Below are 43100 nucleotides of genomic sequence, written 5' to 3'. Positions count from 1 at the left end.
TCGTACAGGCCGACACATCGGTTGAAGACAGGGACTGTTTAAGCGTCGTATTCTTTTTCATGGACTCGCCCTCGCTGCCGTTGGCTTCTTAGACTGCCACCGTGGCGCATTGACGCCTCGGCGTGGGCGAGTCCATCCAATTACATTAGTTATGCGTTAGCCCCGATTTCTTCGGGGCTTTTTAGTGTTCGGGTCAGAGCAGGTGCTGGGAGATCAGTTTCGAGATTTCCACCATCGATGTCCTGCCGGTGAATTCGAACTTCACTTTCCCCAACGACGAAAAGTAAATCTCCAACTCCGAGTCCAGGTCAAACGTCCCGGACGTTTCCACCGAGTACGCCACGATGTTTTTGTAGGGCAGTGAGGTGAAGTCTTTTTTGCTGCCGGTGATGCCTTGCACGTTGACGGCGATGATGCGTTTGTTGGTGAACACTACGCCGTCACGCATGGATTTGTAGGCGTCGATGACTTGTTCCCCTTCCAGCAGCAGCGCGCTGACGCGTTCGGCGTATTCTTCGTTTTGCTTGAGTTTGAAGAAGCCTTTGTTGTTGAAATCAATCATCTGTCATTCCCTGTTTTTTGAATGTATGTCCCGAGTACGAGTTGCGTACGACGCCTTGGGCTGGGCCTCGTCTAGACTTAACGGGTAGTCGTAGAAAGAACCAAACACGTCGCTTTGGTGCAGTCGAATCAATACCAGCGTGGCAAGCTGCCTTAATGCCCTATAAAAGGTGCGGCAAAGACCGCGCCGGGCACAACAAGATGCCCGCACAGGGTGCCCTGGCCAACGGCCTGACAATGCCACGATACCGTGACGTGGTGTGAATGCCGCAGCCGACACTTTCGGACGACCGACAACCGCCTGGTTTGTCCGTGACCGTGAGGATTGCTGAATGCCTGATGAGATGTTGCACCTGCCGATGGTCAACAGCCTGCTGGAGCGCCACAAGGGCACCCCCGGCGCACTGTTGCCCATTCTTCATGAGATTCAGGAAGGTATCGGTTACATCCCCGATGCCGCCATCCCCGAGATTGCCCACGCCCTCAATCAGAGTCAGGCCGAGATTCGCGGCGTGATCAGCTTCTACCATGACTTCCGCACCGCGCCGCCGGCCCGGCATATCCTGCGTCTGTGTCGGGCGGAGTCGTGCAAGAGTCGCGGTGCCGAGCAGCTTGCCGCGCAGTTGCGTGATCGCCTGCAACTGGATGATCACGGCAGCAGCGCCGATGGCAGCATCAGTTTGCGGCCAGTGTATTGCCTCGGCGCTTGCGCTTGTTCTCCAGCGCTTGAGCTGGATGGTCAGGTGCATGCGCGGCTCAGTGCCGAGCGTCTGGATGCCCTGCTCGACGCTTGCCGGGAGGACGTATGAGCCTCTATCTGTCCTGTGATTCCCTGGCCCGTGCCGTCGGTGCCGATGAGGTGGCCTCGGCCCTCGCCAGCCAAGACCTGCAACGCACCAGCTCTCGCGGCCTGTACTGGCTGGAACCGCTGCTGGAAGTGGACACTCCGCAAGGCCGTATCGGCTTCGGCCCGCTGACGGCTGCCGATGTGCCGTCCGTGCTCGATGCGCTGCAAGGCGAGCCCTCCACTCATCCGCTGGCCTTGGGTCTTGTAGAAGAGTTGCCTTATCTCAAGTCTCAACAACGCCTGCTGTTCGCCCGCGCCGGTATCACCCGACCGCTGTCGCTGGACGATTACCGAGCCCACGGCGGTTTCGAGGGTTTGAACAGGGCCGTCGCTTTTGGCGGCGATGAGACCGCGACCGCGGTGTTCGATTCAGGACTGCGTGGCCGTGGCGGCGCAGCCTTCCCCGCCGGGATCAAATGGCGCACGGTGCGCGCCACTCAAGCGGCGCAGAAATACATTGTGTGCAACGCCGACGAAGGCGACTCCGGCACCTTCGCCGACCGCATGTTGATGGAAGGTGACCCCTTCCTGCTGATCGAAGGCATGGCCATTGCCGGCATCACCGTCGGCGCCAGCTACGGCTACATCTATGTGCGCTCGGAATATCCACAGGCCATCGCCACGTTAAATGAGGCGCTGGAGATTGCCCGAACTAACGGTTACCTCGGCGCCAATGTCGGGGGCAGCGGCCTGGCCTTCGATATGGAAGTGCGCGTCGGTGCCGGTGCTTACATCTGCGGCGAAGAAACCGCGCTGCTGGACTCTCTCGAAGGCAAGCGCGGGATCGTCCGCGCCAAGCCACCGATTCCTGCGTTGAAGGGGCTTTTCGGCCAGCCGACGCTGGTGCACAACGTGCTGACCCTGGCCTCGGTGCCGCTGATTCTGGCCAAGGGCGCGCAGTTCTATCGTGATTACGGCATGGGCCGTTCCCTCGGCACGATGCCTTTCCAACTGGCAGGCAATATTCGTCGCGGCGGCTTGGTAGAACGGGCCTTTGGCCTGACCCTGCGCGAACTGGTGGAAGACTATGGCGGAGGTACCGCCAGTGGCCGGCCGCTGAAAGCCGCACAGGTAGGCGGCCCGCTCGGCGCCTGGGTGCCACCTTCCCAATTCGACACGCCGCTGGATTACGAAGCGTTCGCCGGCATCGGCGCCATGCTCGGTCACGGTGGTGTGGTGGTGGCTGACGACAGCCTCGACATGGCCCATATGGCGCGCTTCGCCATGCAGTTCTGTGCCGAGGAATCCTGTGGCAAATGCACCCCATGCCGCATCGGCTCGACCCGGGGCGTGGAGGTGATCGACCGTCTGCTGGCCGCACCTGACCAGAACGGTCGCGATGAGCAGGTGATCATCCTCAAGGACCTGTGCGACACCCTGCAATACGGTTCGCTGTGCGCGCTGGGCGGCATGGTCTCCTTTCCGGTAGCCAGCGCCCTCAAGTACTTCCCCGCCGACTTCGGTCTGCAATCTTCGGAGGCCGACCAATGATCACCCTCTTCGACCCGAACACCGATATCGATCTAGGCACTCCGGCCCGCGACAGCCAGGTGCAAGTCACCCTGAACATCGACGGCCGCAGCATCAGCGTGCCCGAAGGCACCTCGGTGATGCGCGCCGCCGCGCTGCTCGGCACCACCATTCCGAAACTGTGCGCCACCGACAGCCTGGAAGCCTTCGGCTCCTGCCGCATGTGCCTGGTGGAGATCGACGGCATGCGCGGCTACCCGGCGTCCTGCACCACGCCGGTCAGCGAAGGCATGAGCGTGCACACCCAGACGCCGAAGCTCGCGACGCTGCGCCGCAACGTCATGGAGTTGTACATCTCCGATCACCCGCTGGACTGCCTGACCTGTTCGGCCAACGGCAACTGCGAGCTGCAAACCGTCGCTGGCCAAGTCGGCCTGCGTGAGGTGCGTTACGGCTATGAAGGCGATAACCATCTGGCCGACGTGAAGGACACTTCCAACCCCTATTTCGACTACGACCCGAGCAAGTGCATCGTCTGCAACCGCTGCGTGCGTGCCTGCGAAGAAACCCAGGGTACTTTTGCCCTGACCATTACTGGGCGCGGTTTTGAATCCCGCGTAGCCGCTGCCGGTGGCGAGAACTTCCTCGACTCGGAATGCGTGTCCTGCGGCGCCTGCGTGCAAGCCTGCCCCACCGCGACCCTGATGGAAAAAAGCGTGGTCGAATTGGGTCAGCCCGAACGGAGCGTGATCACCACTTGCGCCTATTGCGGCGTGGGCTGCTCGTTCCGTGCCGAGATGAAAGGCGACCAGTTGGTGCGCATGGTTCCGGACAAGAACGGCCACGCCAACCACGGCCACTCCTGCGTCAAAGGGCGCTTTGCCTGGGGCTACGCCACTCACCCGGATCGCATCACCAAACCGATGATCCGCCAGCACATCAACGACCCTTGGCAGGAAGTCAGCTGGGATGAAGCGGTGACCTACGCCGCCAGCGAGTTCCGCCGGCTCCAGCAAAAATACGGCCGCGATTCCATTGGTGGCATCACCTCCAGTCGCTGCACCAACGAAGAAACTTACTTGGTGCAAAAACTGGTGCGCGCCGCGTTCGGCAACAATAACGTCGACACCTGTGCACGGGTCTGCCACTCGCCGACCGGTTATGGCCTGAAACAAACCCTGGGCGAGTCCGCCGGCACCCAGAGTTTCGACTCGGTGATGCAGGCCGACGTGATCCTGGTGATGGGCGCCAACCCCAGCGATGCTCACCCGGTGTTCGCCTCCCAGCTCAAACGCCGTCTGCGTGAAGGCGCGCGACTGATCGTCATCGACCCACGACGCATTGATCTGGTGGACTCGGTGCATGCCCGCGCTGAATATCATTTGGCCCTGCGCCCGGGCACCAACGTCGCGATGCTCAACGCCTTGGCCCATGTCATCGTCACCGAAGGTCTGCTCAATCAGGCCTTTATCGACGCCCGTTGCGAGGGCAGCGATTTCGCCCGCTGGAGCGAGTTCGTCAGCCGCGCGGAAAACTCGCCGGAAGTGCTCGGCGCCATCTGCGGCGTAGACCCTGCCGACATCCGAGCCGCCGCCCGTCTGTATGCCACCGGTGGCAACGCGGCGATCTACTACGGCCTCGGCGTCACTGAGCACAGCCAAGGCAGCACCGCCGTCATGGGCATCGCCAACCTGGCCATGGCCACCGGCAACATCGGCCGCGAAGGTGTGGGCGTGAACCCGCTGCGGGGGCAGAACAACGTTCAGGGCTCCTGCGACATGGGTTCCTTCCCCCACGAGCTGCCCGGCTATCGGCACATCTCCAACGAAGTGGTACGGGCGCAGTTCGAACAGGCCTGGAACGTCACCTTGCAACCCGACCCGGGCCTGCGCATTCCGAACATGTTCGAGGCCGCTTTGGGCGGCAGTTTCAAGGGCCTGTATTGCCAGGGCGAAGACATCGCCCAGAGCGATCCCAATACCCAGCACGTCACCGCGGCGCTATCGGCCATGGAGTGCGTGGTGGTGCAGGATATTTTCCTCAACGAAACCGCCAAGTTCGCCCACGTGTTCTTGCCGGGCAGCTCGTTCCTGGAAAAAGACGGTACCTTCACCAACGCTGAGCGGCGCATCTCCCGAGTGCGCAAGGTCATGGAACCGCTGGGCGGCAAGGCCGACTGGGAAGGCACGGTGGCCCTGGCCAACGCGCTGGGTTACCCGATGAACTACACGCACCCATCTGAAATCATGGATGAAATCGCCAGCCTGACGCCGACCTTCACCAACGTCAGCTACGCCGCACTGGACAGCCACGGAAGCCTGCAATGGCCATGCAACGCCGAGGCACCGGACGGCACGCCGACCATGCACATCGATGAATTCGTGCGCGGCAAGGGGCGGTTCATGCTCACCGGCTACGTGCCCACCGAGGAAAAGGTCAACAATCGCTATCCCCTGCTGCTGACCACCGGACGCATCCTCAGCCAGTACAACGTCGGTGCCCAGACCCGCCGTACCGAAAACGTCGCCTGGCACGACGAAGACCGCCTGGAAATCCACCCGAGCGACGCCGAAAGTCGTGGCATCAACGAAGGTGATTGGGTCGGCATCGGCAGCCGCGCCGGACAGACCGTGCTGCGCGCGCGGGTCACCGAGCGGGTAGCCCCAGGCGTGGTGTACACCACCTTCCACTTCCCTGAATCGGGGGCCAACGTCATCACCACCGACAACTCCGACTGGGCCACCAACTGTCCGGAGTACAAGGTCACCGCCGTGGAGGTCAGCCGCGTCTACCACCCTTCCGAGTGGCAAAAACGCTATCAGGAGTTCAGCGACGAACAGCATCGTCTGCTCAACGAACGCCGTCAGGCGCGTGGCACTAAAGCCGAGGTACGCCGATGAGCACTGAAAACCTGATCAAAATGGTCAACCAGATCGCCCAGTACTTCGCCAGCGAACCGGACCAACAACAGGCAGTGCTCGGCGTGCGTAATCACCTGAAAATGTACTGGACGCCCGGCATGCGCAAGGAATTGCTGGCCTGGCAGACGGAGCATCAAGGGGCGGACATGCACCCACTGGCGCAGGCAGCCGTCAGTGGGGCGGGCTGGGAGGCGTAGGGTCACAGGAACCCTTGGGCGTGGGGTCGTGAGGAATCGCGGCTCCCGCTTAACAGGAAAAGGCGACCACTTGAGCTATCATCGCCGACCTGTGTGCCAAGAGCCTTGAACCCGGATGTCCGTATCTCTGCCATTGCCTGACGATTGCAACTCACTGCCTCCGGTGCTGGTCGGCCCGCTGTTACGGCGGCTGGAACCTGCACGGCTGGTCATGTGGCTCGTCGGATCCCGCGCGCTGTCGCTGACGTTGCGCCTGCAAAACTGCGACGACATCCGCCTGGATGCCGAGCAGTGCACTGTCATCCCCATCGGCACTCACGCGTTTATCCACTTGATTGATGTGCCGCTGGCGACTGCCCTGCCCTGCGACACACTGATCGAATACGACCTGTTGATCGATGACGCGATGACCGGCATCGCCGAGTGGGCCCCGCATCTGCTCTACGGCGACGCGCGTTACCCAAACTTTGTCCTGCGCTCGCGCATTGATCAGTTGCTGCATGGTTCCTGCCGCAAACCGCATCACCCGGCCACCGATGGGTTGCTCTGTGTCGACCGTTTGTTGGCCGAGGAACATGACGCCTCGCAGCGGCCGGCGTTGTTGATGATGAGCGGCGACCAGATTTACGCCGACGACGTTGCGGGACCGATGTTGCGGGCGATCCATGCCTTGATCGAACGGCTGGGCCTGTTTGAAGAACGCCTCGAAGGCGCAGTGGTCAGCGACAGCGCAAAACTCTACGAACACCCGGCCAGTTACTACCACCGTGCGGATTTGTTACCAGCGCTCAAGAGCAATGAAACCCTGCGTGATCGATTTTTCGGCGGCGCGCGTAAGCCGATTTTCACCAGCAGCAGTGCCGACAATCACCTGATGACCTTCGCCGAGGTGATGGCCATGTACCTGCTGGTCTGGTCGCCGACGCCCTGGACACTGATCAATCCGCAACCTCCGGCGCTGACGCTCGCACGACACAAACTGTATGCCGTTGAACAAACGCATATCGATGACTTCCAGTCGGGCCTGGGCGGTGCCGCACGGGCCATGGCGCATCTGCCTTGCCTGATGATCTTCGACGACCACGACATTACCGACGACTGGAATCTGTCCGCGCAGTGGGAGGAAACGGCTTACGGCCATCCGTTCTCCAAGCGCATCATCGGCAACGCCTTGATCGCCTACATGCTGTGCCAGGGCTGGGGCAACAACCCGGATGCGTTTGTCGGTGTACTGGAAAAAACCCGTTTGCTCAGCGCCACCGGGGGCGACCGTTACCTCGACAGTCCGGTGCAGGATGATTTGATTGATGCGCTGTTGAGCTTTCAACAGTGGCATTACGTGCTGCCCACCACGCCCGCACTGGTGGTGATAGATACCCGCACCCGGCGCTGGCGCAGCGAGATGAACCTCAAGCAACCGTCCGGCCTGCTGGACTGGGAAGCCCTCAGCGAACTGCAACAGGAACTGCTCGACCATCCGTCGGCGATCATCGTTTCACCCGCGCCGATCTTCGGCGTCAAACTGATCGAAACCGTGCAGAAGGTCTTCAGCTGGTTCGGTTATCCACTGCTGGTGGACGCCGAAAACTGGATGGCGCATCGCGGCGCGGCCCAAGTGATCCTGAACATTTTCCGACACTCGCGCACACCAGGTAACTACGTGGTGCTGTCCGGTGATGTGCATTATTCCTTCGTCTACGAAGTGTTTATCCGACACCGCAAGGCCGGCCCGAAAATCTGGCAGATCACCAGCAGCGGCATCAAAAACGAATTCCCGCCCCGACTGCTTGAATGGTTCGACCGCCTCAATCGCTGGCTCTATTCGCCGCGCTCGCCACTGAACTGGCTGACCAAACGCCGCCGCATGCGCATCGTTCCGCACACTCCCGAACATGCCGAGGCCGGCGAACGGCTATGGAACTCGGCAGGCATCGGCCAGGTGTTCTTCAATGAGAAAGGACAACCCCAGGACATTTATCAGCACAACTCAAACGGCTCGCCCAAAACCCGGATGGTTGCGCCTGAACATGACGACTGAAATGGCGATTGACCATGAACCTCACCCGAACGCTGATCATCGGCAACTCTGGCTCTGGCAAAAGTTGGCTGGCGGAACGATTGGCAGCACAACTCAAGGTGCCATGGATCGATCTCGACAAGATTCACTGGATCTCGGACGAACACAGCATCGCCCGCCCGTATGCTGCAGCACTGGACATAGCGCGGATTGCGGCCGATGAAGAACAGTGGGTTATCGAAGGCGTTTATGGCTGGATCGTCAGCGAGCTTATGCACCGGGCAACGGCGCTGATCTGGTTGTGTGTTGATGACGAAAACTGTGTTGCCAATATTCGTCAGAGAGAACAAAGACCGGACAATGACGTGTTGCTGATGGCGTTGCTGGAATGGGCCGCCAGTTATCGGATGCGCGAGGACTCCAGTGGATTTGCCGCGCACCGGCAATTGTTCAAAGGGTTCAACGGCTCAAAAATCAAATTCATGGATCGAGCCGAAATCACGGCTTTCACCGACTCCTCTCACACTGTTTAACAAGGATATGTATTGATCGTTCCCACGCTCCGCGTGGGAATGCGGCCAGGGACGCTCCGCGTCCACAAAAGTGTGACGCAGAGCGTGGGAACGATCAGTTGTGTATCAAACCGCATTCACGGCCCGACCAACCCCTCTGACAATCATCTCCACTTCCCGCTCATCAATCGTCAGCGGCGGCAGCAGGCGAATGGTCTTGCCCCGTGTAACGTTGATCAACAGACCGTGATCCCGCGCGGCGATTAGGGTCAGGTCGCGGATTGGTTGCTTGAGTTCAATACCGATCATCAAGCCTTGACCACGGATCGCCAGGACGTTCGTATCATCCGCCAATTCGCTACGTAATCTGGCCAGCAGACGTTCGCCTTGAAGCCTGGCATTTTCAATCAAGCCTTGCTCTTCAATGATGTCCAGCACGGTGCAACCGACACGACAGGCCAACGGATTGCCGCCAAAGGTGCTGCCGTGGCTGCCGGGGGTGAACAGTTCGGCGGCTTTTCCTCGGGCCAGACAGGCGCCGATAGGGATGCCGTTGCCCAGGCCTTTGGCCAACGTCATGACGTCCGGGACGATGCCTTCGTGCTGAAACGCGAACCATTGACCGGTGCGGCCGACGCCGGTCTGGATTTCGTCGAGCATCATCAACCACGAGCGTTTGTTGCACAGTTCGCGCACCGCTTTGAGATAACCGGGCGGCGCCAACTGGACACCGCTTTCGCCCTGGATCGGCTCCATCAGGATCGCCACGATTCGTTGGCCGTAGGCCTGCTGCACGTGATCCAGTGCGCTGAGATCACCGAACGGCACTTTGACGAAATCCCCCGGCAACTCATTGAAGCCCAGGCGCACAGCCGGGCCATCGCTGGCGGATAAAGTGCCCAGCGTTCGGCCATGAAAAGCGTTCTCCATGACCACCACCAGCGGTTGTTCGACACCTTTGTGCCAGCCGTAAAGCCGTGCGAGTTTCAGCGCGGTTTCATTGGCTTCAGCCCCGGAGTTGTTGAAGAACGCCCGGTCCATGCCCGCCAAATTCGTCAGTTTCCGGGCCAACCGCTGTTGCCAATCGATGCTGTAGAGGTTGGACGTGTGCAACAGCAAACCAGCCTGCTCGCTGATCGCCGAGACGATTCGAGGATGGGAGTGGCCAACGTTGGTCACCGCCACGCCCGCCACCGCGTCCAGGTATTCACGACCGGCCTCATCCCAAAGGCGCGTACCCAGCCCTCTGCTGAAACTCAGGGCCAGCGGTTGGTAAGTGCTCATCAGGCAGGCGGCGGTCATGGCATCAAGCTCCATCAATGGTCGGTGTTTTTGCAGTATGGTTAGCCACCTGAGCTGGATAAACGCCGTAATACTTCAATCATCTTAAAGCCGAGCTTGATAATGGATTTGTTCCAGGCAATGACCGTTTACGTACGCGTGGTGGAGGCTGGCAGCATGACGGCCGCCGCGCAGCAGTGTGAAATGTCCACGACCATGGTCGGCAATCACCTGCGCGCACTGGAGCAACGTCTGGGCGTGCGCTTGCTCAACCGTACGACACGGCGCCAGCGCCTGACGGAATTCGGCTCCGCGTATTACCTGCGTTGTCTTGAAGTATTAGGGTTGGTGGCCGATTCCGAACGTCTGGCCGAACAGAGTCAGGACGCGCCGAGTGGAATCTTGCGCATCACGGCACCGCTGACCTTTGGCACGGAAAAGCTTGCGCCAGCGCTCAGCGAATTTTCTCTGCAATGTCCACAGGTCAAACTGGACGTGGTGCTCACTAACGGGCGCCCCGATCTACTCGAAAACGGCCTCGATGTGGCGTTTCGCCTGGGCGCCATTGAGCCGTCCAACCTGATCGCCCGCCCGCTGATCGACTACACCCTGACCATGTGCGCATCACCGGAATACCTGGCACGCCGTACCACGCCGGAAAAACCCGAAGACCTGCAACATCACGATTGTTTGTCTTTTGCCTACCCGGTCGGGGATGACTGGCAATCGGTCGCAAAACAGTGGCGTCTGAGCGGGCCGGAAGGCGAAGTGATGGTGGCCGTCAGTGGTCCGATGCTGATCAATAGCTCCGCAGGGTTGCATCAGGCTGCTCGAACCGGGATGGGCATCGTGATGTTGCCTGATGCACTGGTCGAACAGGACCTGCTCAATGGAAAACTGGTGGCGTTGATGCAGAACTATCAACTGCCGAGCCGGCCGATGCACCTTGTGTACGCTCAGGATCGCTACCGCTTACCGAAATTACGCCATTTCGTCGACTTTGCTATGCAGTTATGGGGCAAGTACTAGGCGTGGCAATGCGCCATGCACTAATCTCGACGCCAGGCGAATCAATTGAAAGCTGTGCGTCAGGGAGAGTGGTGATGGGGGAAGCGACAAATATCAAGCCATTGAAACTCAATGTGTCAGATTTTAGCGAAGACCTGCTCCACACTATTCTGGAACTGGTCAGCGACGGTATCTGGGACTGGAACGCCAACACAGGTTTTGTCTACCGCAACCCCGGTTGGTACAAGATGCTCGGTTACGAGCCTCATTCCTTGGACAACACTGCGTTGACTTGGGAGAACCTCATCCACCCTGAAGATTACCCCTCAGTCATGGCCGTGTTTGATGATTACCTGCAACAGCGCGCGCCCACCTATCAGGCCGAATATCGCTGCCGCATGCTGGACGGCAGTTACACCTGGATCGAAGATCGCGGCTATGTGCTGTCCCGCAACGCCGACGGCACGGTAGCGCGGATGGTCGGTGCGCACCGCAGCATCGACGACAAGCGACGTCTGCTCGAAGAGTTGGAACGACGCACTCACTCCCTTGAAGCGACCGTTGAAGAGCGAACCCGGGAGTTGTCTCAGGTCAACCAGCAGCTTCAGGTTCAACTCGAAGAAAACCGCAAACTGGCAGAAACCGATACGCTGACCGCCATTGCCAATCGCTACCTGATGGAAAAAACCCTGCCTCAGGAATGCGAACGAGCACAACGCTTTCGACGCCCCCTGTCCCTGATCGCCATGGACATCGACGACTTCAAGATCATCAACGATCACTACGGCCATGCCTTGGGTGATGCGGCAATCGTGCAGGTGGTCGAGAGCGTGAAGCACTGCGTGCGCGAAGGTGATCTGCTGGCGCGATGGGGGGGGGACGAGTTCATCATGATCCTTCCCGCTACCTCGTTGACTGATGCCAGGATCCTCGCTCAAAAAATCCGCGATGGCCTGTTGAGCTTGCCACCGGTGGGCGAGTTTCAAGTGACCATGAGTTTCGGCGTGGTCCAGCGCTTCGAAGAAGAACAACAGACCGGATTGCTGGCCCGGGCCGACCAGGCGCTGTATCGGTCGAAGGTGGCGGGCAAGAATGTGATTTCGGGGTGAATAAACCCATACATCAACTGCCATTCACATCCCTGCCTTCACCAACACCGGTTTCTCCTGATACCGATCGGGATACAACCGTTTCAACTGCGCCACTTTCGGTAGATCGTTGATCACGATGTACGGATAGGTCGGGTGCTCGGTCAGAAAATCTTGATGCTCCTCCTCTGCCGGGTAGAAACCGTTGTAGGTTTCCAGCTTGGTCACAATGGGTTTGTTGAACGAATGAGCAGCGTCAAGCTGGGCAATGTAAGCCTGGGCAATGCGTTGCTGTTCGGTGTTCTCAGTGAAAATCGCCGACCGGTATTGAGTGCCGCTGTCGGGGCCCTGGCGGTTCAGTTCTGTGGGGTTATGGGCCACCGAAAAATAGATCTGCAGCAACGTCCCGTAGCTGACCTGAGCCGGATCGTAAGTGACTTCGACGGATTCCGCATGGCCGGTATTGCCCTCGCTGACCCGTTCATAGTGGGCGGTGTTGGCGGCACCACCGGCGTAACCAGAGATAGCTTTTTTCACACCTTTAACGTGCTGAAAAACACCTTGGACGCCCCAAAAACATCCGCCGGCAAACACCACTTTTTCGCTGTGGGCCTGGGTTGTTTCATCCACAGCTGGCGGGGGGATGACGACGGCTTCTTCGGCACCGAACGAAAATGCCGAGCACTGACTAATAACGCCGGCAGCGGCCATTCCCAACAGGGTGCGGCGCCAGGTGAACAGGGTTTTCATGGGGCAGACTCCTCAACCAATGGAATGATTTCAACCGAACGTAAACGCATAAGCCGACACACCCGGATCGAGAAATTCGATGCTAAACGTCCGGTCCGTGACGCTGCCGCTCTGGCGTATCAACTGATACAAACGCTGTGAGTTCACACTGCCGCTGCCATCGGGCGCCACATCGGTGCCGTGGGCGTCACCAGGGGCTTTGCCGTCAATGAGCACTTTGAATCGCACCGGTTTACCGTCGGCACCGGGACCCAGCACCAAGTGCAAATCGCGTGCATGGAAGCGATAGACGATGCGACTGGCTGGCGCGCTGGAAGTCGCACGCTCTGAACCGACATTCCATTTTCCGTCCAGACTCCAATCGTTGAGGGCCAGTTCGGCGGGTGAGGTGTACGCGGCCACTTTGTCAGGCACGAGACTTGTCTCGGGGACGAAATGCTCGGCACGCTGGAAACCGACATAGGTTTCCGGTGATTGCACTTCGTTCATGTCCGGCGCGAGTTGAACCCCTGTCGCATCCGCAGTGATCAGACCGTCCGCGACCTTCACCGCTCCCGCTTCACGCAGCAGTTGCTGAATGACCCTTTCCGACTCGGCGTACTCGCCTTCACCAAAGTGGTGATAACGAATGCGTCCCTGTGCGTCCGCAAAATAATGGGCCGGCCAGTATTCGTTGTTGAAGGCACGCCAGATTTTGTAGTCGTTATCGATGGCCACGGGGTAGTTGATGCCCAGGTCTTTCATGGCTTTGGTGACATTGCCGATATCCCGTTCAAAGGCGAATTCCGGTGCATGCACACCGATCACCACCAATCCCTGATCGCGATACTTTTCGGCCCAGGCTTTCACATACGGCAAGGTGCGCAGGCAGTTGATGCAGGAGTAAGTCCAGAAATCCACCAGCACGACTTTGCCCTTCAGGGCCTGAGTGGTGAGCGGTGGCGAATTGAGCCATTGCACCGCGCCATCCAGCGATGGGAGGTTGCCTTCAATCGGCAAGCCGCCCGCTGCCTTGGCACTCGCTTTCATCGCGCCACCCGCGGCCATCATCGCCCCGCTGTTATTCGCAGACTTGCCGGCCAAACGGCCGACCAAGGCTTGCTCGATCCCGCCGGTGGACGCGGTTGAAACCCGTGCCAGAATCCCCGTATCCAGCCCCAGCGCAATCGCGGCGACACCCGCCAGCATTGCTGCCCCCAGACCGCGCCGAACCCATTCGCCAGCGCCAATCGAGCGCATCATCGCCGCGAAGACTTTACCGCCGAGCAGCAGCGCCACCGCGAGCGACGTGGCGGCACCGGCCGCGTAAGCCAGCAGCAACAACGTGGTTTCGATGCTTGCCCCTTGCAGCGCCGCCCCTGTCAGCAACAGACCCAAAATCGGCCCGGCGCAAGGTGCCCAGAGCAGGCCCGTGGCGACACCGATCAGGAACGAAGCGCCAGGACGCGGCCGGGCATCGGCGTCAGCGACTTCCGATAATCGACTGCCAGCTGCCACCAGTGGCCGCGTCAGACGTTCGGCCAATCGAGGCAGCAACAGCGTCAGCCCGAACAGAGCAACGAACAGCAACGCGAGCCAGCGACCGTACTGATTGACTTGCACCACCCAACCGCCGCCCACCGCCGCCAACGTGGCGACTAACGCGAAGGTCAGCGCCATCCCCGCCAATAGCGGCAAGCCACTTTTCATAAACGGCTGCCCGGTTCGAGCGAAGACAAAGGGCAGCACCGGCAAAATGCAGGGGCTGACAATCGTCAGCACACCACCGAGATAAGCGAGAACCAAAAGCCACATAGCGTCGACCTGCATCAAGTGAGTGAAAGGAAATGCCCAAGGATCAAGCCGCCTGTGGCTCGAACTTCAGCGCCAGACCGTTCATGCAGTAACGCAGACCGGTGGGTTTGGGCCCATCGTCGAAGACATGGCCCAGATGACCGCCACACCTCCGGCAGTGGACTTCTTCACGCAGCACACCAAAGGACCGGTCCTGACGAGTGACCACCGCTTTGTCCAGGGGTGCCCAGAAGCTGGGCCAGCCGGTGCGGCTGTCAAATTTGGTGTCGGATGAGAACAGCGGCAAATCACACCCGGCGCAGGCGAAAACGCCCTCGCGATGTTCATTGTTCAACGGGCTGCTGTAGGCCCGCTCGGTGCCCTCTTCACGCAGGATTTCGTACTGCTCGTCGCTGAGCATGGCGTGCCATTCGCTGTCGCTGTGGGTCACCTCGAACACCTCTGCCGCGCGGACCTCACTGACCAGTGCGGTACTGGCGGCAAATTTTGGCAACACACCGATCACCAGGGCTGCAGCGCCCAGCCCGCCGCCCGCTACAAGAAACTGCCGCCGTGAAAACATGGCCTTCTCCAAAATTCCAGGTGCCTGATATAGAACACAGCCTAGGCTTGGGTTGATCGCCAAATCCTCACGAGCAGTTAAACAATTCGTGATAACTCGGACTGAGGAAAACCCGCACAATGTGCCCATTGCGCTACAAAGGATTGAGCTTTATGGAACAGACCAAACGCGTCCTGGTGGTAGAGGACGACCTGCACATCGCCGACCTTATCTGCCTGCATCTTCGCGATGAGCAGTTCGAGGTGGTGCACTGCACCGACGGTGATGAAGGCATGCGCCTGTTGCAGCAAGGAAGCTGGGACGCCTTGATCCTCGACCTGATGTTGCCCGGTGTCGACGGCCTGGAAATCTGCCGCCGTGCCCGGGCGATGGCCCGCTACACCCCGATCATCATCACCAGTGCGCGCTCCAGCGAAATGCACCGGATCCTGGGGCTGGAGCTCGGCGCCGACGACTACCTCGCCAAACCCTTTTCGATGCTGGAACTGGTCGCCCGGGTCAAAGCCTTGCTGCGCCGGGTCGACGCCATGGCCCGCAACCTGAAGATGGACTCGGGCAGCCTGATGACGGACGGTCTGTCCATCGACCCGATCACCCGCGATGTCTCTCTCGACGGTCGGCGTCTGGACCTCACACCACGGGAATTCGACTTGCTGTACTTCTTCGTCCGCCAACCCGGCAAGGTGTTCTCGCGCATGGATTTGCTCAATGCGGTCTGGGGCTACAGCCATGAAGGTTACGAGCACACAGTGAACACTCACATCAACCGGCTGCGGGCCAAGATCGAAGCCGATCCGGCGCTCCCTGCGCGCATCCTCACGGTGTGGGGTCGTGGCTACAAATTCGCCGTCAAGGAGGAGCAGCCATGAGGCTGACCCTGACACAACGCCTGTCCCTGGTGTTCGCCATTCTGTTACTGGTGTGCTGCGGCACATCGGCATGGATGCAAGTGCGCTCCAACCGGATGCATGAACTGGAAGTGGTCCAGGGGCTGTCGCGCGATCTGGCGCAACACATCACCCATGACACGGTGCTGATGGACAGCAGCGGCCTGATGCCCAATGCCATTCGTGAATTGTTCAGCAAACTCATGCAGGTCAATCCCAGCGTTGAGGTCTATCTGCTGGACACCCAGGGCAAGATTGTCGGAAGTGCCGCACCGGAAGGCCGGATACGTCGGGAGCGGATCGATCTGGGACCGATCCAGCGCTTGCTCAAAGGCGATGCCCTGCCGATTCTCGGCGATGACCCGCGCAGCATCGATGGCCGCAAAGTGTTCAGCGCCGCGCCATTGCGGGTCAACGGTCAACCGGTCGGCTATCTCTATGTGGTACTGCTCAGCGAAGAACACGACCGCTTCGCCGAACAAGGTGCCACCAGCGCCGCGCTCAATACTGCCCTGATGTCCATCGGTCTGGTGGCGTTGTTGTGCCTGATCGCAGGCCTCACGGCCTTTGCCCTGATTACCCGACCGTTGCGGCGCTTGACCGAAAGGGTCAGCCAGTTCGACATCGATGGCGTTCCCTCCACACCACCGGCCTCGGAACCGCTAGAAAAAGCCGCCAGTCACGATGAAATTGCCGTGCTGGACGCCGCCTTCCGGCAGATGCAAATCCGCCTCAATGAACAGTGGCGCTCGCTGACGCGTCAGGACCAGGAGCGCCGAGAGCTCGTGGCGAATATTTCCCACGACCTGCGAACGCCCTTGGCCTCGCTGCACGGGTACCTGGAAACCCTGTCGCTCAAGGACGCCACGCTATCCCCTGCTGACCGGCGTCGCTATCTGGGCATCGCCCTGGATCAAAGCCGCAAGGTGGGTGGGCTGGCGCAATCGCTGCTGGAACTGGTCAGGCTGGAACACGGATTCGTACAACCGGTACTGGAGCGCTTCTCGCTGACCGATCTGGTGCAGGATATTTTTCAGAAATTCGAATTGACCGCCGAAGCGCGCCAGATTGAGCTGAAGGCCACCTTCGCCCCCAACGTTTCTGCGGTCTGCGCCGACCTGGGGCTGATCGAGCGGGTGTTGACCAACCTGTTCGACAATGCCCTGCGCGATACCCCTCAAGGTGGAGAAATCGAACTGAGCCTGCGCCCCCAAGGACCGTTTATCGAAGTCACTGTCAGCGATACCGGGCCAGGCATTGCTACGCCGTTGCGCGAAGGTCTGTTCCTGCGCCCCTTCAACATTGGCGGTGCTCGGCGCGATGGCGGGTTGGGGCTGCGTATCGTGCATCGGATCTTGCAATTGCACGGTCGGGAGATCCAGCTGATCGATCTGCCCGGGCGCGGTGCGACCTTTCGCTTCTCCTTGCCGGTGGATCAGCAAACGGCGGAACAATGGGCGGCTCACTCGATGAATCTGAATTCGATGGGGAAATAGCCCGTAGCACACGTTCCGGCAATGCCCACAAATGTCCTCACGCAAAAATCATGACCAACCGCCTGTTCATCCGTGACAACGCTGCCGCGGTCCAATAGATTAGGCGACCTGAAAAGGCCCTGTGCTTTCTCGCCTCAATTCAAGTTAAAAGAAGTAGTGAAATTTCAATGTCCGATTCCAACACCGCTGAATCCGTAATCACCTTGTCGTCCAAAGCGGAATACGAAAACTCCATCAATCTTTCACAGCATGTGCCTCAGGCCAAGATCATCAGCGAGATGGTCCTGGACGCTTTTCAATCCACCCGGGAAAGCGACCAGATCCGCGAGCTGCGCGCCGCGATTCGCCAGGCTCATGACAGCTTCGACGACGATAAAGCCTATGAACTGATGGGCGAACTCAAGCAACTCAAGGACGCTGAAGCAGCCGACATTGCGGCTCTGGAAGACCTGAGCAGCAAATTTTCGATCAGCCGGATTCTCTCCAGCTTCAAGGATGACCCGGCGTTTCAGGAAATCGTCTACGGCCTGGCGCTGAAAGTGCTGAACCAGACTCACCAGGCCATCAGCAACCCGAGCAGTGGCAAAAGCAAAGTGGCTCGCGCCAAGAAAGATCTCGAAGTGTTCACCATCAGCAAAGATGGCATGAGCGTCACCCTGCCGCTGCGCACCCCGCGTTCAAGCCTGAGCGTTGACCGCAAAGCGCTGGAATTCCTCGGCTTTACCTTCGTCGGCGAAGGCGATGAAGCGGAGCTGGAAAGCGAGACGTTCCTGGACAACTCCGGGGCCGAACAAGCGGTCAACCGCAAGAACATCATCACCGCACTGCAGCAGCAAACTGCGTTCGACGGCTACAGCATCGCCGCTCAGTAACACGTTTCACCCGAAAGCCCCGCCCTTGCAGCGGGGCTTTTTTTTTGCCTGATGTTTTTTGGTAGATCCTGTCGTCCCCTTCGTCAGGTGAAGGAATTGCCGCTTGCGAAACTATAATCAAGTTGCCTATAGTTTCGTGATGCGAACCCAATTCTTTGAAACCTCTTCGTTCACTGCCACCGTTGGCGATTATCTGACGGACGATGAGTATCGTTCGCTGCAAACGTATATGCAGTCGAACCCACAGGCAGGCGATGTCATGCCTCGTACAGGTGGCTTCCGCAAACTGCGCTGGGGCTTATGAATGATGGCCAGTTCTGGATGTTTGCAATTTATGACAAGGATGAGCTTGAAAATTTGACTGCCGACCAAGAGAAGGCGCTCAAGAAAGCCATAGGCATTGAGTTAAAGGCACGAGGTACCCCATGAAAAAGCGCGACCTGTTTGCAGAGTTGATGCAGGGCGTTGACGAGATGGCTGCTCAGCGAGAAGGCAAGATCACGCTGCGAAATACAACGGTGGAAGACAACCCGGCTCCTGAGGTCGGCGCACAAGAAATCGTTGCGCTACGTACTAAGTTGCATATGTCCCAGGCCGTTTTTGCCAAGCGAATTCGAACCAGCCCCAGCACCCTGAGAAATTGGGAGCAGGAAAAATCCAAGCCAAATGCTCAAGCGGCATTATTGATCAGGCTGGTGGAGAAATTCCCCGATATGGTCGAGCGACTCCAAGCTGTTTGAATTGATAGCTCAATATCAAAAAGCCCCGCCTACGAGTGAAAGCGGGGCTTTTTATTGCCTGCACGATTCAGACCGTCGAGGGATTCAGAGCCACGATCATGTCCACTTCTACCGGTGCGTTTTTCGGCAATTGATAAACACCGACCGTCGTCCGGGTATGCCTGCCGGCGTCGCCCAACACATGGGTGAAGACATCCGACGCACCGTTGGCCACTTCACTGAGGTCGACAAAGTCGAACGTGGATTTCACATAAACAGTGACACGAAGCACAGCCTTGACGTTTTCCAGTGAACCGACGGCGTCGCGAATCAGTGCCAGCCCGCGTATCGCACTGATACTCGCGGCTTCCTGGGCATCGGCCAAATTGAGTTCCAGCCCCACTCGGCCGGGGTACTGGATTTTGCCGTTCATTCTTGGCACCAGGCCACTGACATACAGCTCATCGTCATGCCGAAGCAGCGGCGCGTAATGCCCGCCGGCCGGGTTTTCGTCGTAGACATCGAAGCCGAGTTCTTGGGCCATCGCGAGAAAACGTTCGTCGCGGGTTATTTGCTTAATCATCTACTGCCCCTCTTGATCCATCATGCAAACCACCTGTTGATGGTAGAGACAGACGCTTCTCCTGATCAGGGCAAGTTCGTATAGAATCCAGCGAAGTTTACTGCCAGGGAGACCAATAAAATGCAGGCTCAGCGCGCCGTGATCGCCGCCATCGAGTTCCAGCCGGGAGCGCCGCTGGTGCAGCAGATTGTCGATCAGCTGTCCGTGGCGATCAGCCAGGGTGGCCTGCCGCACGGGGCCAAGTTGCCGCCGATTCGCGAACTCTCTGAATTGATGAACGTCGGTAAATCCACCGTGGTCGACGCCCTCGACCGATTGCGTGCCAAGGGATTGGTGGTCTCGCGCCAGGGCTCGGGGCATTACGTCCACCGAGCGAGCTCGCAAACCCTAGCCGCTGCTGGCCCGGATCTGCAACCACAAGACACCCTCAGCCGGGTTCGCCGTGCAGTGCTGCTCGACAACGGCGCGCTGCGTCCCGGCTGTGGATTTCTGCCCAGTTCATGGCTGCCCGCCGAAGATCTGCTCAAAGCGGTGCGCGGCACCCTTCGCGCGACGTCATTGCGCATGGGTGAATACGGTGAGGTCGGTGGTTACCGGCCGCTACGTGAGGCGTTGCGGGTGAAGTTGTCGGGCTTCGGCATCGAAGTGCCGGTGGAACAAATCATCACCACCGCTAACACCATGCAGGCCATCGACCAGTTGATGCGCCTGTTGATAAAACCTGGCGATACGGTGCTGCTCGACGACCCGTGCTACTTCAACCTGCACACCAATCTGGCGTTGCACGGTGCCAGGATCATCACCCTGCCCCGCGATTGCAATGGTCTGGATCTGGAAGCTTTAGAGCAGTTGCTGATCGCCCATCGCCCCGTGCTCTACATGACCAACAGCACCCTGCATAACCCGACCGGGCACTCGTTTTCCGCGGCACAGGTTTATCGCCTGCTGGAGTTGAGTCACCGATACGGCTTCCACATTGTTGAAGACGATCTGTACGGCGACCTCCAGCAAAGACGCACCCCACGCCTGGCCGCGAGTGGGCTGGACACCGTCAGCTACGTGTCCGGTTTCTCCAAGACCCTGTCCGCCAACAGCCGGGTCAGCTACGCCGTGTTGTCACCACAACTGGCGGCCCGAATGATCAGCCTGAAGATGAGCATCGGCGGTGTGACCTCGGAATTGGCGGAGCAGATCACCTGCACCATGCTCAGCAACGGCAGCTACGCCAAACACATCCGCCGCACAGTGGATCGTTTATATGAATCGAGCAGTCGCGTGGCGCGCTGGCTGGTGGAGGCGGGATGCTCGGTGTCGTCGGTGCCGGGTGAAGGACTGTTCATCTGGACCCGTTTGCCCAACGGATTGCATGCCGAAACCTTCGCCAACAAAGGCCTCAAAAATGACCTGGTGCTAACGCCCGGCACCATGTTGAGCAAAGCTGCCGACGCCAATAGTTTTCTGCGCTTCAATGTCGCGCACAGTGATGATCCGCAGGTGCGGGAGCGGTTTTTCCGACTGCTCGATAGCTGAGTTGTTCTGAAAGACCGAGTTGCTGCCTTCGCGAGCAAGCTTGCTCCTACATTTGACCGCATTCCACTTGGAGGAACGCGGTCAAATGTAGGAGCAAGCTTGCTCGCGAAGGGGGCAACACGGTCCACCAGACAGCCCCCAACAAAAAGCCCCGCACTTCTCTCGAAGGCGGGGCTTTTGTTTACAGCATCCGACGCTTAAGGCGCGTACGTCAGCAGCAGCTCGGTCGGCACTTTGAAGTCCAGGGACATCATCACGCTCAACGCGGTAATGGTGAAGATCGAGAACACGAACAGCTTGCGTGCCCAGACCGTGTCATCCACTGCCTTGTAACCGGTCCAGGCCATGTACAACCAGTACATGCCCATGGCCGCGGCGACAGCGAGGTAGCTCATACCGACGTAACCGCTGAAGGTCAGCATCAAGGTTGCCACGAGGAATGCCAGGATGTAGATCAGGATGTGCTTCTTGGCCACTTCGATGCCGCGCTTCACTGGCAGCACCGGAATCGATGCAGCCAGGTAATCGTTGAAGCGGAAAATCGCGATGGCGTAGGAATGCGGCATCTGCCACAGGCTGAACATCACCAACAACGTCAGTGCGGCCATGTCGAAGCTGTTGGTCACAGCGACGTAGCCAATCACCGGCGGCATGGCGCCCGACAGACTGCCCACCAGCGTGCCGTGAACCGACTTGCGCTTGAGGTACAGGCTGTAGAAGCCGACGTAGATGACGAAACCGATCACCGCGAACAGCGCGGCCAGCGGGTTTGCCACCTTGTACAACAACACAACGCCGGCAACACCCAGGACGGTCGCAAAGGCCAGGGCCAGTTTCAGGGAGATCAAGCCCTGGACCAGCACCCGGTTCTTGGTGCGTTCCATCTTCAGGTCGATGTCGCGGTCGATGCAGTTGTTGAATACACAACCGGAAGCCACCACCAGGGACGTGCCGATCATGGCGGCCAGGAATATGGCCAGATCGACATGCCCTTTCGAGGCCAGGAAAAATCCGCCCGCCACAGAAAGCACGTTACCGAAAATGATCCCCGGTTTGGTGATTTGGATAAAGTGCTTAAAGGACATCCGGACTTTCCTCAGTGCGCCATCATGACGGTGTGGATGCTGAACATGATCCACAGCGACAAGCCAACCAACAGAACGATCACCAATGCAGCGAAGACAAACGCGATCACGTTGTTACGCTGGGCAGCGGAGCGGTCCAGGTGGAGGAAGTACACCAGGTGCACGAGCACCTGGATCACTGCGAAGGCCAGTACGATCCACAGGGTCATGGCTTTTGGCAGCGACGGGTACATCACCAGGCCAAAAGGAATGATCGTCAGGATCACCGACAGGATGAAGCCGATGGCGTAAGACTTGACGCTGCCGTGGCTGTCGTCGTGGCCGTGGCCATCGTGGGAGTGTGCATTAGCCATTACAGGGTCCCCATCAGGTAAACAACGGTGAATACGCAGATCCACACCACGTCCAGGAAGTGCCAGAACAGGCTCAGGCAGCTCAGACGGGTCTTGTTGGTCGCCGTCAGGCCGTTTTTCTGCACCTGATACATCATGATCGCCATCCAGATCAGACCGCTGGTCACGTGCAGACCGTGGGTGCCGACCAGGGTGAAGAACCCGGACAGGAAGCCGCTGCGGTTAGGACCGTAGCCTTCGGAGATCAGCATGTGGAACTCGTTGATCTCCATGCCGATGAAGCCGGCACCGAACAGGAAGGTCATCGCCAGCCAGCCCAGTACCTGCGTCTTCTTGCCCTTGAACAACGCCAGCATGGCGAAGCCGTAGGTGATCGAACTGAACAACAGCAGGGCCGTTTCGCCCAGCACGTATGGCAGCTCGAAGATGTCGTGGCCCGACGGGCCACCCGCTACGTTGTTAACCAGTACCGCGTACACCGCGAAGATCGATGCAAACAAAATGCAGTCGGTCATCAGGTAGAGCCAGAAACCGAATACGGTCATCTCGCCCGAGTCGTGGTGATGGTCATCGTGCCCATGTCCATCGACATGGGTGTGTCCAGCATTGGTCACTAAGTTCGACATGGTTTAAGCCTGTTCCAACGAGGTTTCAACACGGGTGGCGGTGGCTGGGATTTTCCCGGCTGCTACCAGACGTTTGCGCTGCTCGGCTTCGGTGCGCTCGATCACGTCGACCGGCACCATATAGCCCTGGTCATCACGAGCAGCGTGGATCACGAAGTAGATCACGGTGCCGGCGAGGCCGAAGATGGCCATCCACCAGATGTGCCAGATCATCGCGAAACCGAACACGGTCAACAGAGCACCCATGACCAGACCGGTCGCGGTGTTGTTTGGCATGTGGATCGGCTCGTACTTGACCGGAGTCTGGTACGCGGTACCGTCTTCCTTGGCTTCAGTGAACGGGTCGATGCAATCGGCTTTTGGCAGTACGGCAAAGTTGTAGAACGGTGGTGGCGAGGAGGTCGACCATTCCAGCGTGTGGGCATTCCACGGGTCACCGGCTTCGCACATGTTTTCCGGTTTGTTACGGTCACGAACACTGACGTAGAGCTGGATCAGCTGGCAGGCAATACCGCAGGCGATCATGACCGCACCGAACATTGCAACGTACAGGTACGGAACCCACTCAGGGTTGGTGGTGGCGTTCAGACGACGGGTCATGCCCATGAAGCCCAGTACATAGAGCGGCATGAACGCGACGAAGAAGCCGGTGATCCAGCACCAGAACGCTGCCTTGCCCCAACCTTCGTGCAGCTTGAAGCCGAACGCTTTAGGGAAGTAGAAGGCGAAGCCGGCGATGTAGCCGAACACGGCGCCGCCGATGATCACGTTGTGGAAGTGAGCGATCACGAACAGGCTGTTGTGCAGAACGAAGTCAGCACCCGGGATGGCCAGCAGTACGCCGGTCATGCCGCCGATGGCGAAGGTCACCATGAAGCCCAGGGTCCACAGAACATGGCTGGTGATGCGCAAACGGCCCTGGTAAATGGTGAACAGCCAGTTGAATAGCTTCACCCCCGTCGGAATCGAAATCAGCATCGTCGCCAGGCCGAAGAAGGCGTTGACGTTGGCACCCGAACCCATGGTGAAGAAGTGGTGCAGCCAGACCATGAAGCCCAGGATCGAGATCGCGCCCGAGGCGTAGATCATCGAGTGGTGACCGAACAGCTTCTTGCCGGAGAAGGCCGAGATGACTTCGGAGAAGATCCCGAACGCCGGCAGAATCAGGATGTAAACCTCGGGGTGACCCCAGGCCCAGAACAGGTTCACGTACATCATCGGATTGCCACCAAGTTCATTGGTGAAAATGTGGAAATCCATGTAACGGTCAAGCGTCAGCAAAGCCAGGGTAGCGGTCAGGATCGGGAAGGAAGCGACGATCAGAACGTTGGCCCAGGTGCAGGTCCAGGTGAAGATCGGCATGTCCATCAGTTTCATGCCCGGGGTACGCATTTTCAGCACGGTGGCCAGGAAGTTGACCCCGGTCAGCGTCGTACCCAGCCCGGAAAGCTGTAGCGCCCAGATGTAGTAGTCCACACCCACGCCAGGGCTGTAGCCCAGTTCCGACAGTGGTGGATACGCAACCCAACCGGTACGGGCGAATTCGCCGACACCCAGGGACACGTTGACCAGCACCACGCCAGACATCAGCAGCCAGAAGCTCAGGGAGTTCAGGAACGGGTAGGCCACGTCACGCGCGCCGATCTGCAGAGGCACTGCAAGGTTCATCAGGCCGGTGAAGAATGGCATCGCCATGAAGATGATCATGATCACACCGTGAGCGGTGAAGATCTGGTCATAGTGTTCAGGCGGCAGGTAGCCAGGCGAACCTTCGGTGGCCATGGCCAACTGGGTACGCATCATGATGGCGTCGGCAAAACCACGCAGCAGCATGACCATGGCGACGATGATGTACATCACGCCGATTTTCTTGTGGTCGACCGAGGTCAGCCACTCGGACCACAGGTAGGTCCACTTCTTGAAATAGGTGATTGCACCGAACACGCCCAGACCGCCGAGCGCGATCATGGCGATGGTCACCATCACGATCGGTTCGTGGAACGGGACCGCTTCCCAACTTAATTTACCAAACATCGTTTACTCCTCTGCCCCGGCAGCTGAATGCGAACTCATGTCCATCCCTTCCATCTGGGCCACTTCTTTCTCTTTCTTCTCGTGATCCACTTTCGGACCCGCTTTCATGCCTTCGTACTTGTCGACGATGGTCTGGAACAGGTTCGGCGTGAACGAGGAGTAGAGCTCTACTGGATTGTTCTGGCTTGGCTTGGAAAGGGCTTCGTATTCAGCTTTTTCAAGCTGTTTAGGTGCCTTCTTGACATCACTGACCCAGGCATCGAAGTCCGCCTGAGAGGTGGCGACTGCTTTGAACTTCATGCCGGTGAAACCCGCGCCGCTGTAGTTGGCGGAGATCCCGTCGAATTCAGCATTCTCGTTGGCGATCAGGTGCAGTTTGGTCTGCATGCCCGCCATCGCGTAGATCTGGCCGCCCAGACCCGGAATGAAGAACGAGTTCATCACGGTGTCGGAGGTGATCTGGAAGTTAATTGGCGTGTTGGCCGGGAATACGATCTTGTTGACCGTGGCGATCCCTTGCTCGGGATAGATGAACAGCCACTTCCAGTCCATCGATACCACTTGAATGGTGACCGGCTTGACGTCGGATTCCAGTGGCTTGTACGGGTCCAGGGCATGGGTCGACTTGTAGGTGACATAACCCAGGGCAATGATGATCAGCACTGGAATTGCCCACACCGCGATTTCAATCTTGGTGGAGTGCGACCACTTCGGCGTGTACACGGCGTCGGTGTTGGAGGCGCGATATTTCCAGGCGAACAGGAAGGTCATGACGATGACCGGTACCACGACAAGAAGCATCAGCAGCGTTGCGGTGATGATCAGGTTTCGCTCGTCCAGGCCAACCTGGCCCTTGGGATCGAGCAAGGTCATGTTGCAGCCTCCCAGCAACAGTGTGCCGAGCAGCGGCAATAAGCCTAGTAGTCTGGGGTACCTGTTTTTACTCATCTCACGACCTCTAAAGCAGCTTGCGCAATGCAGTTGGGTTTTGATCGCCAACACTTCACCCTGCCAAGGGTTGGCATTTTTCTTGGATTGAATAAGGGCTGCCCGTCGCGCGTCAGACGCTGCTCGACAAATCCTGGGCCAGCGGTAAGTTCTTATTCGATTTCGTGGTCAAAGGCCTTGTTACAGACCAATTCCATTTGGTGCGGATAGTTGGAAGGCTCCGACACCTGGGAGTCGCATGAAGCGTTCAAGCCCCTCGACGCCCTACTTTCTGCTCATGCACCTGAGTAAGGGTGAGCAGTGCCGGGATTTCAGTGCGGGCGATTGTAGATATGTAACGATTCATAAACCATGTCTCATCTCGAAATAATTTCTATCCATTCCAGCAACAATCATTAACCCATTTCGCAAAAACGCGGCATGTTATAGAAATTGATTCTCAACAAAAACACCAAAAATAGTAGGTCTACCTTGCGCAGTTCAGACAGCTTCGAGGCCCCCACCCCCGGCGCCATCATTGCGCAACCCCCTATGCGACAAGGGCTCTGGCGATTCGCCAGCCCCTGTTAAAACTGCCTGCTTCATCATTTTCAGGGTGACATGATGAACCACCGAAACAGTCCAATTTTGTTGTCTTGTCCTGCGTCAATTAATCCTCTTGAAACGCCTTGCGACACTCCCGCTGTGACAACGTGTCGCACACGTGTCGCACCCCTGATTGCCGCGCATCCCGGTCTTTTTACCTGACCTCTAAAATGCAAAACGCCCCGACCCTCTCAACGAGGGCCGGGGCGTTTTTATGGATGACGCAGCGGTGCGGCGAACCGCCTCAGCGCAGCGTTTTACGGTTACGCGAGGTCAGCAACGGCACCAGAATCACGATCAGCACGAACGACACCAGCGCCCATTGCGCCAGCGACAAACCGAGGATCGGCGGGTACGGCGTGGAACAGAAACCATCCACCTGGAAGCCCAGCGGGAAGATCTTCGCCAGCGGCAAACCATCGACTATCGGTTGCAACACGTCGATGCCGCAGCTGACCGCAGGATAGAACTGGGTGTAGACGTGATGCCCGGCGACCGCTGTGCCTGCAATGGCACAGATGACCACCAGCGTCTCGAACAGCGTGATGCTGCGACGGGTGCGCGTTGCCGCGCCGATAAAGGCAAACACCGCGATCAGCAGCAACGCGTAGCGCTGGAGGATGCACAGTGGGCACGGAGCCTCGCCCAGCGCAATTTGCATGTACAACGCACCGCCAATCAGTGCCAGGCAGATGATGCCCAGTAACACCAGATAGCGCCGTTCGCGCCCCAATCGCATTGTTTCCTCGCTCATCGCGTTTCCCTTTTAGATAGCAGTTGCCGCCAGTCTACACGCAGGCTCCTACGTTTGAGAGCCTGGCGCGTGCTGCTGGATTGGGGGGAATAAACGATAAACCGGTTAAGAAGGGATTAACTTTGGAAGCAGTCTTTAGGAATTGAGACCGTGGTGCGGCCATCGCGAGCAGGCTCACTCCTACAGGGGATTAGAGTGAACACACATTTTGTGTACACCCCCAATCCCCTGTAGGAGTGAGCCTGCTCGCGATAAAGGCGACTCGGTCTCCCGAGTCGCCACACACAGTTACTCCAGCGCCGCAGCCGGCCCAAAGAACTCATAGCGGCTTTGCTTCTCCGGAACCCCCAAGGCCTTGAGGTGACGTTTGACCGCGGCCATGAACCCTTTAGGCCCCAGGAAGTAAGCATCCAGGTCACGCTGCTCGGGCAACCACTCGCCCAATTGTTCCTGACTCAACAACCCGACCTTGTGCGCAGCAGCACTGACACCGTCATCTTCGTCATAGCAATAGAAGCGCTTGAGTTGCGGATGACGCTCAGCCAACCCATCGATCCAGTCGCGGAAAGCGTGCACGCTGCCGTTACGCGAGCAGTGGATAAAATGCACCGGGCGCTCGGTGGCCAATGCAGCTTCGAGCATTGCCAGCGTCGGGGTGATGCCAACGCCGCCGCTGATCAACACCAGCGGTTTGTCGCTGGCCGTCAGGGTGAAGTCGCCCGATGGCGGGAACAACTGAATGCTCGAACCGACCTGCAGGTGATCGTGCAAGTGATTAGACGCACGCCCACCGGTTTCACGTTTGACGCTGATGCGGTAGTGGCCCTTGTTCGCCAGCGCCGACAGCGAGTAGTTGCGACGAATCTCTTCGCCATCAAGGATCAGTTTCATGCCGATGTACTGGCCAGGCTCCGCCGCAAGGATCGGGCCTTTGTCGGCAGGTTCGAAGTAGAACGAGGTGATTTCCGCGCTTTCCTCGACCTTGGCCGCGACGATGAATTCCCGCGCCCCGCGCCAGCCACCGGGCGCTTGTTCTTTTTGGTCGTAAATGCTGCCTTCAGCGCCGATCAATATCTCGGCGAGTTGACCATACGCGGCACCCCAGGCCGCAATAACCTCAGGGGTGGCGATTTCTTCGCCCAGCACTTCGGCGATCGCGCGCAGCAGGCAGCTGCCGACAATCGGGTAGTGTTCCGGCAGGATTTGCAGGGCCACGTGCTTGTTGATGATCTTGGCCACCAGGTCGCCCAACTGGTCGAGTTGGTCGATGTGCCGTGCGTACATCAAGACACCGTTGGCCAGTGCGCGTGGCTGATCACCGCTGGCCTGGTGAGCCTGGTTGAACAGCGGGCGGACTTCAGGGTATTCGGAGAGCATCATGCGGTAGAAGTGCGTAATCAACGCTTCGCCGCCGCTTTCCAGCAGTGGCACGGTGGATTTGACGATGGCACGGTCTTGAACGCTAAGCATAAGGACGACTCCGGAGCTTTATGTGTATTTCCTTAGACATATCAGTTTCCATGCCAACTATATAAACGTTATAAATCAACAACTTAAAAACTTCGTAGTCATATCGACACGAGCTGTTTTATAGTCTTAGCGACTACATGGAGTCACTATGACTGCAAAACCCTTGCTCACCGCCCTGCTGCCTCTGGTCTCTGACCTGTCCCGCGAACTGCCCGAAGGCGAGCGCTATCGACGCCTGCTCGAAGCCATGCGCGCCCTGCTTCCCTGCGATGCCGCTGCCCTGCTGCGCCTTGATGGCGAATGGCTGGTTCCGTTGGCAGTCGACGGGTTGAGCACAGACACTCTGGGCCGGCGCTTCAAAGTCAGCGAACACCCGCGCTTCGAAGCATTGCTCAGCAGCCACGGCCCGACCCGCTTCGCCGCCGACAGCGACCTGCCGGACCCTTACGACGGACTGGTCGAAGGCCTCGACGATCATCTGGAAGTCCACGACTGCATGGGTTGCCCGCTGTTTATCGACGAGCGTCCGTGGGGTTTGCTGACCCTCGACGCCCTCGACCCGGAACAATTTCAGCCCATCGAACTGGATGCGCTGCAAGCCTTTGCCAGCCTCGCTGCGGCCACGGTCAACGCCGCCGAGCGCATCGAGCGCCTGGCCAATCGCGCCGAAGACGAGCATCAGCGTGCCGAGGTTTACCGTCAGGCCAGCGGTCAGCAGAACCGCGAGATGATCGGCCAGAGCAAGGCACACAAACGCCTGGAGGAAGAGATCAATCTGGTGGGCGGCAGTGACCTGACGGTGCTGATCACCGGTGAAACCGGGGTCGGCAAGGAACTGGTCGCACAGGCGATCCATGCCGCCTCTGCGCGGGCCGACAAACCGATCATCAGCCTTAACTGCGCAGCCCTGCCGGACACTCTGGTCGAGAGCGAGTTGTTCGGCCATGTGCGTGGCGCGTTCACCGGCGCGACGAATGATCGTCGCGGCAAGTTCGAACTGGCCAACGGCGGCACGCTGTTTCTCGATGAAGTCGGCGAACTGTCGCTGACGGTGCAAGCCAAGCTGCTGCGCGTCCTGCAAAGCGGGCAATTGCAGCGACTGGGTTCGGACAAGGAACACCAAGTGGACGTGCGCCTGATCGCGGCGACTAATCGCGACCTGGCCGAGGAAGTGCGTAATGGGCGCTACCGTGCCGACTTCTACCACCGTTTGAGCGTTTACCCCTTGCTGGTACCGGCACTGCGGGATCGCGGACGGGATGTATTGCTGCTCAGCGGCTTCTTCCTGGAGCAAAACCGCTCGCGCATGGGCCTCAACAGCCTGCGCTTGAACAGCGATGCACAGGCCGCATTGATGGCCTACAACTGGCCGGGGAATGTGCGGGAGCTGGAGCATTTGATTGGCCGAAGTGCGCTCAAAGCGCTGGGCAACTGCAAGGACCGACCGAAGATTCTCAGCTTGAGCGCTGCGGACCTGGATTTGCCCACGGGCCACGTCGAGGCCATTAGCGAGCAGCCAGTGGCCAGCCCTGTGGTGCTGGTGTCTGGTGATTTGCGTGAAGCCACCGAGAACTACCAGCGGCAATTGATCAGTGCTTGCCTGGAGCGGCACCACAACAACTGGGCGAGTGCGGCGCGTGAGCTGGGCCTGGATCGAGCGAATCTCGGGCGCATGGCCAAAAGACTGGGGATGAAATAACTCGGTCCCTGTAGCAGCTGCCGAGCCTGCGAGGCTGCGTTCGAGGACGCAGTCCTCGCCAATCCATCGGCTGCGTTGTATCTGATACATCCGGGATTCAGGGTTTACGGCTGCTTCGCAACCGGACGCAGCCTCGCAGGCTCGGCAGCTGCTACAAAGCATGCATTCACCGGTGTGCGACGCAAAGCCCCTAAAGCCTGCCCGCTACAAGTCGATAACCCGATATCGGTAGTTGTGGGCCATCCCGCAACCACCCATCACCTTTTCCACAGAAGGTTTTTATGTCTTCCACCAAAGCCCGCGCAGATTCACTTTCGCTTCTGCTGTTTACCTTGCGCAGCGGCAAGCTGATGGCGATCAACCTGCTGAAAGTCAGCGAAATCATCCCCTGCCCGCCGCTGACCAGGCTGCCGGAGTCGCATCCCCACGTCAAAGGCATCGCCACCCTGCGTGGCGCGTCGTTGTCGGTGATCGACCTGAGCCGTGCCATCGGCGAGCGCCCGCTGGAAGACCCTAACGGTGGCTGCCTGATCGTCACCGACGTCAGTCGCTCAAAGCAGGGCCTGCATGTTCAAGCCGTGAGCAAGATCGTTCACTGCCTGACCTCCGACATTCGCCCGCCACCCTTCGGTTCCGGCGGCGTGCGTTCGTACATCACCGGCGTGACCTCGGTCGACGGCACTCTGGTGCAGGTGCTGGACATCGAAAAAGTCATCCACGGCATCGCGCCGGCACAGATCGAAACCGCCCCGACCGAACTGAGCATGGAAGACGCCGAAATCTTGGGCAGCGCACGCATTCTGGTGGTTGATGACAGCCAGGTCGCCTTGCAACAATCCGTGCACACCCTGCGCAACCTCGGCCTGCAATGCCACACCGCGCGCAGCGCCAAGGAAGCGATCGACTGCCTGCTCGACCTGCAAGGCACGGCCCAACAGATCAACCTGATCGTCTCGGACATCGAAATGTCAGAGATGGATGGCTACGCCTTCACCCGCACCCTGCGCGAAACGCCAGACTTCTCGCACCTGTATGTGCTGCTGCACACATCCCTGGACAGCACGATGAACAGCGAAAAAGCACGCCTGGCCGGGGCTAACGCAGTGCTGACCAAATTCTCTTCGCCAGAATTGACCAAATGCCTGATCGAGGCGGCCAAGGCCGTCGCTGAACAAGGTCATTGAGAGATGGCCGAGGGCTTTTGTTTTTTGATGCGGCGCAACCTCGCGGAGGCTGTGCCAGAGATCACTTGGCCTCAAGGGATTGTCCTCACCCAGTACCGCCCTGAATCGGCAGAAGCTATTCATCGTTTGATGGAACAGGGGTTTCAGGACGGTGGCGGCCGCGTGCCAGTGCTGAAGGTGTGGCAACAGCGGTTTGAAACCGACCCGGAATACGATCCCACCCTTTGTTTCATTGCGCTGGATGCCGATGGGATCGTCGGTGTGTGCCAGTGCTGGACCAGCGCCTACATCAAAAACCTGGTGGTGCATCCGCGGGCGCAACGCCTCGGGCTTGGCCGCGCATTGCTGCTACAGGCGTTCAACGTCTTTAAGCAACGCCGGGAAGGATTTGTCGATTTGAAAGTATTGGAAGACAACCTTCGGGCGCAGCGGTTGTATGAACGTGCCGGGATGTATATCGTCCGCCGGGAACCGGTTCCAGCCTGATACACCGCCTTCGTCGGAACGCCGCCCGGAGCCGGCTCGCTCCCACAGTGGATCTATGTTGTACGCAGATCAAGTGTGGGAGCGAGCCTGCTCGCGATGAGGCCCGCAATACCCACATCAAACCCTCAGGCATACTCGGCCCATAAAAGCCCAACGGATGCCTGAACCATGAAAGCCGCTACGCTGACCTTCCTCTGCGTCACAGCCCTCGCCTCCCAGGCCCAAGCCTCCAGCCCTGACGCTTGGGCGACCTACGACAAAGCGGTGCTCGCCAGCTGCACCAAGGCAAGCGGTCTGAAAAATGCCAAACCGATCGGCAACGCTGCGCAGTTCGATGATCGGGTCGGCTACACCGCCCTCCTGTTGCAAGGCCAATACCCGCAAAAACACATGAAAGGCCAGCAAGGCACAGAGCTGTGCCTCTACAACAAGCAGACAAAAACCGCCTACGTGACCGAATGGGACTCCATCCGCTCGACCGCCAAGACCCAGCTTCAACGCTGAGCGGTGCGGTGACATTCTGTCGCCGCTTTACGCCTCCACATATGACCCGGCGATCAATGAATACAACGTTTTCCTGCGTAGGTTGCGGCAAATGCTGCAATGACCATCATGTCCCCCTGACCCTGGCGGAAGCCCGGATGTGGGCGGCCGATGGAGGTCAAGTGATCGTGCTGGTCGAGGGCTTTTTGGGTAACGGCCTGGGCCTGCCCGTGCAGCAACGCGAACACGCCGAACGCCGTTCGGTAGTGGTTCGAAGCGGCACGTCCGAGGCGTATGTAGCGATCACCTTTGCCGCTTATAACGTCGGTCCCTGCCGGAATCTTGACGAAGACAACCTGTGCCGCATCTACGAACGCCGACCGTTGGTGTGCCGCATATACCCCGCGGAGATCAACCCGCACATCATGCTGAACACAGCGATCAAGGACTGCCCGCCTGAGTCATGGGAACAAGGCCCGGACTTGATCATCAGCGGCGAGTTAGTGGATCAGGAACTGGCGGGGTTGATCCAGCGTTCTCGTCAGGCGGATCGCGATGACGTTCGGGCCAAGGATGCGATTTGCGGGTTGCTGGGGATTCGGACGACAGCGCTGAAGGGAGATGGGTTTACCGCTTATCTGCCTGACATGACGGTGTTTGCCACGGTCATCGACCAGGTGTCAACGCAACCGCTGGCGGCATCGGAAAGTGACTGGTTGTTTCATGTTTCGGGGGAAGACATTGCCGGGAAAGTTCAGGCTGCGGGGGCGCAAGTGGCGACTGATGCGCCGGAGAACTATGCGTTTATTTCGTTGCGGGCGGCTTGATTCAAGAGAGATGTCGTCGGGTATGACCCCATCGCGAGCAGGCTCGCTCCCACAGTTGAAATTCACAGGTCACAGATGTTGTGTACGACGAAGATCCACTGTGGGAGCGAGCCTGCTCGCGATGACGATCGATCAGGCACCGGAGAAACTGAAACTCAGCGCTTACCCATCGAACGACGAGTCCCCGGAGGTGCTGCGCCCGGGGTCTTGGTATGGCCATTCTTCGCACCATTCTTGTACCAAGGCTGGCTAGCGTTCTTCGCCGCGGCCAACTCACCCGGTTTGAACGGGAACTTGAACGCCGGGATCGCGGCTTTGGTTTCGCTGTCTGCGCTGGAGTCGACGCTGTCTGGCAGGTCTGCCTGGTCGTCGCTCAAAGCGTCGGCAACCGGCGGTTGTGTCGGGGAAGTCATGAAAGCTCCGGGTGATGCAATAGAGTCGGGCCCGGTCAGCGAGCCGCGAAAGGCGGCAGTATACCTGTGTCGAGAGCTGCAAGCTTCACGCGACAAGTGAGTCCGTCGGGTTTTGTGTTGACTGGTACACCGCCATCGCGAGCAAGCTCAGCTCCTACAAAGACAGCGCTGTACCTGTAGGAGCCGAGCTTGCTCGCGATGAACGATAACACCGTCAACCTGAAGAAACCGTCCGCAACGGATCCAAACGCCCAAACTGACAACCCCGTCAGTTACCAGTCACCCTCCTGACGGGCTGACAGGGTTATAAAGAGGGTATAAATCTGAAAATACCCAAACCCTTTAACCCGGCGCCCCACTCGCATGCGAATTCAAAAAAAACCCGCCTTGATCGCAGGTCTGCTAATTGCCTTGGCAGCGTTGGGTACGTGGTATGTCACCAAGCCCGCCACAGCCAAACTCGCCGCCCCTACCGCGATTCCGGTGCGCGTGGTCAATGTCGTTGAAAAAGACGTGCCGCGTTATATCAGCGGCATCGGTTCGGTGCTGTCCTTGCACAGCGTCGTGGTGCGCCCGCAGATCGACGGCATTCTCACCAAAATCCTAGTCAAGGAAGGCCAACTGGTGAACAAAGGTGACCTGCTGGCCACCATCGATGACCGCTCGATCCGCGCCAGCCTCGATCAGGCCCGCGCTCAACTGGGCGAAAACCAGGCGCAGTTGCAAGTGGCACTGGTCAACCTCAAGCGTTACAAGTTGCTGAGTGTCGACGACGGGGTTTCCAAACAGACCTACGACCAGCAACAAGCGCTGGTCAATCAACTCAAGGCCACCGCGCAAGGCAATCAGGCGTCAATCGACGCCGCTCAGGTGCAACTCTCCTACACGCAGATTCACTCCCCGGTCAGTGGTCGCGTCGGTATTCGTACAGTGGATGAAGGCAACTTCCTGCGCATGACCGATGCCCAAGGCCTGTTCACCGTGACGCAGATCGACCCGATTGCCGTCGAGTTCTCCCTGCCGCAGCACATGCTGCCGATCCTCCAAGGGCTGATCGGCGACCCGCAACGCGCACAGGTAAAAGCCTACATTGGCGCCGACACCGACGGTGAAACCGGCAACCTGCTGGGCGAAGGTCACTTGACCCTGATCGATAACCAGATCAACGCCAACACCGGGACCATCCGCGCCAAGGCCGAATTCAACAACCCAGGGCAGAAACTCTGGCCGGGCCTGCTGGTGACGGTAAAAATTCAGACAGCCCTGGAGAAAGATGCCCTGGTGGTGCCGCCCACCGTCGTACAACGGGGTCTCGATCAACACTTCGTGTACCGGGTCAACGGTGACAGGGTTGAAGCCGTCACCGTGCAGGTGGTTTCGCAAGGCAGCGGCCAGGACATCATCAAAGGCGTAAAACCGGGCGATGTGCTGGTCACTGATGGCCAGTCGCGGCTCAAGCCGGGGTCGACCGTGCAGGTGCTGACCGAACCGCCACAGGTGGTGCAATCGGAGTCGAAGCCATGAAGGGCCACGGCTCGATCTCGGCCTGGTGCATCGATCACCCGGTCGCCACCCTCCTGCTGACCTTTGCCCTGGTGCTGCTCGGCGCCATCGCCTTTCCGCGTCTGTCGATTGCGCCGCTGCCGGAAGCCGAATTCCCGACCATTCAGGTGGCCGCGCAACTACCCGGTGCCAGCCCGGAAACCATGGCGTCGTCGGTGGCCACGCCGCTTGAAGTGCAATTCAGTTCCATTCCCGGTGTGACCCAAATGACATCGAGCAGCGCCTTGGGCTCGACCATCCTGATCCTGCAATTCACCCTCGACAAAAGCATCGACACCGCCGCCCAGGAAGTCCAGGCCGCGATCAACACCGCTGCCGGCAAACTGCCCAAGGACATGCCCAACCTGCCGACCTGGCGCAAGGTCAACCCGGCTGACAGCCCGGTGCTGATCCTCAGCGTCAACTCCACGCAAATGCCCGGCACCGAGCTCAGCGACCTGGTGGAAACCCTGCTGTCGCGTCAGATCAGCCAGATCGAAGGCGTAGGCCAAACCAACATTACCGGTCAGCAACGTCCGGCGATTCGCGTTCAAGCCTCGGCGGACAAACTGGCGGCCATCGGCCTGACCCTCGCCGACATTCGCCTGGCCCTCCAGAACACCAGCCTCAACCTGGCCAAAGGTGCGTTATACGGCGAGTCGAGCATTTCGACGCTGTCGACCAACGACCAGCTATTTCACCCCGAGGAATACAGCCAACTCATCGTTTCCTACAAGGACGGCGCCCCGGTTCATCTGAGGGATGTCGCCAAAGTCGTCAACGGTTCGGAAGATGCCTACATTCAGGCCTGGGCCGACGGTAAGCCCGGGGTGAACCTGGTGATTTTCCGGCAACCGGGGGCGAACATCGTCGAGACCGTGGACCGCATTCAAGCCGCACTGCCCACACTGAAAGCCATGCTCCCCGCCTCGGTTCAGGTCAACGTGCTGGTCGACCGCACCCAGACCATCCGTGCGTCCTTGCATGAAGTGGAAATCACCCTGCTGATCGCGATCCTGCTGGTGGTGGCGGTGATGGCGCTGTTCCTGCGCCAATGGTCGGCGACCCTGATTGTGTCCGCAGTGCTGGGCGTTTCCCTGATCGCAAGTTTCGCCCTGATGTACATCATGGGCTTCAGCCTGAACAACCTGACCCTGGTGGCGATTGTGGTGGCGGTGGGGTTTGTGGTCGACGATGCGATTGTGGTGGTGGAGAACATTCACCGACATCTTGAAGCCGGCGACGGCATGCGCGAAGCGGCGATCAAGGGCGCCGGCGAGATTGGTTTTACCGTGGTCTCGATCAGTTTCTCGCTGGTGGCGGCGTTTATTCCGCTGCTGTTCATGGGCGGCGTGGTCGGGCGGTTGTTCAAGGAATTCGCCCTCACCGCCACTTCAACCATCATGATTTCGGTCGTGGTGTCGCTGACGCTGGCGCCAACCCTGGCCGCGCTGTTCATGCGTGCGCCGGTGCATCACGCCCACAGCAAACCCACGTTCGGCGAACGCTTGCTGGCCGGCTACGAAAAATTGCTGCGCCGCGCCCTCGCCCATCAGAAATTGATGATCGGTGTGTTCGGACTTTCCCTGTGCCTGGCCATCGCCGGTTACATCTTCATTCCCAAGGGCTTCTTCCCTGTACAGGACACCGGGTTTGTCCTCGGTACGACCGAAGCTGCCGCCGATATTTCCTACGGCGACATGGTGAAAAAACACTTGGCGATGGCCGAAATCGTCGCGGCGGATCCCGCAGTCGCGGCATTTTCCCACTCGGTCGGTGTGTCCGGCAGCAACCAGACCATCGCCAACGGCCGCTTCTGGATCTCCCTGAAAAAGCGCGGCGACCGCGACGTTTCGGCCAGTCAGTTCATCGACCGGATTCGTCCGCAACTGATGAAGGTTCCGGGCATCGTGTTGTACCTGCGCGCAGGCCAGGACATCAACCTCAGCTCAGGCCCGAGCCGTGCGCAGTACCAATACGTGCTCAAGAGCAACGACGGCGCGACCCTCAGCACCTGGACCCAGCGGCTGACGGAAAAACTGCGCAGCAACCCGGCGTTCCGCGACATTTCCAACGACCTGCAACTGGGCGGCAGCATCACCCACATCAGCATCGACCGCAGCGCCGCGGCGCGCTTCGGCCTGACCGCCAGTGATGTCGACGAAGCGCTGTACGATGCGTTTGGTCAGCGCCAGGTCAATGAATTCCAGACCCAGATCAACCAATACAACGTGATTCTGGAACTGGACACCAAGCAACGCGGCAAGGCCGAAAGCCTCAACTATTTCTACCTGCGCTCGCCGTTGAGCGGGGAAATGGTGCCGCTGTCGGCACTGGCAAAATTTGACGCACCCACAGTCGGCCCGCTGTCCATTGCCCATGACGGCATGTTCCCGGCCGCCAACTTGTCGTTCAACCTAGCGCCCGGCGTGGCGTTGGGTGATGCGGTGATCATGCTCAACCAGGCCAAGGTCGACATCGGCATGCCGGCGGCCATGAGCGGCAATTTCCAGGGCGCTGCGCAGGCATTCCAGAGCTCACTGGCCAGCCAGCCGTGGCTGATTCTGGCGGCGCTGGTGGCGGTGTACATCATTCTCGGCGTGCTCTACGAGAGCTTCGTGCATCCGCTGACCATTATCTCGACGCTGCCCTCGGCGGGGCTCGGAGCGGTGATCATGCTGTGGATTTGCGGCCAGGACTTTTCGATCATGGCGTTGATCGGGCTGGTGCTGCTGATCGGTATCGTCAAGAAAAACGGCATCTTGATGATCGACTTCGCGCTCGACGCCCAGCGCAACCGTGGCTTGCCGCCTGAAGAAGCGATCTTCGAGGCCTGTATTACACGGTTCCGCCCGATCATCATGACCACCCTCGCCGCACTGCTCGGCGCACTGCCGTTGATGCTCGGTTACGGCACCGGCGCCGAACTGCGCCAGCCATTGGGCATCGCGGTGGTCGGCGGCCTGCTGGTGAGCCAGGCGCTGACGCTGTTCACCACTCCAGTCATATACTTGTGGCTTGAGCGGCTATTCCATCGACCTAAACCTGCACCGATTTCGGCGCTGGCGACCACAGACTGAGGCGGGGTCATGCGCGTTCTGATTATCGAAGACGAAGAAAAAACCGCGGACTATTTGCACCGCGGCCTGACGGAACAGGGTTACACCGTGGACGTGGCGCGGGACGGCGTGGAAGGCCTGCACCTGGCGCTGGAAAGTGACTACGCGGTGATCGTCCTTGACGTCATGCTGCCGGGCCTCGACGGCTTCGGCGTGTTGCGCGCATTGCGTGCGCGCAAGCAAACCCCGGTGATCATGCTCACTGCCCGCGAGCGTGTCGAAGACCGCATCAAAGGCCTGCGCGACGGCGCCGACGATTACCTGGGCAAGCCGTTTTCCTTCCTTGAACTGGTGGCGCGTCTGCAAGCGTTGACCCGGCGCAGCGGTGGGCACGAACCCGTGCAAGTGAGCATCGCCGACCTGTGGATAGATTTGATCAGCCGCAAGGCTACACGCGCCGGCACACGGCTGGACCTGACCGCCAAAGAGTTTTCGCTGCTCAGTGTGCTGGCTCGCCGGCAAGGTGAAATCCTCTCGAAAACGGCGATTGCCGAGATGGTCTGGGACATCAATTTCGACAGCGACGCCAACGTCGTCGAAGTCGCGATCAAGCGCCTGCGGGCCAAGCTCGACGGGCCGTTCGACGAGAAACTGCTGCACACGATTCGTGGCATGGGTTATGTGCTGGAGAGCCGCGGTGTCCAGTAACTCCATCGCGCTTCGCCTGAGCGGGATGTTTACGCTGGTGGCGCTTTTAGTGTTTTTGTTGATCGGCTGGGCGTTGTATCAGCAGGTCGATAAAGGCTTGGGTTTGCTTCCCGAGGCCGAACTGGATGCGCGCTACAGCGTGCTCGAATCCACCGTCGGCCGTTACGGCACGCCCGAGCATTGGGTGAAGATCAACAACAAGCTCAAGCTGCTTGGCGAAGAAGACAAACGCATCCGTTTCTGGATCGTCAGCGGTGATCCGCACTACGAATACGGCGACCTCACACCGCAGATCCGTGCCTTTTCCGAAGGGTCCCTGGGGATGCGTGACTTGCAGCTGCCGGACCATCCCTACCCGCTGAAAGTACTGGTGAGCCAGTTCCCGGCCAAGGATCAACGCCCGCCGCTGCGCTTCATGATCGGCATCGACACTGAGACATTTTTCGAGACTCAGCATCACTTGCTGATCGCTTTGATCAGCCTGGCGATTGTCGGTGTGTTATTGGCTTCTGCGCTGGGGTATTGGGTGGCGCGCATTGGCCTCAAGCCTTTGATCAAATTGTCTCAGGAGGCCCAGCGCCTGGCGCCGCCGCTGCGTTCCGGGCGACTGCGATTATCGTCGCTGCCGCCGGAACTGAATCAGTTCGTCAATTCGTTCAACTCCACACTGGAACGGGTTGAACAGGCGTATTCACGGCTGGAATCGTTCAACGCCGATGTCGCCCATGAATTGCGCTCGCCGCTGACCAACCTGATCGGCCAGACTCAAGTCGCGCTGACGCGTGGGCGCTCCGCCGAACACTATTTTGAAGTGCTGCAATCGAACCTCGAAGAACTGGAACGGCTGCGCTCGATCATCAACGACATGCTGTTCCTCGCCAGCGCCGATCAAGGCAGCAAGGCCACCAAACTGACGTCCACCTCGCTCGCCGATGAAGTGGCGACGACGCTGGAGTACCTGGATTTCATTCTTGAGGATGCGCAGGTTCAGGTGCAGGTCAGCGGTGATGCACAGGTGCGGATCGAGATCGCCCATCTGCGCCGGGCGTTGATCAATTTGCTGAGCAACGCGGTGCAGCACACCGAGCCAGGGCAAATGATTCAGGTGCGGATCGAGGTCGAGGAGCATCAGGTGAGTATTGGCGTCGCCAACCCCGGATCACCGATTCCCAGCGAGCATTTACCGCGGCTGTTTGAGCGGTTTTATCGAGTGGATGCGTCGCGCAGCAACAGCGGCAACAATCACGGGTTGGGGCTGGCGATCGTCAAGGCGATTGCCCTGATGCATGGCGGGGATGTGTTTGTGCGCAGTGACCACGGGATGAATACCTTCGGGATTCATCTCCCCGTCTAGCCCTGATGCGACCGGATCCTGTAGCAGCTGGCGAAGCCTGCGTCGGCCGGTCCGCGCTCGGGCGCAGCAGTCGTGAAATCAGCCGCCTCGGTCTGTCAGAAAAACCGCATGTGCCGCATTTACGACTGTTGCACAGCCGGACGCAGGCTTCGCCAGCTGCTACAGGTGCGGCGTTGCTCTTCTTACTATTGCTTTTACCGCAATAGTCCTTTCTTGAACTGGCTCTGTTTCCCATCGGCCAAGATCCTTATCTTTGCCCGCACCAAACAGCACTTGCCAAGCAAGAAGGTTTTAAAGATGTCCAACATCAAGGGTATTGCCAGCGCTTTCGTTTTGTCCTCATTGTTCCTGTCTTCGTTCGCCATGGCGGAAGAATCGCAGACGTTCGTCACGCAAAATGCCACGCGCGCCACAGCGTACGATCAATATCAGAGCGAAATGACTGCCAAGGCTCAGGACGCTGCGCAACCCCCTCAAACATCGATTTCTGCAAGCCAGTCACGGATTGAGAAAGACAGCTGATTCATCGAACGACTCTGTTTCCCTCGACACTTTTCATCGGCTCTTCCCTTTGAAAAGTTGTCTTCAAAGCCGCTGCTATCAGCGGCTTTTTTCATTGGGACTACCGCAAGTGCGTTCCCGCTCAATGTCTTCTAAGCTTGAACAAGTAAAGGCCGGCGCGTTTTGCTGGCCTTTTTTATGCGCCTCAACCAGACATCAGCCCATGCCCGTGAGCCGCCCTCCTCCCCCTCCAGGCAAGACCGGTCGACCTGAGCTGATGGTGATGCTTGGCAGTTCGCTGACGGTGATTGCGATTCTCAGCATCGTTGGCTTCCTCCTGATTCGCGAACACGCCAACGCCCAGCAGGCCGCCACCCGTAGCGCGACGACCATTGCGCAGTTGATTGACGCTGACGTGTTGCGCACCGTCGAGCTCTACGACTTGACCCTGCAAGGTCTGATTGCGGCCTCGCAACGGGAAGACCTGAAACAGGTTTCGGCGCAGATACGCCATCTGGTGCTGTTCGACCGCTCCACCACGGCGCGCTTCAAGGGCGATATTTTGTTGCTGGACAAGCACGGTGAAGTGCTCGCCGATTCATCGCTGATCGAGCCCAAGCCCGGTAACTTCGCCGATCGCGACTATTTCCTCGCCCATGCTTTCAACCGTGACACAGGCATGTTCATCAGCCGTCCGTTCAAGCCGCGCTGCGACTGCGATGACAGCGAGGAGTGGCGTATCAGTTTTAGCCGACGCATTTCCTCGTCCAGTGGCGAGTTTTTAGGCGTGGCGGTGGCATCGATGCGCCTCGCGTACTTTGAACAATTATTCAACAGCCTGGACATCGGCAACGACAGTACCCTGAGCATCCTCAATGACGACGGCATTCTGCTGGCGCAAAAGCCTCACCTGATCAACGACCCCATCGGCAAGAACTTCGCCAGTCGGCCCAATGTCGAGCGCATCCTGCGAGAGGGCGCGGGCAGCTTCGACAGCGTGTCGAGCGTCGATCATCAACAACGCCTGTACACTTTTTCGAGGGTCGGCAACCTGCCGTTGACGGTTATCGTCGCCCTCTCGGGCAACGAAGTGTTCGCCACCTGGAAACGCACGGCGGTGGTGATCAGCGGTGCCACCGGCGTGCTGTGCATCGGTCTGCTCTGGCTGACCTGGTTGCTATGCCGCGAGCTTCGCCTGCGCCATCACGCCGAGCAGGAGCTGGTGCTATTGGCTGCCACCGATGCCCTGACCGGAGTCGCCAACCGCCGGACCCTGGATCAAACCCTTCGCCATGAGTGGTTTCGCGCCCAACGTTCGGGCAAGCCACTGTCGGTGCTAATGATCGACGCCGACCACTTCAAGGCGTTCAACGATCGCCATGGCCATAAGGGCGGCGACGATGCGCTACGGGCAGTGGCCAAGGTGATCAGCGCCAATGTCCGGCGGCCTGGAGATTTGGTGGCGCGGTATGGCGGAGAGGAGTTTTCGGTGATTCTGGCGGAAACGGACAGCGCGGGGGCCGGGCTGATTGCTGAAAAAATCCGGGGGGCGGTGGAGCAGATGCCATTGATGGCGGGCGCTGAAACGCCGATTACTGTCAGTATCGGGATCAGTACCTGGACGACGGAGAAAAAAATCAGCCTGGAACAGTTGCTGTTTGCGGCGGACAAGGCGTTGTATCAGGCCAAGGCAGGGGGGAGAAATCGGGTGGTGGCTGCGCAGTGAATCCTGCGTTGCGGCGGCCGGCCCTATCGCGAGCAGGCTCGCTCCTATGTATGGACTCGCCCCCACTGTCTACCTGCTTTTCAAACACTGCTACCCGGTTGCATCTATGTATAAGGCCTATTCGAGGAAGCCATCTTTGGCTTCTGGCCAACATTGGTTGAGCTCACG

General features: G+C 59.0%; 38 protein-coding genes and 1 pseudogene. 25 read left to right on the top strand and 14 right to left on the bottom strand.

What is annotated here, in order from left to right; genetic code table 11:
- Positions 1-193: 193 nt before the first annotated feature.
- Positions 194-562, bottom strand: coding sequence for a PH domain-containing protein (locus KGB06_RS19585; RefSeq protein ID WP_093226569.1), 369 nt, complete (start codon positions 560-562; stop codon positions 194-196).
- A 331-nt stretch (positions 563-893) separates the two neighbouring features.
- Between KGB06_RS19585 and KGB06_RS19580 the strand changes: the two genes are divergently transcribed.
- The 6 genes from KGB06_RS19580 to KGB06_RS19555 all read left to right on the top strand — a co-directional run bounded on the left by KGB06_RS19580 (position 894) and on the right by KGB06_RS19555 (position 8546).
- Positions 894-1370 carry a formate dehydrogenase subunit gamma gene (locus KGB06_RS19580; protein ID WP_223518678.1) on the top strand — a complete coding sequence of 159 codons (477 nt, stop codon included), beginning with the start codon at positions 894-896 and terminating at the stop codon, positions 1368-1370.
- Complete coding sequence (locus tag KGB06_RS19575) at positions 1367-2899, top strand: formate dehydrogenase beta subunit (protein ID WP_223518676.1); 1533 nt, start codon at positions 1367-1369, stop codon at positions 2897-2899. The genes KGB06_RS19580 and KGB06_RS19575 overlap by 4 nt, the downstream gene beginning before the upstream one ends.
- Positions 2896-5778, top strand: coding sequence for a formate dehydrogenase subunit alpha (gene fdhF, locus KGB06_RS19570; protein ID WP_223518674.1), 2883 nt, complete (start codon positions 2896-2898; stop codon positions 5776-5778). The genes KGB06_RS19575 and fdhF overlap by 4 nt, the downstream gene beginning before the upstream one ends.
- A complete protein-coding gene (locus tag KGB06_RS19565; protein ID WP_223518671.1) occupies positions 5775-5996 on the top strand; it encodes a formate dehydrogenase subunit delta in 222 nt (73 codons plus the stop codon). Before fdhF ends, KGB06_RS19565 begins: the two co-directional genes overlap by 4 nt.
- Before the next feature lie 115 nt (positions 5997-6111).
- The gene (locus KGB06_RS19560) at positions 6112-8034 is read left to right on the top strand and encodes an alkaline phosphatase family protein (protein ID WP_223518669.1); all 1923 of its coding nucleotides are present in this window, start codon (positions 6112-6114) and stop codon (positions 8032-8034) included.
- Between the two features lie 14 nt (positions 8035-8048).
- The gene (locus tag KGB06_RS19555; RefSeq protein ID WP_223518667.1) at positions 8049-8546 is read left to right on the top strand and encodes a shikimate kinase; all 498 of its coding nucleotides are present in this window, start codon (positions 8049-8051) and stop codon (positions 8544-8546) included.
- A 105-nt stretch (positions 8547-8651) separates the two neighbouring features.
- Here KGB06_RS19555 and KGB06_RS19550 read toward each other — a convergent pair whose 3' ends face one another.
- A complete protein-coding gene (locus KGB06_RS19550) occupies positions 8652-9827 on the bottom strand; it encodes an aspartate aminotransferase family protein (RefSeq protein WP_223518666.1) in 1176 nt (391 codons plus the stop codon).
- A 102-nt stretch (positions 9828-9929) separates the two neighbouring features.
- On the opposite strand from KGB06_RS19550, the gene KGB06_RS19545 reads away from it, so the two are divergent.
- Together KGB06_RS19545 and KGB06_RS19540 are read left to right on the top strand one after the other, a co-directional pair.
- Complete coding sequence (locus tag KGB06_RS19545; RefSeq protein WP_223518664.1) at positions 9930-10835, top strand: LysR family transcriptional regulator; 906 nt, start codon at positions 9930-9932, stop codon at positions 10833-10835.
- A gap of 74 nt (positions 10836-10909) precedes the next feature.
- Positions 10910-11923, top strand: a complete 1014-nt coding sequence (locus KGB06_RS19540) for a sensor domain-containing diguanylate cyclase (RefSeq protein WP_223518662.1) — start codon at positions 10910-10912, stop codon at positions 11921-11923.
- Between the two features lie 24 nt (positions 11924-11947).
- On the opposite strand, the gene msrA is transcribed toward KGB06_RS19540, so the two are convergent.
- The 3 genes from msrA to msrB are packed head-to-tail and all read right to left on the bottom strand — an operon-like array spanning position 11948 to position 15008.
- Entirely contained in the window at positions 11948-12652 is a 705-nt protein-coding gene (gene msrA, locus KGB06_RS19535; protein ID WP_223518660.1) for a peptide-methionine (S)-S-oxide reductase MsrA, read from the bottom strand.
- Between the two features lie 30 nt (positions 12653-12682).
- Positions 12683-14446 (bottom strand): cytochrome c biogenesis protein DipZ, encoded by a 1764-nt coding sequence (locus KGB06_RS19530; protein ID WP_223518658.1) that lies wholly within the window; start codon positions 14444-14446, stop codon positions 12683-12685.
- Between the two features lie 43 nt (positions 14447-14489).
- Positions 14490-15008, bottom strand: coding sequence for a peptide-methionine (R)-S-oxide reductase MsrB (msrB, locus tag KGB06_RS19525; RefSeq protein WP_223518656.1), 519 nt, complete (start codon positions 15006-15008; stop codon positions 14490-14492).
- A gap of 152 nt (positions 15009-15160) precedes the next feature.
- On the opposite strand from msrB, the gene KGB06_RS19520 reads away from it, so the two are divergent.
- From KGB06_RS19520 to KGB06_RS19500, 5 genes and pseudogenes are all read left to right on the top strand, one after another.
- Positions 15161-15877 carry a response regulator transcription factor gene (locus KGB06_RS19520; protein ID WP_223518654.1) on the top strand — a complete coding sequence of 239 codons (717 nt, stop codon included), beginning with the start codon at positions 15161-15163 and terminating at the stop codon, positions 15875-15877.
- Positions 15874-17391 (top strand): sensor histidine kinase, encoded by a 1518-nt coding sequence (locus KGB06_RS19515; protein ID WP_223518652.1) that lies wholly within the window; start codon positions 15874-15876, stop codon positions 17389-17391. The genes KGB06_RS19520 and KGB06_RS19515 overlap by 4 nt, the downstream gene beginning before the upstream one ends.
- A 167-nt stretch (positions 17392-17558) precedes the next feature.
- Positions 17559-18263 carry a hypothetical protein gene (locus tag KGB06_RS19510; RefSeq protein ID WP_223518650.1) on the top strand — a complete coding sequence of 235 codons (705 nt, stop codon included), beginning with the start codon at positions 17559-17561 and terminating at the stop codon, positions 18261-18263.
- Positions 18264-18402: 139 nt separating this feature from the next.
- Positions 18403-18692, top strand: a pseudogene (locus tag KGB06_RS19505) (toxin).
- Complete coding sequence (locus KGB06_RS19500) at positions 18689-19003, top strand: helix-turn-helix domain-containing protein (protein ID WP_140668471.1); 315 nt, start codon at positions 18689-18691, stop codon at positions 19001-19003. The pseudogene KGB06_RS19505 and the gene KGB06_RS19500 overlap by 4 nt, the downstream one beginning before the upstream one ends.
- Positions 19004-19070: 67 nt before the next feature.
- On the opposite strand, the gene KGB06_RS19495 is transcribed toward KGB06_RS19500, so the two are convergent.
- The gene (locus tag KGB06_RS19495; protein WP_223518649.1) at positions 19071-19565 is read right to left on the bottom strand and encodes a RidA family protein; all 495 of its coding nucleotides are present in this window, start codon (positions 19563-19565) and stop codon (positions 19071-19073) included.
- 120 nt (positions 19566-19685) lie between these two features.
- Here KGB06_RS19495 and KGB06_RS19490 point away from each other — a divergent pair, with 120 nt between their 5' ends.
- On the top strand, positions 19686-21095 hold the full coding sequence (locus tag KGB06_RS19490; protein WP_223518648.1) for a PLP-dependent aminotransferase family protein: 1410 nt from the start codon (positions 19686-19688) through the stop codon (positions 21093-21095).
- 197 nt (positions 21096-21292) lie between these two features.
- Here KGB06_RS19490 and cyoE read toward each other — a convergent pair whose 3' ends face one another.
- From cyoE to hmpA, 7 genes are all read right to left on the bottom strand, one after another.
- Entirely contained in the window at positions 21293-22180 is an 888-nt protein-coding gene (gene cyoE / locus KGB06_RS19485) for a heme o synthase (protein ID WP_223518647.1), read from the bottom strand.
- Between the two features lie 11 nt (positions 22181-22191).
- Positions 22192-22533, bottom strand: a complete 342-nt coding sequence (gene cyoD / locus KGB06_RS19480; RefSeq protein ID WP_027922712.1) for a cytochrome o ubiquinol oxidase subunit IV — start codon at positions 22531-22533, stop codon at positions 22192-22194.
- The gene (locus KGB06_RS19475) at positions 22533-23159 is read right to left on the bottom strand and encodes a cytochrome o ubiquinol oxidase subunit III (RefSeq protein WP_223518646.1); all 627 of its coding nucleotides are present in this window, start codon (positions 23157-23159) and stop codon (positions 22533-22535) included. The genes cyoD and KGB06_RS19475 overlap by 1 nt, the downstream gene beginning before the upstream one ends.
- A gap of 3 nt (positions 23160-23162) precedes the next feature.
- Positions 23163-25193, bottom strand: coding sequence for a cytochrome o ubiquinol oxidase subunit I (gene cyoB / locus KGB06_RS19470; protein ID WP_223518645.1), 2031 nt, complete (start codon positions 25191-25193; stop codon positions 23163-23165).
- 3 nt (positions 25194-25196) lie between these two features.
- Positions 25197-26141, bottom strand: coding sequence for a ubiquinol oxidase subunit II (gene cyoA, locus KGB06_RS19465; RefSeq protein WP_223518638.1), 945 nt, complete (start codon positions 26139-26141; stop codon positions 25197-25199).
- A gap of 829 nt (positions 26142-26970) precedes the next feature.
- Positions 26971-27480, bottom strand: a complete 510-nt coding sequence (locus tag KGB06_RS19460; protein WP_223518633.1) for a disulfide bond formation protein B — start codon at positions 27478-27480, stop codon at positions 26971-26973.
- A 288-nt stretch (positions 27481-27768) separates the two neighbouring features.
- A complete protein-coding gene (hmpA, locus tag KGB06_RS19455) occupies positions 27769-28950 on the bottom strand; it encodes an NO-inducible flavohemoprotein (protein WP_223518632.1) in 1182 nt (393 codons plus the stop codon).
- A gap of 148 nt (positions 28951-29098) precedes the next feature.
- Here hmpA and norR point away from each other — a divergent pair, with 148 nt between their 5' ends.
- From norR to KGB06_RS19430, 5 genes are all read left to right on the top strand, one after another.
- On the top strand, positions 29099-30649 hold the full coding sequence (norR, locus tag KGB06_RS19450) for a nitric oxide reductase transcriptional regulator NorR (protein ID WP_223518631.1): 1551 nt from the start codon (positions 29099-29101) through the stop codon (positions 30647-30649).
- A 281-nt stretch (positions 30650-30930) separates the two neighbouring features.
- Positions 30931-31833, top strand: a complete 903-nt coding sequence (locus KGB06_RS19445; protein ID WP_223518630.1) for a chemotaxis protein CheV — start codon at positions 30931-30933, stop codon at positions 31831-31833.
- A gap of 27 nt (positions 31834-31860) precedes the next feature.
- Positions 31861-32319 carry a GNAT family N-acetyltransferase gene (locus KGB06_RS19440; RefSeq protein ID WP_223518680.1) on the top strand — a complete coding sequence of 153 codons (459 nt, stop codon included), beginning with the start codon at positions 31861-31863 and terminating at the stop codon, positions 32317-32319.
- 168 nt (positions 32320-32487) lie between these two features.
- Positions 32488-32823, top strand: coding sequence for a hypothetical protein (locus KGB06_RS19435; RefSeq protein WP_223518628.1), 336 nt, complete (start codon positions 32488-32490; stop codon positions 32821-32823).
- 56 nt (positions 32824-32879) lie between these two features.
- Entirely contained in the window at positions 32880-33629 is a 750-nt protein-coding gene (locus KGB06_RS19430; protein WP_223518623.1) for a YkgJ family cysteine cluster protein, read from the top strand.
- A 155-nt stretch (positions 33630-33784) separates the two neighbouring features.
- Here KGB06_RS19430 and KGB06_RS19425 read toward each other — a convergent pair whose 3' ends face one another.
- Entirely contained in the window at positions 33785-34042 is a 258-nt protein-coding gene (locus KGB06_RS19425; protein WP_007905458.1) for a hypothetical protein, read from the bottom strand.
- A 363-nt stretch (positions 34043-34405) separates the two neighbouring features.
- Here KGB06_RS19425 and KGB06_RS19420 point away from each other — a divergent pair, with 363 nt between their 5' ends.
- From KGB06_RS19420 to KGB06_RS19395, 6 genes are all read left to right on the top strand, one after another.
- On the top strand, positions 34406-35566 hold the full coding sequence (locus tag KGB06_RS19420) for an efflux RND transporter periplasmic adaptor subunit (RefSeq protein WP_223518622.1): 1161 nt from the start codon (positions 34406-34408) through the stop codon (positions 35564-35566).
- On the top strand, positions 35563-38664 hold the full coding sequence (locus tag KGB06_RS19415) for a multidrug efflux RND transporter permease subunit (RefSeq protein ID WP_223518621.1): 3102 nt from the start codon (positions 35563-35565) through the stop codon (positions 38662-38664). The genes KGB06_RS19420 and KGB06_RS19415 overlap by 4 nt, the downstream gene beginning before the upstream one ends.
- 9 nt (positions 38665-38673) lie before the next feature.
- Positions 38674-39351, top strand: coding sequence for a heavy metal response regulator transcription factor (locus KGB06_RS19410; protein ID WP_007943491.1), 678 nt, complete (start codon positions 38674-38676; stop codon positions 39349-39351).
- The gene (locus KGB06_RS19405) at positions 39341-40705 is read left to right on the top strand and encodes a heavy metal sensor histidine kinase (RefSeq protein WP_223518620.1); all 1365 of its coding nucleotides are present in this window, start codon (positions 39341-39343) and stop codon (positions 40703-40705) included. The genes KGB06_RS19410 and KGB06_RS19405 overlap by 11 nt, the downstream gene beginning before the upstream one ends.
- A gap of 297 nt (positions 40706-41002) precedes the next feature.
- Positions 41003-41227 carry a hypothetical protein gene (locus tag KGB06_RS30010; protein WP_317849415.1) on the top strand — a complete coding sequence of 75 codons (225 nt, stop codon included), beginning with the start codon at positions 41003-41005 and terminating at the stop codon, positions 41225-41227.
- Positions 41228-41429: 202 nt separating this feature from the next.
- Positions 41430-42932, top strand: coding sequence for a diguanylate cyclase (locus tag KGB06_RS19395; protein ID WP_223518618.1), 1503 nt, complete (start codon positions 41430-41432; stop codon positions 42930-42932).
- Positions 42933-43100: the final 168 nt, after the last annotated feature.

This window comes from Pseudomonas sp. GL-B-19, assembly GCF_019956415.1.
Classification (GTDB): domain Bacteria; phylum Pseudomonadota; class Gammaproteobacteria; order Pseudomonadales; family Pseudomonadaceae; genus Aquipseudomonas.
This window is presented reverse-complemented; position numbering and strand designations above follow the sequence as displayed.

Bases quoted from the DNA above. Each gene is read 5' to 3' on its own strand.
- KGB06_RS19585 (WP_093226569.1), bottom strand. From the start codon at position 562: ATGATTGATTTCAACAACAAAGGCTTCTTCAAACTCAAGCAAAACGAA.
- KGB06_RS19580 (WP_223518678.1), top strand. From the start codon at position 894: ATGCCTGATGAGATGTTGCACCTGCCGATGGTCAACAGCCTGCTGGAG.
- KGB06_RS19575 (WP_223518676.1), top strand. From the start codon at position 1,367: ATGAGCCTCTATCTGTCCTGTGATTCCCTGGCCCGTGCCGTCGGTGCC.
- fdhF (WP_223518674.1), top strand. From the start codon at position 2,896: ATGATCACCCTCTTCGACCCGAACACCGATATCGATCTAGGCACTCCG.
- KGB06_RS19565 (WP_223518671.1), top strand. From the start codon at position 5,775: ATGAGCACTGAAAACCTGATCAAAATGGTCAACCAGATCGCCCAGTAC.
- KGB06_RS19560 (WP_223518669.1), top strand. From the start codon at position 6,112: ATGTCCGTATCTCTGCCATTGCCTGACGATTGCAACTCACTGCCTCCG.
- KGB06_RS19555 (WP_223518667.1), top strand. From the start codon at position 8,049: ATGAACCTCACCCGAACGCTGATCATCGGCAACTCTGGCTCTGGCAAA.
- KGB06_RS19550 (WP_223518666.1), bottom strand. From the start codon at position 9,827: ATGACCGCCGCCTGCCTGATGAGCACTTACCAACCGCTGGCCCTGAGT.
- KGB06_RS19545 (WP_223518664.1), top strand. From the start codon at position 9,930: ATGGATTTGTTCCAGGCAATGACCGTTTACGTACGCGTGGTGGAGGCT.
- KGB06_RS19540 (WP_223518662.1), top strand. From the start codon at position 10,910: ATGGGGGAAGCGACAAATATCAAGCCATTGAAACTCAATGTGTCAGAT.
- msrA (WP_223518660.1), bottom strand. From the start codon at position 12,652: ATGAAAACCCTGTTCACCTGGCGCCGCACCCTGTTGGGAATGGCCGCT.
- KGB06_RS19530 (WP_223518658.1), bottom strand. From the start codon at position 14,446: ATGTGGCTTTTGGTTCTCGCTTATCTCGGTGGTGTGCTGACGATTGTC.
- msrB (WP_223518656.1), bottom strand. From the start codon at position 15,008: ATGTTTTCACGGCGGCAGTTTCTTGTAGCGGGCGGCGGGCTGGGCGCT.
- KGB06_RS19520 (WP_223518654.1), top strand. From the start codon at position 15,161: ATGGAACAGACCAAACGCGTCCTGGTGGTAGAGGACGACCTGCACATC.
- KGB06_RS19515 (WP_223518652.1), top strand. From the start codon at position 15,874: ATGAGGCTGACCCTGACACAACGCCTGTCCCTGGTGTTCGCCATTCTG.
- KGB06_RS19510 (WP_223518650.1), top strand. From the start codon at position 17,559: ATGTCCGATTCCAACACCGCTGAATCCGTAATCACCTTGTCGTCCAAA.
- KGB06_RS19500 (WP_140668471.1), top strand. From the start codon at position 18,689: ATGAAAAAGCGCGACCTGTTTGCAGAGTTGATGCAGGGCGTTGACGAG.
- KGB06_RS19495 (WP_223518649.1), bottom strand. From the start codon at position 19,565: ATGATTAAGCAAATAACCCGCGACGAACGTTTTCTCGCGATGGCCCAA.
- KGB06_RS19490 (WP_223518648.1), top strand. From the start codon at position 19,686: ATGCAGGCTCAGCGCGCCGTGATCGCCGCCATCGAGTTCCAGCCGGGA.
- cyoE (WP_223518647.1), bottom strand. From the start codon at position 22,180: ATGTCCTTTAAGCACTTTATCCAAATCACCAAACCGGGGATCATTTTC.
- cyoD (WP_027922712.1), bottom strand. From the start codon at position 22,533: ATGGCTAATGCACACTCCCACGATGGCCACGGCCACGACGACAGCCAC.
- KGB06_RS19475 (WP_223518646.1), bottom strand. From the start codon at position 23,159: ATGTCGAACTTAGTGACCAATGCTGGACACACCCATGTCGATGGACAT.
- cyoB (WP_223518645.1), bottom strand. From the start codon at position 25,193: ATGTTTGGTAAATTAAGTTGGGAAGCGGTCCCGTTCCACGAACCGATC.
- cyoA (WP_223518638.1), bottom strand. From the start codon at position 26,141: ATGAGTAAAAACAGGTACCCCAGACTACTAGGCTTATTGCCGCTGCTC.
- KGB06_RS19460 (WP_223518633.1), bottom strand. From the start codon at position 27,480: ATGAGCGAGGAAACAATGCGATTGGGGCGCGAACGGCGCTATCTGGTG.
- hmpA (WP_223518632.1), bottom strand. From the start codon at position 28,950: ATGCTTAGCGTTCAAGACCGTGCCATCGTCAAATCCACCGTGCCACTG.
- norR (WP_223518631.1), top strand. From the start codon at position 29,099: ATGACTGCAAAACCCTTGCTCACCGCCCTGCTGCCTCTGGTCTCTGAC.
- KGB06_RS19445 (WP_223518630.1), top strand. From the start codon at position 30,931: ATGTCTTCCACCAAAGCCCGCGCAGATTCACTTTCGCTTCTGCTGTTT.
- KGB06_RS19440 (WP_223518680.1), top strand. From the start codon at position 31,861: ATGCGGCGCAACCTCGCGGAGGCTGTGCCAGAGATCACTTGGCCTCAA.
- KGB06_RS19435 (WP_223518628.1), top strand. From the start codon at position 32,488: ATGAAAGCCGCTACGCTGACCTTCCTCTGCGTCACAGCCCTCGCCTCC.
- KGB06_RS19430 (WP_223518623.1), top strand. From the start codon at position 32,880: ATGAATACAACGTTTTCCTGCGTAGGTTGCGGCAAATGCTGCAATGAC.
- KGB06_RS19425 (WP_007905458.1), bottom strand. From the start codon at position 34,042: ATGACTTCCCCGACACAACCGCCGGTTGCCGACGCTTTGAGCGACGAC.
- KGB06_RS19420 (WP_223518622.1), top strand. From the start codon at position 34,406: ATGCGAATTCAAAAAAAACCCGCCTTGATCGCAGGTCTGCTAATTGCC.
- KGB06_RS19415 (WP_223518621.1), top strand. From the start codon at position 35,563: ATGAAGGGCCACGGCTCGATCTCGGCCTGGTGCATCGATCACCCGGTC.
- KGB06_RS19410 (WP_007943491.1), top strand. From the start codon at position 38,674: ATGCGCGTTCTGATTATCGAAGACGAAGAAAAAACCGCGGACTATTTG.
- KGB06_RS30010 (WP_317849415.1), top strand. From the start codon at position 41,003: ATGTCCAACATCAAGGGTATTGCCAGCGCTTTCGTTTTGTCCTCATTG.
- KGB06_RS19395 (WP_223518618.1), top strand. From the start codon at position 41,430: ATGCCCGTGAGCCGCCCTCCTCCCCCTCCAGGCAAGACCGGTCGACCT.